36 protein-coding genes and 2 pseudogenes (1 of these 38 running past the window's edge) are annotated in these 57,671 nt (G+C 56.6%); 21 read left to right on the forward strand and 17 right to left on the reverse strand.

Features of this window, described 5'->3' with window-relative positions:
- Positions 1-211: 211 nt before the first annotated feature.
- On the reverse strand, positions 212-1,951 hold the full coding sequence (locus tag AC2FJC_RS16570; protein ID WP_496740315.1) for an adenylate/guanylate cyclase domain-containing protein: 1,740 nt from the start codon (positions 1,949-1,951) through the stop codon (positions 212-214).
- A 91-nt stretch (positions 1,952-2,042) separates the two neighbouring features.
- Here AC2FJC_RS16570 and AC2FJC_RS16575 point away from each other — a divergent pair.
- From AC2FJC_RS16575 to AC2FJC_RS16600, 6 genes and pseudogenes are all read left to right on the forward strand, one after another.
- Positions 2,043-2,312, forward strand: a pseudogene (locus tag AC2FJC_RS16575) (IS110 family transposase); the annotation flags it as partial.
- Positions 2,313-2,320: 8 nt separating this feature from the next.
- On the forward strand, positions 2,321-2,491 hold the full coding sequence (locus AC2FJC_RS16580) for a transposase (RefSeq protein ID WP_496740388.1): 171 nt from the start codon (positions 2,321-2,323) through the stop codon (positions 2,489-2,491).
- Between the two features lie 24 nt (positions 2,492-2,515).
- Entirely contained in the window at positions 2,516-2,737 is a 222-nt protein-coding gene (locus AC2FJC_RS16585; RefSeq protein WP_496740316.1) for a hypothetical protein, read from the forward strand.
- Between the two features lie 338 nt (positions 2,738-3,075).
- The gene (locus tag AC2FJC_RS16590) at positions 3,076-3,306 is read left to right on the forward strand and encodes a type II toxin-antitoxin system CcdA family antitoxin (protein ID WP_496740317.1); all 231 of its coding nucleotides are present in this window, start codon (positions 3,076-3,078) and stop codon (positions 3,304-3,306) included.
- A complete protein-coding gene (locus AC2FJC_RS16595; protein WP_496740318.1) occupies positions 3,306-3,605 on the forward strand; it encodes a CcdB family protein in 300 nt (99 codons plus the stop codon). The genes AC2FJC_RS16590 and AC2FJC_RS16595 overlap by 1 nt, the downstream gene beginning before the upstream one ends.
- 782 nt (positions 3,606-4,387) lie before the next feature.
- Positions 4,388-5,234 (forward strand): annotated as a pseudogene (locus AC2FJC_RS16600) (ISNCY family transposase); the annotation flags it as partial.
- A 56-nt stretch (positions 5,235-5,290) separates the two neighbouring features.
- On the opposite strand, the gene AC2FJC_RS16605 reads toward AC2FJC_RS16600, so the two are convergent.
- Entirely contained in the window at positions 5,291-5,488 is a 198-nt protein-coding gene (locus tag AC2FJC_RS16605) for a barstar family protein (RefSeq protein WP_496740319.1), read from the reverse strand.
- Positions 5,489-5,735: 247 nt separating this feature from the next.
- On the opposite strand from AC2FJC_RS16605, the gene AC2FJC_RS16610 reads away from it, so the two are divergent.
- From AC2FJC_RS16610 to AC2FJC_RS16620, 3 genes are all read left to right on the forward strand, one after another.
- Entirely contained in the window at positions 5,736-6,995 is a 1,260-nt protein-coding gene (locus AC2FJC_RS16610) for an aminotransferase class V-fold PLP-dependent enzyme (RefSeq protein WP_496740320.1), read from the forward strand.
- A gap of 943 nt (positions 6,996-7,938) precedes the next feature.
- Positions 7,939-9,636: a type I secretion system permease/ATPase gene (locus AC2FJC_RS16615; protein WP_496740389.1), complete on the forward strand. Its 1,698-nt coding sequence runs from the start codon at positions 7,939-7,941 to the stop codon at positions 9,634-9,636.
- Positions 9,636-10,949, forward strand: a complete 1,314-nt coding sequence (locus tag AC2FJC_RS16620; protein ID WP_496740321.1) for an HlyD family type I secretion periplasmic adaptor subunit — start codon at positions 9,636-9,638, stop codon at positions 10,947-10,949. The genes AC2FJC_RS16615 and AC2FJC_RS16620 overlap by 1 nt, the downstream gene beginning before the upstream one ends.
- Positions 10,950-10,962: 13 nt before the next feature.
- Here the strand turns inward: AC2FJC_RS16620 and AC2FJC_RS16625 are convergent, their stop codons facing one another.
- Positions 10,963-13,014 carry a dockerin type I domain-containing protein gene (locus AC2FJC_RS16625; protein ID WP_496740322.1) on the reverse strand — a complete coding sequence of 684 codons (2,052 nt, stop codon included), beginning with the start codon at positions 13,012-13,014 and terminating at the stop codon, positions 10,963-10,965.
- Between the two features lie 210 nt (positions 13,015-13,224).
- Here AC2FJC_RS16625 and AC2FJC_RS16630 point away from each other — a divergent pair, with 210 nt between their 5' ends.
- The 5 genes from AC2FJC_RS16630 to AC2FJC_RS16650 are packed head-to-tail and all read left to right on the forward strand — an operon-like array spanning position 13,225 to position 22,709.
- Positions 13,225-17,055, forward strand: a complete 3,831-nt coding sequence (locus AC2FJC_RS16630; RefSeq protein ID WP_496740323.1) for an Ig-like domain-containing protein — start codon at positions 13,225-13,227, stop codon at positions 17,053-17,055.
- A gap of 60 nt (positions 17,056-17,115) precedes the next feature.
- Positions 17,116-17,922 carry a SapC family protein gene (locus AC2FJC_RS16635; protein WP_496740324.1) on the forward strand — a complete coding sequence of 269 codons (807 nt, stop codon included), beginning with the start codon at positions 17,116-17,118 and terminating at the stop codon, positions 17,920-17,922.
- 2 nt (positions 17,923-17,924) lie between these two features.
- Positions 17,925-19,280 carry a TolC family protein gene (locus AC2FJC_RS16640; protein WP_496740325.1) on the forward strand — a complete coding sequence of 452 codons (1,356 nt, stop codon included), beginning with the start codon at positions 17,925-17,927 and terminating at the stop codon, positions 19,278-19,280.
- A complete protein-coding gene (locus AC2FJC_RS16645) occupies positions 19,268-21,415 on the forward strand; it encodes a type I secretion system permease/ATPase (RefSeq protein ID WP_496740326.1) in 2,148 nt (715 codons plus the stop codon). The genes AC2FJC_RS16640 and AC2FJC_RS16645 overlap by 13 nt, the downstream gene beginning before the upstream one ends.
- A complete protein-coding gene (locus AC2FJC_RS16650) occupies positions 21,399-22,709 on the forward strand; it encodes an HlyD family type I secretion periplasmic adaptor subunit (protein ID WP_496740327.1) in 1,311 nt (436 codons plus the stop codon). The genes AC2FJC_RS16645 and AC2FJC_RS16650 overlap by 17 nt, the downstream gene beginning before the upstream one ends.
- 422 nt (positions 22,710-23,131) lie before the next feature.
- On the opposite strand, the gene AC2FJC_RS16655 is transcribed toward AC2FJC_RS16650, so the two are convergent.
- Together AC2FJC_RS16655 and AC2FJC_RS16660 are read right to left on the reverse strand one after the other, a co-directional pair.
- On the reverse strand, positions 23,132-23,611 hold the full coding sequence (locus AC2FJC_RS16655) for an invasion associated locus B family protein (protein ID WP_496740328.1): 480 nt from the start codon (positions 23,609-23,611) through the stop codon (positions 23,132-23,134).
- An 18-nt stretch (positions 23,612-23,629) separates the two neighbouring features.
- Entirely contained in the window at positions 23,630-36,832 is a 13,203-nt protein-coding gene (locus AC2FJC_RS16660; protein WP_496740329.1) for a hypothetical protein, read from the reverse strand.
- A 767-nt stretch (positions 36,833-37,599) separates the two neighbouring features.
- On the opposite strand from AC2FJC_RS16660, the gene AC2FJC_RS16665 reads away from it, so the two are divergent.
- Positions 37,600-37,743, forward strand: a complete 144-nt coding sequence (locus tag AC2FJC_RS16665) for a hypothetical protein (protein ID WP_496740330.1) — start codon at positions 37,600-37,602, stop codon at positions 37,741-37,743.
- Positions 37,744-38,282: 539 nt separating this feature from the next.
- Here AC2FJC_RS16665 and AC2FJC_RS16670 read toward each other — a convergent pair.
- The 3 genes from AC2FJC_RS16670 to AC2FJC_RS16680 all read right to left on the reverse strand — a co-directional run bounded on the left by AC2FJC_RS16670 (position 38,283) and on the right by AC2FJC_RS16680 (position 42,509).
- Complete coding sequence (locus tag AC2FJC_RS16670; protein ID WP_496725040.1) at positions 38,283-38,981, reverse strand: response regulator transcription factor; 699 nt, start codon at positions 38,979-38,981, stop codon at positions 38,283-38,285.
- Positions 38,981-40,846 carry a PAS-domain containing protein gene (locus AC2FJC_RS16675; RefSeq protein ID WP_496740331.1) on the reverse strand — a complete coding sequence of 622 codons (1,866 nt, stop codon included), beginning with the start codon at positions 40,844-40,846 and terminating at the stop codon, positions 38,981-38,983. The genes AC2FJC_RS16670 and AC2FJC_RS16675 overlap by 1 nt, the downstream gene beginning before the upstream one ends.
- 130 nt (positions 40,847-40,976) lie before the next feature.
- On the reverse strand, positions 40,977-42,509 hold the full coding sequence (locus AC2FJC_RS16680; RefSeq protein WP_496740332.1) for a sulfatase-like hydrolase/transferase: 1,533 nt from the start codon (positions 42,507-42,509) through the stop codon (positions 40,977-40,979).
- Between the two features lie 296 nt (positions 42,510-42,805).
- Between AC2FJC_RS16680 and AC2FJC_RS16685 the strand changes: the two genes are divergently transcribed.
- From AC2FJC_RS16685 to AC2FJC_RS16700, 4 genes are read left to right on the forward strand one after another with little or no spacing between them, the layout of a single operon-like run.
- Positions 42,806-43,930: an ABC transporter permease gene (locus AC2FJC_RS16685; protein WP_496725046.1), complete on the forward strand. Its 1,125-nt coding sequence runs from the start codon at positions 42,806-42,808 to the stop codon at positions 43,928-43,930.
- 1 nt (position 43,931) lies between these two features.
- Positions 43,932-44,747, forward strand: coding sequence for an ABC transporter ATP-binding protein (locus AC2FJC_RS16690; protein ID WP_472725066.1), 816 nt, complete (start codon positions 43,932-43,934; stop codon positions 44,745-44,747).
- A gap of 5 nt (positions 44,748-44,752) precedes the next feature.
- Positions 44,753-46,069, forward strand: a complete 1,317-nt coding sequence (locus tag AC2FJC_RS16695; protein WP_496740333.1) for an MlaD family protein — start codon at positions 44,753-44,755, stop codon at positions 46,067-46,069.
- On the forward strand, positions 46,066-46,716 hold the full coding sequence (locus AC2FJC_RS16700; protein WP_496740334.1) for an ABC-type transport auxiliary lipoprotein family protein: 651 nt from the start codon (positions 46,066-46,068) through the stop codon (positions 46,714-46,716). The genes AC2FJC_RS16695 and AC2FJC_RS16700 overlap by 4 nt, the downstream gene beginning before the upstream one ends.
- A 43-nt stretch (positions 46,717-46,759) precedes the next feature.
- Here AC2FJC_RS16700 and AC2FJC_RS16705 read toward each other — a convergent pair whose 3' ends face one another.
- The 3 genes from AC2FJC_RS16705 to AC2FJC_RS16715 all read right to left on the reverse strand — a co-directional run bounded on the left by AC2FJC_RS16705 (position 46,760) and on the right by AC2FJC_RS16715 (position 50,866).
- Positions 46,760-48,688, reverse strand: coding sequence for a vWA domain-containing protein (locus AC2FJC_RS16705; protein WP_496740335.1), 1,929 nt, complete (start codon positions 48,686-48,688; stop codon positions 46,760-46,762).
- On the reverse strand, positions 48,685-49,224 hold the full coding sequence (locus tag AC2FJC_RS16710; RefSeq protein WP_496740336.1) for an RNA polymerase sigma factor: 540 nt from the start codon (positions 49,222-49,224) through the stop codon (positions 48,685-48,687). Before AC2FJC_RS16710 ends, AC2FJC_RS16705 begins: the two co-directional genes overlap by 4 nt.
- Positions 49,225-49,285: 61 nt before the next feature.
- Entirely contained in the window at positions 49,286-50,866 is a 1,581-nt protein-coding gene (locus tag AC2FJC_RS16715) for an FMN-binding glutamate synthase family protein (protein ID WP_496740337.1), read from the reverse strand.
- A gap of 216 nt (positions 50,867-51,082) precedes the next feature.
- On the opposite strand from AC2FJC_RS16715, the gene AC2FJC_RS16720 reads away from it, so the two are divergent.
- Positions 51,083-51,490, forward strand: coding sequence for a FluC/FEX family fluoride channel (locus AC2FJC_RS16720; RefSeq protein WP_496740338.1), 408 nt, complete (start codon positions 51,083-51,085; stop codon positions 51,488-51,490).
- Positions 51,487-51,849: a fluoride efflux transporter FluC gene (locus AC2FJC_RS16725; protein ID WP_496740339.1), complete on the forward strand. Its 363-nt coding sequence runs from the start codon at positions 51,487-51,489 to the stop codon at positions 51,847-51,849. Before AC2FJC_RS16720 ends, AC2FJC_RS16725 begins: the two co-directional genes overlap by 4 nt.
- Here the strand turns inward: AC2FJC_RS16725 and AC2FJC_RS16730 are convergent.
- The 6 genes in view from AC2FJC_RS16730 to AC2FJC_RS16755 are tightly spaced (at most 33 nt apart) and all read right to left on the reverse strand, a layout consistent with a single transcriptional unit that may run on beyond the window.
- Positions 51,846-53,369, reverse strand: a complete 1,524-nt coding sequence (locus tag AC2FJC_RS16730; RefSeq protein WP_496740340.1) for a DHA2 family efflux MFS transporter permease subunit — start codon at positions 53,367-53,369, stop codon at positions 51,846-51,848. The genes AC2FJC_RS16725 and AC2FJC_RS16730 overlap by 4 nt on opposite strands.
- Complete coding sequence (locus AC2FJC_RS16735) at positions 53,366-54,346, reverse strand: HlyD family secretion protein (protein WP_496723163.1); 981 nt, start codon at positions 54,344-54,346, stop codon at positions 53,366-53,368. The genes AC2FJC_RS16730 and AC2FJC_RS16735 overlap by 4 nt, the downstream gene beginning before the upstream one ends.
- 33 nt (positions 54,347-54,379) lie before the next feature.
- On the reverse strand, positions 54,380-54,706 hold the full coding sequence (locus tag AC2FJC_RS16740) for a cytochrome o ubiquinol oxidase subunit IV (RefSeq protein ID WP_113790775.1): 327 nt from the start codon (positions 54,704-54,706) through the stop codon (positions 54,380-54,382).
- Entirely contained in the window at positions 54,699-55,331 is a 633-nt protein-coding gene (locus AC2FJC_RS16745; protein ID WP_496736047.1) for a cytochrome c oxidase subunit 3, read from the reverse strand. The genes AC2FJC_RS16740 and AC2FJC_RS16745 overlap by 8 nt, the downstream gene beginning before the upstream one ends.
- Complete coding sequence (locus AC2FJC_RS16750) at positions 55,328-57,418, reverse strand: cbb3-type cytochrome c oxidase subunit I (protein WP_496740341.1); 2,091 nt, start codon at positions 57,416-57,418, stop codon at positions 55,328-55,330. Before AC2FJC_RS16750 ends, AC2FJC_RS16745 begins: the two co-directional genes overlap by 4 nt.
- Positions 57,415-57,671, reverse strand: the end of a protein-coding gene (locus AC2FJC_RS16755) for a cytochrome ubiquinol oxidase subunit II family protein (protein WP_496740342.1). Its footprint extends 706 nt past the window's final position; the window shows 257 of its 963 coding nt (coding positions 707-963); its start codon lies beyond the right edge, outside the window; its stop codon occupies positions 57,415-57,417. Before AC2FJC_RS16755 ends, AC2FJC_RS16750 begins: the two co-directional genes overlap by 4 nt.

A 57,671-nucleotide genomic window follows, 5' to 3' on the forward strand; every position in this document is an offset into this window, starting at 1 on the left:
CCTCGATGAACTCATGCCGTGGTGTTACGTCGAAGAAACCGCTCAACATTAACTGGTCGCATTCACCGGACGGACACACTCCAGTCAGAGGTTTGTTCCCTCGAAAAACCCGTCACTACCCTCAACATCTTGTACAATCAGCGGCAGGTCGCAGCAAGGAGCGGAAATTGGCAACGGCCAATCACCGAAGACATAGAAAAATGGGCGTCGCCTACCCTGCCAAACCAGCTTGGCGCAGACCAGAGGCAATGTGTTCCCAATCCGACAAATTGCGCCACATCGGTTGAAAGCCACCGGCCAGAGCAATCAACGTGTTTTCCGGAACTGCCATCCCGCGGCTTGAAAACTCCTGATGGCGGTGTCGAACAAAGGCTTGCAACGAGGACTCCGCCTCTTTTTGTCGGCCCGAGTGCGCGTAGGCTGCCACTAGAAACGCAGCAGCCAATGAGTTCAGCCGTGCTTCGCCAATCAGCTTGCTGACAGCGTCATCATATCGACCCAAAAAGAAATATACCTGTCCGATAATCCAATCGAGAGAAGGCGGGTGCAGGGGGTCAAGTCGCATGGCCTCGACAACTATTCCATGGGCCTTTTCATGCTGCCCCAACAACAGAAACCCATATCCGCACCAAGCCATCGATTCCGCTTCATTTTCGATCAATGACAGTGTCTTTTGAAACTGCGTATCGGCCTGATCCCAGAGGCCCGCGCATAGGTACGCATATCCAAGTTGGTCCTGAATATAGACGTCCTTGTTGTCCAAAGCCGCGCCCTGACGCGCGATTTCCAATGCTTGGGAGGGCGCATCGGCGTCGGCAAGACCGAGCCAAAGGTCGACGACATAGGTGTCGGCCAGATACATATAGATCCGCGCGTAATTGGGATCGATGGCCAGCGCTTTTTCAAAATATCCCTTGGCGGTGGCGTTGTCGGCGGCGTTCAACCCATCTCGGAGTGCTTTCCCTCGCAGCAAGAGTTCATATGCCTTCATCTTGTCTGTGGGCTTGTTCAAGACATTGTTGGCCACGTCGCTTTGAACGCGACCGGGAAGAACCGCGACGACGCTTTGGGTCACCTCATCCTGAACCGCAAAGATGTCTTCCAGTTCGCGGTCATAACGCTCAGCCCAGATATGTTTTCCAGAGTCAGCCGCGATCAGCTGAGCCGAAATGCGCACTCTGTTACCGACTTTTCGAACACTGCCTTCGACAAGGTATTGTACCCCCAACTTTGCCGCGATGTCACCGATCTCCAGATCTGAGTCCCGGAACCGAAACGACGAATTGCGCGCGACCACAAACAAGGTCCGAAAGCGGGACAATCCGGTAATGATGTCTTCGGAAATACCGTCGCTAAAAAACTGCTGCTCAGCATTGCCACTTACGTTTGAAAACGGCAAAACCGCGACTGAGGGCTTATCCCGCCCGGTTTGATTTGACTCGTATTTCTCAGAACCTTCATGTGCCAAATGGTATACTTGGACAGGCTTTGTTATGTTTTTGAGGTGCTGGGCACCGCCATCTTCAAAGGTTTCTTCAATCAGGTTTCCCAGGCTTTCATAAACTATAGAAGAGATGCAAACACTGCCGACCTTTGCAGTCGCTTCCAGGCGCGACGCCAGATTAACACCGTGCCCGTAGACATCTCCCTCATCAACAATCACGTCGCCCAAATGCACTCCGATGCGCAGTTTTATCGCTGAGTTTTGAACCGCCAGATCTTTCTGGATCTCGATGGCACACCGAACAGCATCCACGACCGAGGAAAACTCAACCAATGTGCCATCCCCAATCAACTTGATCACCCGGCCTTTGTATTGGCTGACTTTGGGATCAAAAACACATTCGCGATGGGTCTTGAGGTGCATCAAAGTGGCATCTTCGTCTTCGACCATCATCGAAGAGTATGCAACAACGTCAGCGGCGAGTATGGCGGCGAGTCTGCGTTCCAAAAATGACACCTTTGGTTAGGAGGTCATATTCAACTTTGGAAAAGATCATCACAACACCTTTCTGGGAACATCGCGCAAATACAGATTGCCAATGACGGTTAAAACAGTTGGACTGGATCTGGCCAACGACATGTTCCAGGTTCATGGAATATCGGCTGCTGGCCGCAAGATATTCAACAAAAAGATCAAGCGCCCGAAGCGGCTTGCGCTTTTCGAGACCCTTCCGCGCTGTGTTGTCGGCATGGAAGCTTGCGGCTCCGCCCACTATTGGGGTCGTGAACTCCGCAGGCTGGGCCATGACGTTCGCCTGATGCCAGCAGCCTATGTCAAACCCTGTGTAAAGCGCGGCAAAACCGACGCCTGATGCGCATGCCTTGCTTCGGCTCGATTTCGGCCTCCGCCGTTGTGGCGAGCATCGGTGATGCTAAGCAATTCCGGCCCGGCCGCGATCTTGCGGCGTGGCTGCGCCTGAAGCCACTCAACAAGTCCAGCGGTGGAAAGGAAAAGCTCGGCAAGAAAACCAAGAAGGGCGACCGTTAAATCCGAAAGTTCCTGATAACCGGCATGACATCCCGTTCGCTGATCGGCAGGAAGCATACGGAGCGCATAGATATCTGGAGTGTCAGAATCCTCGCCGAAAAACCGTTTCGGTTGGCGACGGTCGCGATGACCAACAAGAGCGCCCGGATCATCTGGGCGATGCTGATAAAACAACAGGAATACCGGCAACCGACCGCCCGACCAGCCCAGAGATGCAAGGCGTTTGATGTGATGATGCGGACCTAAGTCAACCAAAGGCCAGGACACTCCGACCAACGTCGCGACCCAAACCGAGGCATTTAGCGGCACTTTTTCCCTTGTCTTGCCCAATGGCTTGCAGGCGCGGCGAATGTCGGCAAAGTCCGCGTGTCGGGAATTGAAGAGCCTCTTTGTGAGCGGCCGATTGGGTCGCTTCTCGCCGCTGCATGTTGCAATACCACCGTTTCATTGTGTTAGCTGGTTAATGGCATCGCTGATGGAACTTGTCAGTCGGTTCAATTCTGCGAAACATGCTTAACAAGCATACGCATATTTGACGCGCATATTTCATAGCGATACAGTGCGTGCATAGGGAGAGCAATACAATGAACGCTCAAACGCGAAAGCCCACGAATCTGTCGCTCGATAGCGCGTTGCTGTCTGAGGCCAAAGCGCTGAAGGTAAATCTGTCCCGCGCGGCCGAGGAGGGCGTGCGCGCCGCAGTCATCGCAGCAAAGTCTGAGCGCTGGAAAGCCGAAAATGCTGCAGCACTCAGAAGTTCCAATTCATATGTTGAGCGGCATGGTCTTCCGCTGGAACGTTTCAGGCAGTTCTGATGCCAAAATACGACGTCTACCCTAATCCATCCGGCGATGGCTATCTTCTGGATATCCAGACCGATCTCCTAAGCGATCTGAATACGCGTGTTGTTGTCCCGCTGCTCCCGAAGTCAAACGCACCAAAGCCAGCGGCACGTCTCAATCCGGTTTTTGACATCGATGGTGGGCCGGTCGTTATGGTCACACAATTCATGGCCGCAGTACCGGTTGGAATCCTCAAGTCCCAAGTATGCGACTTGAGTGACGAGTTCGATCAGATCACGGTCGCAGTCGATATGCTGATGCAGGGGTTCTAGCACGGTGCGACCTCAATGTTGGTTAGGTTCTCTGACCCCCACCGTTCTAATACGAAGATGGTTGCGGCGAGCTGCACCAGATTCAAATGCCGCATACTCGCGAAAGGACGGTGCCGCATTTGCGGTTTTTAGGAATTTAGCCTCGGTGAGTTAAGATTGTGGCGGTAGGTGTCGGTACTTGGCAACTCGTTTATCAGAGACCGCCAAAGCCGGTCGGAGAAGGAATTATCAAGGATGTTCAGTCAGTTTTGATCTGTAGCCCGGGGAATGCCGGACGTCCTTTCAAAGCCTTGTTTCATAGGAGTCAACGGTGAGTTTCCAAGAAAAAAATGGACTCAATAATCTCCTGATGTCATTTTGAGATTGTGGGCGGCATGTCTATTTTAGCACGTACTGGTTTTCCCAACCGGATTTTAGAGGGGGTATTGAGTGTGATGTGCCGCCCCACGAAACCCCAAAAACAGCGGTCAGCGTGCTCGGGTTTCTGCAGAGATTTATGATCTTCTAACAAATTGAATCAGGAACAGGATACATGGCATGAGGCGAGTTTATTGCCGACTTCTTGGACATAGATGGTTGGTTCGTTTCGCCGGAGGTGCGTCTGTTCATCAGTGTGCGCGGTGTGGTGTCGCCGGTGATGCGTATGGCAATGAAGTTCGCTGAACTTACCGCGCGCTTCGCCTTATCCTACCATATTGTCCATTGCATGAGTTGAAGTTGTAGCCGGGGTGGATTCACAAACGAAGTGCAATTATGCCTTGATGTTGGTCAAAGAGAATTAGTCCGAATTCGGGCCGACATTGGCCGCAGAGAAGTTAGCTGAGCATCACGGCTTCACGTGAGACATTGCGCAATTGGATAGTGGAAGATTGAAGCTGGCTATCTCGCAAGCAGCGCCGAACATTCCATCAGCCGCGCCTGCAGCGGGAATGCCGTGGTTAGTTGATCCAGGTCGACGGCTCCGATCACCCGTTAGTTCGAGGATCGTGGCGACCCCTGCACCCTTCTCGTCTTCATGGATGACGCGACCAGCACCTTGATGGAACTTTGCTTTGTGAAGTCAGAAAGCAGCTTCAGCTATTTCGATATGCTTGAAAGCTATTTGCATAAACATGGCCGTCCGGTGGCGTTTTATAGCGACAAACACGGTGTTCCGTGTGGCCAGCAAAGATGCCAAGGGCGGCGCTGGCATGACCCAGTTCGGCCGTGCGCTAAAGGCGCTGAATATCGAGATCCTGTGCGCGAACAACTCTCAGGCCAAAGGCCGGGTTGAACGCGCCAACCGCACGCTCCAGGATCGACTCGTCAAAGAGCTGAGGCTAGCCGGTTTGAAGTGCGCTGGGAAGGCCGGGCCCTGCCCTATCGGATCTTCGAAATGGAGCAACGTGTTACCCACGCGGCAGTCACTGAGAACAAGCGGTTCGGGGCTGTGCTGGCGCATATCAAGGAGATGCAGAAACAAGCTCCCCAAAACCCAAAGTGAGGACAAATTCCGAAAAGATGAGTTACAGCCCAACGGCAGTAAGCCCGGTCAGCCACCGAGAACACGGGCCAGTAGAAGGACGGCACCAGAACCTGAGTTTGTGCAAAAATAGCAGCTGCGCAGAAGACAGCGCACCCTACAGGTAAGCTTGAAGCCAACGCCAATAACCTGATTGGCTCTGGCTTCTTCAAACTGACTGCATCTAAAATAATAATAGAGCCACCACATCAGTCACTTCGTTTTTCCCTCTCACTTCAATAGAGTAAGGTGGAATTACGTCATTGATGTCACCGGCAATGCTGTCCCACAGCGCATCCAGATTGTGCCCATGCCAGTTTGGAGCAACAAGCGCAGCCAGCAGTATCGTAAATACGTCATCAAAACTTCCTCCGCACCCCAATCCTCCAAAGATCTGGTTTTCCGAGGCAAACTGGATAGCAAGCAGACGCGATAGCTTAAAATAGCTGCAATATTCCCTGATCGTGTCGCGTTGTCGCTTGACAGGATGGCTGCATGCGGCCTGATCAATTCAGTTCGCCGAATCTATGATGAAAACGTCAACGATTTTCCGGACAAAGCCTTATCGCGGTGGCCTAGCTCTGCCGCACGATCGTGAACCGCTCTCTGACTTAGCACTGGACAAACCTATGATCCAAGACAACCCTGCCCTCATCGACGCCATCCGCGGCCGGTTCGCCCATGTCGGCACCTGTCCCTTTCAAGGCGAACGCATCTTTTTTGAGAATGCGGGCGGAGCACTGACATTGAAATCCGTCGCTGAAACCTCGGCTTTTTATGCAGCAATCCCGGACAATCCGGGGCGCATAAATCCTGCAGGTCAGGGAACCCAAGGCGTCATCAACAAGGCCAAAGACGACTTGGCCGTGTTCATGAACGCATCTTCTGGGCAGTTCTTCGCAGGTGAAAGCGGAACCGAGCTGCTGTTTCGCATGATCCGCACCGCGTGTCTGGTCGCCCCCAAAGGTGCAAAAGTGATAGGTTCATCAATCGAGCACCCGGCCACCCGAAGCGCAGCACGTCGCTGGGCTGAAATTGCCGCGCTGGAGTACGTTAATGTGCCCCACGACAACGACACCGGATTGGTTACGGCCGAGGATTATACTGCGCTGATAACGCCAGATGTCGCAGTGGCAACGATCCTGCATGCGTCGCCCGTGACAGGCATGGGCATGGACGTAGCCGCGATTTCCGCGGCGATCCGTGCTGTGGCGCCGGATTGTTTGATAATCGTCGACGGCATTCAGCATGCGGCCCACGGGCAACTGGACCTGGACGCCTACAATGTCGATGGCTACGCGATTTCACCTTACAAAGTGTTTTCCCGCCACGGATACGGCATCGCCTGGATCTCCGACAAACTCAGCGCTTTGCCACATGACATGTTGATCGACGCACCCGCAACCGGGTGGGAGTTCGGGACCCGCGATACGGGATCGTATGCAACCGTATCAGACGTAGTAGCGTATTTTGACTGGCTCGGTGGCGAAGTTTCGGATGAGACCGAGCCGCGCAAACGGATCGAGGCTGCGGGCCGAGCCATTCACGCCTATGAAACCCACTTGACCGATACTGCTATCAACGGCACCGGCAATCTGCCAGGGCTGCGTGATATGGATCACGTGACCATTCTGGCAGGCGCCGATAACCCGGCACGCGAAGGGCTGGTGTCAATCGTGGTCGAGAGTCATGCATCCGAGGACGTGGTCGAGACACTGAATCAACAGGGCATTCGCACCCATACTCGAAAGGCTGACCACTATTCCGGCAACGTTCTTACACCGCTGGGCCTGTCGGATTGTATCCGCATTTCTTTTTGTCACTACAACACGGAACAGGAAATCGCGCGGTTGCTGGGGGCCATCAAAGTTATGGGCGAAAGCAGTTGACCAGATCCGATTTGGTCGTAGCAAACGGTTACATAGCTGGCGGTTCTCAACCCAAACCTGCAACGGGCTTTTGCAGAGTTACGAAAAAAGCGTCGCGTTGTTCCGACACCTCGGCCGAAGTATTTCCGCATGCCGCGGCTTTGACGTTGTCCACCAGTTGCCGGTTCACGCCGTGACCCGTTGTCCCCAGATTAGTTTCCCTTGCCGGAATGGCCGACCTGAGCCTGGCGGGAACCGATGTACCCAAATATTCGCCGAGGCGCTGCCGCCACAACATGAAACCCGGTTTTCATCAATCACCAACAGGTTTTCGACCACTTCAATAACCGAGTAAAACTCCTGAAAGCCATCAATATGTTCCTAGTGACCGGTCGCCCGCCATGCATTCAGTAGCCCGGACCGCGCCGGCATGAATGCCCTCATGTCCAGCTTGTTAATACCACCACGATGTCGGCCACATCAACGCCACCGAAGACAACCCTTCTTTTCCCTGCACCATTGCTTGCGACACAATAGCCGTCTCTCTCGGCCAAGAAGCCTCTTGAAAACTAGGGCTTGCCATCCAATTTGTTGGTCGCGCGAAACAGATCAGCAAACACTATTGTAGCGGCCAGATTAGGCCGGACGAGACCGCAAAAATCACACAGGCAGTAAGGTCTGAGATGTTTGCTACCTGGTTTTCGCCTCAATTGTGCTACGTAGAATTACAGAGAGTATCACTTCAGTCAACGCGCAAGTCAGATGTCGATAAGTCATTGCCAAAACACCGATTGCGATCTTGGTCGGCGGTATATGGACAATCTGCAACGAGATGTATTTCCACTATTGGGACATCAGTCTAGGATGCGCGCAAATACTAGCCCATTCGAAACCTGCGCAACAAAAACGAGAAGCTTCGTTCGTGAATATTAAGAACCACATGGCAGCACAGCCAAGACGTGAAATGCAATCTGCGCGCAACCAGGGGATCACATTCCTGGCGCTTGCGTTTTTGTTCAGCATCTTCGTCAACTTGTTGATGTTGACCGGACCTTTGTTCATGTTGCAGGTCTATGATCGCGTTCTTGGGTCCCGAGCGGTCGAGACTTTGGCTGCGCTGTTTCTGCTGGTGGCACTTTTGTACGGCCTTATGGCCATGCTCGATTTCGCGCGGGGTCGAATCGTGGCGCGTTTCGGCGCACGGTTTCAATCGCAGTTGGACGAACGCGTCTTTGATGCGACCCTGCGCCGATCTCTACACCCCCGCGCGCGGGCTGCACCCGCAACAGCGTTGCGGGATCTGGAGTCCATCCAAAACCTGTGTTCTTCTCCAGTTCTGCTGGCCGTCATGGACATCCCTTGGACGCCTATCTTTATCGCGGCAATTTTTCTGTTCCATCCTCTTCTGGGCTGGCTGGCCGTTGGTGGTGGCTCGCTTTTAGTTGTGATCGCGTTGCTGAACCAAATACTGACTCGTCGCAAGGTCGCCTTGGCTCAATCAGCGTCGGCAAAAGCCAACATCTTTTCCGAACATGCCCGACAGGCAGCCGAGGTCGTACACTCGCAAGGCATGCAAGAGGACATCACGCGTAGATGGCAGCGTCAACGAACAGACGCCTTGCAACAAACAATCGCCGCCAGTGACTGGACCGGCAGCTTTACGTCAGTGACGAAATCGCTGCGGCTGTTTTTGCAATCTGCAATGCTGGCGCTTGGGGCTTTGCTTGTTCTGCGCAATGAATTGACCCCCGGCGCGATGATCGCAGGTTCGATCCTGCTGGGTCGTGCTTTGGCACCCGTCGAGCAGGTTGTTGGGCAATGGGCTGTCGTTGAACGCGCCCGAACCGCGTGGAACTCGTTGAGCCAGTTTCTGGATGCCACGCCGCCCGAAAAACAGCGCACCAAGCTGCCTGTGCCCCAAGCCCGGTTGAAGGCCAAGGGTCTGACGGTCATCCCGCCTGGAGCGAATACTCCAACCCTCCGCAACGTCTCATTGAACCTCGAGCCCGGGCGGGCACTTGGTGTAATCGGAAAAAGCGGGTCAGGAAAGTCCACTTTGGCCAAGGCGCTTCTGGGTATTTGGCGTCCTGCAGCAGGCGAGATCCGTCTGGGAGGCGCAACGCTGGATCAGTACGATCCAACTGATCTGGGCCAACATATCGGATACCTTCCGCAAGAAGTTACGTTGTTCAACGGAACTGTCGCCGAAAACATCGCGCGTATGTCGGAAGACCCAAACCCGGAAGCCGTTGTAGCGGCCGCCAAAAAAGCCAATGCGCATGAGCTGATTCTGACGCTGGAAAAAGGCTACGATACCATTCTGGAAGGCAATGACAGTCAGCTGTCAGGCGGTCAGAAGCAGCGGATCGCGCTCTCGCGCGCATTGTACGGAGACCCCGTTTTGTTGATTCTGGACGAACCGAACTCGGCGTTGGATGCCGATGGAACCGAGGCGCTGAACGCCGCTGTCCGCGATCTTAAGGCCGCAGGAAAGTCTACGATCATTATGACTCACCGTCCCCAAGCGATCTCGGAATGTGATGATCTTGCGGTGGTCGAACGGGGGCAGGTTGTCAAATCCGGCCCAAGGGATGAGGTTTTGGGTGCAGTCGTTCAAAACGCCGGATCGATCAAGCGCAACCTCAGCAAGGCTGGCAACTGATGCAGGACAAAACAAATAAACAGCGCCCCGTATGGCGCATTACCATCCCTGCCCTGGTCGGATTTGCGGCCCTTGGCATCCTTGTTGGCGGTTTGGGTGTTTGGGCAGTCAACACGCGTTTGGCCGGGGCCATTATCTCTCAGGGCATTATCGAGGTCGAAAGCAACCGTCAGGTGATTGAACACCCCGACGGCGGCGTTGTTGGTGAGATCTATGTGCGCGATGGCGATGCCGTCACCAGCGGCGAATTACTATTGCGGTTGGATGATACGTTTCTGTCGTCCGAGAAGACCATTGTCGAAGCCCAGCTGTTCGAACTGCTGGCCCGCCGGGCCCGTTTGGAAGTCGAGCGCGATGGCGCAAATGCCGAAGCTTTGGCCACCCGGTTGGCTGAGATTCAGCAACAGGAAAACATAGACCCTGATCTGATCGCCGGTCAGCAACGCCTGTTTGAGGCGCGATTGAATACATTGGACCAGCAAACTGAGCAACTGGGCAAACAGACCGTTCAAATCGAAAGTGAAATCGACGGTACCGAAGCGCAGCTTGTCTCGCTGCGGCGTCAGGTTGAATTGATCCAAACCGAACTGGACGATCAGCAAAGCTTGCTTCAGCGCGGCCTTACCCAGGCCAGCCGTGTTTCGGCCCTACAGCGTGAAGAGGCCAGCCTCACAGGGGATATCGGTCGGTTGGAAGCTGCCGCCGCGCGCCTAGGAGGCCAGATATCAGCGACCGAAATCTCGATCCTTGAGCTTGAAGCAACACGGCGAGAAGAAGCCATAACGACCCTGCGTGATATTCAGTCCCAGATTGCCGAATTGGCCGAGCGCCGTCTGTCGCTGGACACCCGCCTTTCGCGACTGGATATCCGCGCCCCAGTTTCGGGAACGGTGTACGGCAGTCAGGTCTTTGCGCTGCAGTCCGTGATCCAACCCGCGGAACCTATGATGTATCTGGTACCGCAGGATACGCCCCTGGTCGTCGCCGCGCGCGTCGATGCAATTCACGTGGACCAGTTGCATGTTGGCCAGCCCGTTTTGTTGCGGTTTCCCGCGTTCAATCAGCGTGAAACGCCTGAAATTGACGGACAGGTTATGAATGTCTCGGCTGATACGTTTACCGACGAAAACACCGGCCAAACGTTCTATCGCGCCGAAGTCGTTCCACAAGACGGGCAAGTTGATCGTCTGAAAGGGCAGGAACTGCTGCCCGGTATGCCAGTGGAAACGTTGATCAAGACGGACGAACGTACGCCAATGTCTTATTTGGTCAAACCACTGGCAGATTACTTCAACCGGGCGTTCCGAGAGTGACCGCCCGGTCGCACTAAGGCGCTTCGAGGTTGCCCAGCAGGATCGAGGTCATGTCGGAGGCAATCACGCTATCCACAGCCACCACATTTGCCCCGGTATCATAAGAAACGTCGGTGCGCGTGATCCCTGAAAGGTCCGCGTCACTGTCGATGAAAACCCATTCCGGGCGAACGGCAGTGGGCTGTCCGACCGCCACTTGCAGAATCGACAATGCATCGAGCGCATTCACCGAACCATCCCGGTTGAAATCTGCCGCGATCAAATTTTCCGGCGAGGCTGGCCCCCATGTCGGGTCCAGACCGACCGAGATCCGCAAAACCTGCAGCGCGTCCAATGCGTTGATGTCCTTGCTCGCGGTAGAATAGGTCTTGATGACGTCGAATTCACCCTCGAAAGTGCCAGACGGTAAATTCAAATCGAACCGCCCATTGCTGTCTGCACGAGCACTGACTGTGGCTCCGCCATTTGGGGTGAAGCTGATTTCAGCGTCACTGAGGCTGGGGTTGGCGGTTTCTGAATTGATTGAGACATCCCCTAAAACCCCATCGGAACTGCCCGGCTCAAGCCCCCCGAAATCGCCGAAATCGACGGGAATGTGATCGGGGCCGCCAAAACCCGCGCCAAACACCTGAGCGCTGGTTAGCGGACCACCTGAGGCGGAATTCACGTATATTGTCTCATTGAAGTATTCAATCCGGGCGCCTTGCGCCGTCACGGTAAAAGTCAACTGTCCAGGCGTTCTGAGCAGCGGATAATCGAACATGTCCAACCGGTCGATACCAGCCTGAAAGTCCGTGATCGTGGTGGTTTCCGCTCCGTATTGCATGACAAAGATGTCTGCACCGGATCCACCGGTCACCGTGGTCTCGGCCGAACCGGCAATCAATATGTCATCCCCTGCCCCACCAATAAGGGTCGTTGGAAGGATATTGCCGCTGAGCATATCGTTACCGGCGGTTCCGTTAACGGTTCCCAGGCCACTACGCACGACGCCCAGATCCGCGACATCCACCGTAAGTTGGGTCAGCCCCGCATCCAGTTGCGACGCGACCAAAATCTGCAACTCATCACCGACCTGAGCGACGCTGAACGACTCCACATTCTGCAAACCGCTTTGGAGCGTATCGGCAAAACTGTCCAAATGCACCAATTGTCCGCCGGGCGTCATGGCGAACAAGGTTATTCCATCATCGCCACCGCCCGCGACAACGAACACATGCCCATTGACCTCAACCACTGCAAGGTCCTGAACCGACTCGAACCGTGTGTGCAGCGAATCCAGGACATGATCGGTTGGGATTAGACGGCCATCGGCGGCTAGTTCCATGACACTGAGAGAATTGCTTTCAGCCCCCGCGACCACCACCCAGGACTTGCCATATGCCTGTATCACTTCGACCGCGGTGGGCGTCGCGATTCCCAAAGTCGTCAGGGCCTCGCTGTTGTCTACCGCTGTTATGGCAGCGGTTCCCCCATCAACCCTGTAGGTCGAGACAGTGTTGCTGGCCCCGTCGGCCGCAATAACAAAGTTGTCTGCGCCAATGCTCAATGACTGCATCGAATCAGATCGTGCCACGATCACGCCCAAGGACGTCAACGTGCCGTCCCCATTCACGGTATAAGTGACAATCCGCCCGGTATCTTCATGCGCCATCATCAGCAGATCGCCGGACCCGGTCGACAGTTTCACCAAGGCCGAAATGTCACCGCCGCCGGTCAATATCCCGGTTTCCCGCAAGGATCTAACGGTCCCATCCGGGTTCAAATCATACCCCACCAGCCCATTTGCCGTGTCGATATCCAATACGAGCTGATCACTGCCACCAAACGAAACCGGAGTCCCCGTGCGGCCCACCTGAAACGTGATCGAACCGCTGAAATACTCGGTATCGACCAGTTGCGGAACCGCGCCATCGACAAGCTTCCAAACAGCAACACCGCCGCCGGGGCCGGTCAAACTGTACAGATACGTGGTCCCGTTAAACGTTTTTAAAGCCGTATCACGGATACCTGAATCGAGCGCTGCGCTCCCTGTTGCAACCACGCTTTCGAACTGAAGCATCATACCAAATCACCCCACGCCAAACTTGGCAATGACTGCAGGATGATCCGATGCCCGGCCCGACACCAAAGCGGAATTGTGGTGAAAACGAGGAGTTCGGTTTCAGTTTAACACAATTTTTCCTGGTCCGACCGCATGAGTCACAAACGCGAAAGACTGATGAACAAAACCTGGCCCACCCAGGCGGACACAGACATCACATGTGAGGGTAAGATGACCAAAGAACATGATCCCAAAGCCAAAACTGCAGAACCCGGATCAGACAATGGTCGCAGGGACCACATTCGCCGGTGGATTGATGGCAAAATGCGACGCTGGGTTGGGCGCGGTATTGCCGGGGGGCTTGGTTCGACGCTCATGGCGCTACCCGCCTTGGCGCAGGCAACAATAGAAGAGCTTTACGCCTATCAGTTTGCAGAAACGATTCCCGGCGTACAGTCAGTGAAGCTGCTGAAAAACGGGGATGTTCTGCTGAAGATGATTGATGGCAGTACGATGATTGTCGCCGCGGAAGACGTTCAGGTTCTGGACAGTGGCGCGATCATGATCGCCGAAAATGCCGTGAGCGAAATTGCGCAATTCAGTCTGGCCGCCGAAGCAGGTGGTGCCGCTGCGGCGGGCGGCGGCATTGGTGGCGTCGGCGCTGCATTGGGCGGATTGGGCCTGGCTGGCGCCGCCGCGGCGGGTGCCGGCGGCGGGGGTGGTGGAGACGATGGTGATTTTCACCCCTCGCCGCAGGCACCACCTCAGGTTTTGAACCTCGCGCAAGCACAATCCACTGCGCTCAGCAGCACAGAGGCGAATATCAGGGTCCCGGATGGAACCGAAACAGTAGAACTTTCGATCGGGTCTTTGGTCAAGTCCGTGCCACTCAATCCCGATGGAAGTTGGAGCATTTCGCTGACAGCTGTCGAAGCGGCCAGTCTGCCACAAGGTGTTCAGAACGTCACGGTTCGCCACTTGGACAGCGGCGGGCAAGAACTTTCGGTCGAGACCGTATCTTACAACATCGACACAATCCCCCCTACTCTGACAATTTCCGGTTTGTCGGACGGTACGGTCATAAATGCTGCGGAAAGCGCAACGGATCTGACCGTCTCCGGAACGACAAACGCGGAAAACGGTCAAACCGTGACGGTCACTCTGAATGGAGGCACATACTCAGGCACCGTAGCCGATGGGCAATGGGTCGTCGCCGTGCCTGCCAGCGATCTTGCCGCGTTGCCGGATGGGGAAACCATTGTGTTGACCGCAGATGTTTCAGATATGGCGGGGAACCCGGCAGCACAGATCAGTGACAGCATTGAGACAGACTTTACGGCACCGACCGTAACCTTGGATCCTCTCCCCGTCGACAAAATCGAATTGGTCGACGTTCAGAACGATATGGAGCTGAGCGGATCGACAACAGCAGCTGATGGCCGGACAGTTATGGTCGAATTTGGGGGGCAATCCTATTCGACGACCGCCTCTGACGGTAGTTGGAGCGTCACTATTCCATCCGCTGATCTTGCAAGTCTGCCCTCAGGTACTCCTGTGTCGGTAAGGGTCGTTGTCAGCGATGAAGCAGGAAACAGTTCGGTTCCGGCTACGGCTTCGGTTCCGGTGGATCTGACTGGCCCCGCAGTTTCTATATCGCCCCTGTCGGTTGGGTCCGCCTTAAACACCTTAGACGTTGGTTCGGATTTAACGGTTTCGGGAATTACCGGGAACGTAGAGGACGGCCAACAGGTCACAGTCATGTTGGACAGCCAGAGTTACACCGGCGCAGTATCCGGCGACAGCTGGTCAGTGACCATCCCTGCGGCCGACCTTGGAGCATTGGCAGACGGGGGCGCGTTCACCATCACCGCAGATGTATCCAATGCGGACGGACTCGCAGCCAATCAGGCGAATGCACCCGTATCCAAGGATGTCACCGCCCCGACCCTGACCATCGACGGATTCTCTGATGGTGCTGTCCTGAATGCCGCTGAGCGTGATACGGACCTGACAATCACCGGGTCAACTGATGCAGAGGACGGACAGACCGTAACCGTATCGTTAAACGGCCAGGATCATACTGGCACCGTCTCTGGTGGCGTCTGGAGCGCGACTGTGCCGGCGGCAGATTTGACGGCACTGTCCGATGGCGCAACAATCCCGGTGACTGCAGACGTGACAGATGCCGCCGGAAACCCAGCGCTGCAGGCAACCGGCAGCTTTGACACTGACTTCTCACCTCATGCCATCACCATCACCAATTTGTCCGACGGCCCGATCATGAACTTGGCGGAACGCGGCACGGATCTGACGGTCTCAGGCACATCGGATGCCCCTGACGGCACCACCATAACCGTGGAAATCGTCAGAGCGGATGGCACTATTGACCTGAGCAATACCACTACGGTCAGTAGCGGCACCTGGACGTTGGTTTCGCCGGCGGCCGGTCTAAATGGCCTGCAAGACGATGAAATTTACAGTGTGCATGCGTCGGTCTCAGACACGGCTGGAAACAGCGCCAGCGCGAGTGCTGGGTTTAGAACAGACTTCACAGCACCGACTGTGACGATCAACCCATTGGCTGTCGGATCGGTTCTGGATGTCTCCGAAAGGGGAGGCGATCTGTCCATCTCAGGGGCGACATCGGCGGAAGAAGGGCAAACAGTCACTGTCACGTTGGATGGCCAATCGTATACGGGTGTCGCCACTGGTGGCACTTGGTCGGTCACCGTACCCGCGGCAGATCTTTCCGGATTGGCGGACAGTACAAATTTCCCCATTTCGGCAACGGTCAGTGACCTGGCCGGCAATAGCGCCAGTCCAGCTACCACAACGCTCGCTACGGATTTCCGACCGCTGTTAGACCTGAATTCTATAGGGACTAAAAACTCAGTTTCACTCGGCGACGCGCAGAGTTCTGGCATTGTTGTATCTGGAACATCCGTTGGCCTCGCCGCTGGCCAAGCGGTGAATGTAACACTCAACAGTAACTCGGTCGGTACCGCAACTGTCGCAGCCGATGGCACCTGGTCGCTTGCAGTTCCAGCGTCAGATTTCACAGGTATTTCAGCAGGTGATGACCTGAACTTTCAGGCTCAGGCCACGGTTTCGGGCGGCCCTGATCCTTTACCGGCAACCGGTGAGGCGACTGCGCATGTACCGGGCGCATATGTCATTGCAGAAGCGGATCAGAGTGGTTCGACTATCACGTACCAAATCTTCGCAGACGCTGACCGCGACGTTTCCAGCGGGCTAGCGATGACGATCGAGTTGGGATTTGATCCGTCAGTTGTGACCTTCGACGCCGGATCCGATGTTGGGAACGGGGCTTTCGGTCTGTATCTGTCCAACCCAGTTGGGGGCTCCGTGGTCAACTTTGCAGGTGTCGCGACCAGCTTTACGGATCTGAACCAACCGTTGGTGACATTCACCATGACCGTTCAGGACCCCAGCAAACCGGTTGAACTGTCGCTTACCACCCCGGATGGGGGGCCGACGACCGTCGTATTCGGCACTGATGGAAATGACACTTTGGTCGCCAGCGATGTGGACAGCTTTGTTCGTGGTCAGGACGGCGACGACGCCATCAATGTCTCGGACGCGGGTCGCGACGTCGTTGTGTTCGAAGCCGCCCCTGCGGCAAACGGGGTAGACACGATCACCGGCTTTTCACTCGGAGCGGCAGCGGATGTGGCAGATGCGTTGATGTTCAGTGGCCTCGACTACTCTACCTTGCGCGGCGATGGCACGGGCGTTGAGACATTAAACATAGGCGGCGCGGTTGGTGCCAACACGGGCGTCATCGGCTTGACCACAGTTCTGGCCGACCTGTCGACCAATACAATTGAAACTGCTGTCGAAAGTTTGACGGGACTTCAGGCGGGTGACGAGATCTACGTACTCGCGACAGATGGAGACGACGGCGTTCTTGTCAAAGTGGACTATTCAGCACCGACTGCAGCCACTGTTGAAACCATGGCGCATTTCTCAGGGTTAGACGATCTGAGCGGTCTGAGCGCGGACAATATCCTGATCGCCGACCCGACCGGAGCAACGGCTTGATCAAAACACGGACTGCCGGCTTTTCAACCGGCAGCCACTCCATACACCAAAGGATCAAACATGGCAGAGAACGGCCTGTTTCCAGTCACATATGAGCGGCACGGTGACAAATACTGGAAGCGTTTTTCATCTTACCACTTTGCGGAAACCCAGCAGGCTTGCTCGATTGTCGAGAAAGAAATTCTGCTCGTCGCGGCCGCGTATCCGGTAATGTTTCGCGAAACCAGGGGGGAAATTGAACCTGTAGCGCTAATGTCATTGAATCCGGACGCGCCAACCCCTTTTGTGTCCGACGAAGGGCGTTGGTTGGCCGCCTACATTCCGTCCGCGTTGCGGTGCCCGCCATTTCAAGCGGGTTTGCCGAGTAAAACGGGTTGTGATCCGCAACTTCTGATCGATGAATCTTCTGGTCTGGTCACCGATGCTCCGAAGGACGAACCGTTCTTTACCGATGCTGGTGAGTTGACCGTTGAGCTTTCGAACGTCCTCAGATTTTTTCAAGCACGAGAGGCCTCGGCCAAGGACATTCGGTCCGTGTGTAACGTCATTCAAGGGATGGGTCTTTTTGAACAAATGGCAAGCTACGATGACGTCGCGCTGCCGGCAGGGTATCTGGTCCTGGATGTCCGACGCTTGAAGGCTCTTTCGCAGACAGAGAAACTTGCATTGTTCGATGTCGGTGCAATTCAATTGCTGCACGCCCATCAAGTATCACTTTCACACATTTCTTGGCTGTCGCAGGCGCAAGAGCAGCTGGCGAAGCCAAAACTTCAAAACCAATATACCGAAAATTCAGACATTTCGCGTTTCCTTACCGCCATGGCACACGCGCAAAATGACGAACTTTTAATGGCTGGTGAGGTGTGAAAATGCCTCTGATCTCCTGCAACTCTGGCCTAAAATATCTTGCCTGTCTGTGTATTCCTTTGATGGCGGCTTGCGCACCGCCACCCGACCTTACGGGCGTAGAGGTTTCTCTGTCAGCAGGTTCTGTCGGGGCTGGCGCGCACCCCCCCCTTCCACGTCTGACGCAAAGCGAGTTTGGTCAACGGGTGCGGGCGGCTGTCGAAACCAACCCAAACCTCGCACAAAGCGCGACACGACTGGAAATCGCAGACGCTGACGAAAATGCGGCCAAGAGTGCTTTCCTTCCTCGCGTATCAATGGGAATCAATGCGCGATCACAGCATGTGAATTCCGATATTGCAGACTTCACCCCGTATCTGCGCGTTTCGCAACTCGTCTATGACGGAGGCGCTGCGTCGGGCGAACTGGCTGCGGCTCAGGCTCGCGTCCTCGAAAGCCGGGGCAGTCAACTGCAAACCGCAGCGGCGCTGGCCCTTGCCGCAATCGAAGCGTATGTTGTGGTCCTTGATCGACGCAAGATCCTGGAAATCTCAGCCCAGAATGTTGAGGTACACGCTGAGATCGTGCGCCAGATCACCGAACGCAGCACGCAGGGCGTGGGCTCAAATGCAGACGTTTTGACCGCACGCTCGCGCATGGCAGACGCGCAAACGCAGCTTGCCGATGCAGAGGCTCGGACAGACAGGGCGGAGGCGCAGTACCAAGAAGTCTTCGGACGCCCACCGGGGGCACTTACCGCTCCGGTCGCTGCGCCCAAATTGGCCAGAACGGATTCGCAAATCGTTTTGGACAGCCCACAAGTACGACGTGCGAATGCCGCTTTGATCGCTGCAAAGGCCGAGCAAACTGCAGCCATTGCGCGGCGACAACCAGGTGTAGAAATCGCGACTTTTGCAGATCGCGATTACAGCAATGATGCTAATTTCGGTGTCGACCTGTCCGTAAACTATGAACTGGACAGCACCGGTCGACGTAAGGCTGCCATAGCTGCTGCCCAAGCTCAGGTGAAAGAGGCCGAATTCGCCCGTGAGACGTTAATTCGAGAAATCCGCCGCGAATTAGAGTTCATCCGGTCAGATCAGGACGCAGGCGCGGTTCGCCTGCAAGCGGCTCGTTTAGCTGCCCAGGCCAACGCCGAAAGCGTGGAAGCTGCGCGGGCCCAATTCACTATCGGCCGACGCAGCTTGGTCGAGATACTGGATGCACAGCGAGACTATGTGAACGCGCAGCAAAGGCTGATTTTGGCGGAACAAAGCTTCTTCCTCACAAACTACGCTGCCCTCAGCCTGACTGGGGACATTCTGGATTACCTCGGCATTTCGATTGCAAACACAGGTGAAGATTCATGGCCGCGTTGAACCCTTTGGCACCTAAACAAGAGCTTTCTCCGTTGGAAATTTGCCTGCTGCACGTCGCCTCGCATCTTGGTCGCTCAATCACGGTTGGGGCGGTTCACGCTGCGCAATCCGGCACCGCAAGCCATTTGACCCAGCGCGATGCACTCGAAGTGGCACGCCATGCCGGGTTGCAGGCGGGATTTGGGTCGCGAAAACTTGCGGATTTCGATGACACACTGGTCCCAGCAATTTTTCTGTTGGACGACAATAAAGCAGTTGTATTTCACGGGCGTACCAAGAGCGGCCGTTTTCTGATTTTCGACCCTGAGATGGGGGAAGGCATCGGAGAGGTTGAAGAAACAGTTTTAGGGAAAAGCTACACCAGCTACACACTTTTGTTTCGGCGCAGCCACAATGAGGAAACACCAGGTCGAAACAGGACCGCATCCGGGCATTGGTTTTGGTCGGCCATGTTGGCAAACCGCTGGTCCTATGCGCAAGTGGTGCTTGCCGCGGCGGTAGCGAATTTTTTGGGTCTTTCCACATCCGTTTTCATCATGGTCGTCTATGACAGGGTTCTTCCGAATGAGGCGACGGAATCCCTTATCGCACTGACCGCAGGGGTTGGTCTTGCCCTTTCTTTCGATTTCGCCCTCAAACTCTTGCGCGCTGGCTTTATTGATCGGGCCGGGCAAAAGGCCGACATGTTTATGGGGCGGCGCGTTTTTGACCAGGTTTTGAATATCAAAATGAAATCGCGGACCGGATCGACCGGTGCTATGGCCAGCACGATCCGCGAATTTGAAACTCTGCGCGAGTTTTTTACATCGGCAACTCTGGTCGCCCTCGTGGACCTGCCCTTCATCGCCCTCTTTATACTGGTCATTCACCTCGTTGGTGGACCTCTGGCGCTGATACCTGCCCTTGCCGTTCCGATTGTTTTGATTGCGGGCCTGGCAGTGCAACCAATGTTATCGCGCTTGGCCGAAAAAAGTTTTGCGGACGGTCAGTCAAAACAATCCGTACTGGTCGAGACCGTTTCCGGTCTTGAAACCATCAAAACAACCGCAGCGGCAAAACAAATGCGGGCGCGATGGGAAGATGCTATCGAGCGGCAGTCCTCTCATGGAATCCGCAGCCGGACAGTTACCCAATTCGCATTGAACCTGACAGGATTCACGCAACAGGCGGCGCAGGTCCTGATTGTTTTCTTCGGCGTGTTCCTGATCACTGAAGGGCAGGCAAGTATGGGTGCGTTAATTGCGTCTGTAATGCTGACTGGACGCGCGCTGGCGCCACTGGGGCAGCTTGCCCAGACACTCACACGTGTGAACCAGGCGCGCAGCGCGTATCGCAATCTGAACGCTTTGATGCAGGCGGAAAATGAGCGGCCGGAAGGACGCAACTGGATCAGTCGACCACATGCAAAAGGCCGCATTTCTTTCAAAGATGTGCATTTTGCCTATCCTGAACAAGCCGATGATGCCCTTTCAGGTGTCTCATTCGACATAGAACCGGGTGAAAAAGTTGCCATTCTGGGCGCGATCGGATCCGGGAAAAGCACCATCGCGCGTTTGATGCTCGGTTTATTCGAGCCGAAGACCGGTTCGGTAATGCTGGATGGGGTCGATATCCGTCAGATTGACCCCGGCGACTTACGTCGCAATGTCGGTTCAGTTTTGCAGGACGTTTGGCTTTTTTCCGGCTCAATTCGCGAAAACATTGCCAGCGGTGCGATCCGGCCCATGGATCAAGATTTGATCAGAGCGGGCCACGTGGCCGGGGTTGAAGATTTTATCGCGCATTGCCCCAACGGCTATGACCAACAACTGGCAGAACGTGGCGAAGGAATATCGGGCGGCCAGCGTCAAGCCATCGCGCTGGCCCGCGCGCTGATTGGACGCCCACCAGTGTTGTTGTTGGATGAACCGACCAGTGCAATGGATGTGAAGACCGAAGCCGAGGTTATCAAGCGTCTGAAACAAGAAACCAAAGACACCACAATGGTTATCGTCACACATCGGACCAGCCTGCTTGATCTGGTCGACAGGGTCATTGTGGTCGAACGCGGCCGGGTCGGCGCAGACGGTCCAAAAAGCATGCTGACCCAGCGCGCGCGCGCAACAGGGAGGCATCTGAATGTCGCGGCATCCTGACCTTGCCATGATGGCAAGAGAAATGCGGGGGAAATCTCCGTTGGGGGGATCTCTCCTGTTGCTTGTTATCCTTGCCTGCCTCGTCTCCGCCGGGCTTTGGGCCTACATGACGGAACTCGACGACGTGACCCGCGTGGATGGCCGGATTGTGCCGTCGGCGGACGTGCAGCTGATTGAGGCAACAGAACCCGGAGTATTACAATACTTGCACGTCGCGGATGGGCTGGTTGTCGACAAGGGAACGCTGTTAATGGAGTTCGACACAACGCAGATCGACAGTCAGTTGAGCCAGGAACAACAGCGCGCATTTGGATTGACGGCTCGTGCCCAACGATTGCAGGCAGAGATTGACGGCACGCAGCTTACTTTCTCAAAAATGCTCATTGAAGGCGCGCCAGAAGTGGTCAGATCCGAAACTGCTTTGTATCAGGGCCGTCAGGCGGAACTGGCCGCTGAAATTGCAATTCTGGAGCGACAACGTGAGCAGCGCCAGCGCGAGTATGAGGAAGGGCTGGTAGACCAGGTGACAGCCGAAGAGACGCTTGGGATTCTGGCCGAAGAACGCGCCATCATTACCCCCTTGGTGGAAAAACGGATGGAGCCTGCGACAACGCTTTTGTCGCTGCGCCGCAGTTCCGCTGAATGGGAGGGTCGCAAGGTCCGTGCAGTTGCAGTGACCAACAGGTTGAAAACCGGACTGAAAGAAATCGACGATCGTATTCAAGCCGCACATAGCAGGTTCCGGAGCGCAGCGCTCACCGACCTTGCGGTCTCGACAGCCGAACTCGCGGCACTTCGGCCGTCCTTACCGGCCTTGCAAGACCGCGCGGATCGCGCACAGATCAGATCACCAGTGCGTGGAATCATAAATCGCGTTCACCGGACAACGATTGGCAGTTTGGCACGCAGCGGTGAAGAACTGATCGAGATTGTTCCATTGGACGACAGGCTTCTGGTCGAGGCCTATGTTCGCCCCGAAGATATCGCGTTTCTACACGCAGGCCAGCCCGTTAAGGTGAAAATTACGGCCTATGATTTTGCGCGTTACGGCGCGCTGGACGGTGAGATCACCCGCATAGGCGCCAACACGGTGACAAGGCCCGAACGCAATGATGAAGAGGTCTTTGTCATCGAAATCCAGACACGTCACGCTATTTTGGACGGAAGCGGCGTAGCCGTCGAGATCATCCCGGGGATGATTGCGGAAGTGGATATCTTATCAGGCAAGAAAACGGTTCTAGACTACCTTTTGCAACCCGTAATTAAGATCAAAGATCGCGCCCTGCGTGAATAATCAAGCGCTGTGTGAAACGCAGGATCAGCGATTGTACCGCGAGTTTTTTGAGTGAACAAAGTCGGCTTCTTAGAGGGCACACCTATCCCGCAATCTCGGCCAACACCCGAAATCCGGTTGTTGAATTGCTAGGGTAACTGGCGTTTTAGAACTATGTTGGCAACTTCAATTGTAGCGGTTCCTATGTGATCTGACCGTTGGCTGTTTTTCCGGCAGTGTCTGTCCGGTCAAGTTTGGTACAGGAACTTTTCCTTCCAGATCTCTTGCCCTTGATCATGATTTGGAATGGCGTTTGTGGGGTATGGCTGCTCCCGGTACGATTATGGCGGCCTTCGTTCGATCAATGTTCCATGCCCGGCACGATCAAGGGTCCGATTTCGATGACCAGCACCAGACAGATGTCTGTATGCAAAAAACAGTCGTTACGGCAGAATATCTGATACCTTGCTGAATCCCGTCAGATCGAAACCAAAGGAGATTGGATCTCTTGCTGTGTTTTTACTTTCGATCGTAAATTGCTTACCGACCCGCATCGCAGACATCCACTCTGTTGAGACAGCGGAACGAACAAAGCAGCCTTGAGCCTCGCAGGTCAGAAACTCCAGACGCGCGACTTCGACGTCATCGACCTTTGCGATCACCCCCTCGGAAAACAGAAGACCAAACGGCAAGGTCAGCACGGCTTCGGTTTCATCTTTTCCCGCAGGCTTCACGAACGAAACGGAGGTAAGCCTCTGATTGTTTTCGGTCAAAACAATACTCTGGGTCATTTCACAGACCAGCTCGGTTCCGTTGCCCGGATTTCCACAATTTACCGACCACGGGAGTGTGCCGTTCTCTTGCGCGGCAAGAGGATGTGTCAAACCCAGTGAGATTCCTAGCGCACCAAGCCAAATTTTCATACTGCCGTCCCTCATTGCTCAAAATTGTAGCCCAAGGCCCAGACCAACCTGGAGAGCCTTGGTTGAGTCCCCGAACATATGGTCCAGGCTCAGATTGATAAAGCTGCTGTCATCCAACGCATACAGCCCCAATCGCGCCGAAACCAGCCCATGGGCGTCTCCGATAAAGCTGGTATTCGTAAACCCACCATCAGCTGCGCTTGCACCTGCAAAACCGGCGCTTACTGATACTGTGTCGTTCGACGAGATGATGGCGCCGGCGCGGAAGCTTACGCGTAGCTTTTGAGAGGCGCTGAGAATCTGTTCCGTCCCGATCTCAAGCGATGGGGTCAGGGAGTAGATCATCTCGCTATCATCCTGCAGGACGATCCCCGAAAGAGTTGCATCACCGTTGCTTTCTGTTGCCAGACGGGTGGCGTCAACAGCGATCTCGGGTCGCAGATAGGAAGTGCCACCGGCAAATCTGTGATCATAGGCAAAACTCAACCGCAGGTTCTGCTGGTTCATCTTGTGCTTGATCGAACTGACGCCAACGGTGTTAACCACGTTTCCGTTGGGCAGCACACCACTGATCCCACCGGACCGGTCGGAGTCATAGTCTGACCAACCGGCTGACAGCATGGCCGCGAACTCCCACGGGCCGGTGTATTTGGTCAGCGAAGCACCCAGATTGAACCGGTCACCGGTCGCATTGTACTGCGATCCGTTCCGAAGGCTTATTTGGTCGTGACCCAACGCGAAACCGGCATAGAGCTCATCCCCAACCGGCAAACGGACACCGGCAGACAGGTTGGTATTGTTGATGTCCAACTCATCGTAGATACCAGTCTGCTCGCGGTCGTAGAAAGACCTTCCTCCGGAGAACCAGACACAATTGCGTGGATCGTCTCCGGCTTGGTAATCGGTAAACCGCTCGCAATTATGCAGTGCGTCTGCGAATACCCGGTTGCCGTAGTAGGCATCAACTGCATCCGCAGCGTAGTCGGCCACAGTGAATGCACCGATTGCCGCGATGACGTCAGCTTCGGAGGTCATGTTCCCGATCAGGGCGAACAACTCACCTTGCGCAGCGGAACCCTGCCCGTTCAGCACCTGGTTGATGTAGTCACCAACGGCCGCCTCGTTCGCGTTCATGTTCGCAGTCGAATAGTCCGGAGTTATCACCAGATCAATCGAACTGCCGTCCGATGTCGAGCCGTTCAAGCCAATCGAGTAATCCAACACTACTGTGTCCTGAATCGTCGTACCCGCATCCGCAGCTGTCCCACTTGGGTTGACGATGACTAGAGGTAACGCCCGTTGAAGCGTATTGAGCTGTGGTGTCACTGTGCCGCCCATTGTGGCATTGCCACTGACATTAACCAGATCGCTATTGCCACCCGATGCACCCGTGGTGAGGAAATATACGTCGAAGGTCGAGGATGCCGTCGCACCAAAGGCTAGGCTTCCCGTCAGGTTCGTGGTTTGGCTGACGTTACCGGTAAAGACAAAGTCACCCGACTTAACAGTCGGCGTCATGTCCGTATTCAGACCCCAGTTCGCCCCCAAAACAAAGTCGCCATTCACTTGCATCAACCCAGAAGCGCCCAGATTGATCGTGTCCAGCGCATAAAAGGCGCCCTGTTCCTCGACGGTCAGACCGTTGGTACCCGCGCCAAGGTCCAGATTGCCCAGTGCCTTACCCGCCAACGAAATCTGTTCATTGCCGTTTCCGCCGTTCACCAACTGGTTATTCCCGGCGAGAAGCACTGTGTCCTTGGACAAAGTCAGCGCGTTGTTCGCGCCGCCGTCCACAACGATTGATGCAATTGCGTCTGCTTGCCCGGTCCCGCCCATGACGACGCCATCGAAGCCAAGTGTGATTGCACCCGCTCCGTCGCGCCCCTCGGATTGGGCCAGAACGCCGATGCTGCCTTCGCCCACGGACAGGATATTGCCGTTCAGCGCCATGTCGATGGTGCCACCGGCCCCGGCACCGCCCGCGGATCCACGGAAGACCGAATCCACCATGCCACCGCCACCGCCGAGCGACTGCGCCACAACACCAATCGCGTTTTCGCCGGTGGTAACGATATTACCGTTTTGGGTGAACGTAATGTCACCACCGTCACCGCCATTAGCAGGCGAGAGATTCACGGTGATTTGGCTTGCATCCAAATCTGTAGAGACGAGGCCGCCGCCGCCGCCTATGCTTTGGATTACGAAACCATGAGACCCAGAACCGTTGGTGGTGATGCCCCCGATATTGGTAAGATCAACGGTTCCGCCGTCACCGGTTGAATCGTCTTGCGCACCCAAAGTTACATCCAAACGTCCTAGTCCAGCGGCAACGACCTCGCCGCCACCCGCGCCAATGCTTTGGACACTCTGACCAAATGACCGATCACCCGTAGTGGTAACGTCTCCGTCCAGAGAGAGGTCGATATCACCGCCGTCATTGCGGAAACTTGGGTCGGAGCCCAGGATCACCGAAGCAGCTTTGTTTGTATTCGCGGTGCCAGCGCTGTTCAGCACAAGTTTACCACCCCCGCCTCCGATAGACTGCGCTGCACCGGCAGTGGAAAACGCGCCGTTCGTGCCCACATCTCCGGTCCGGCTGCCGTTCACGTCGCCGCCACTGGCGTCATCCGTGTTAATCGCACCCAAACGTGCTGTGATGTCGATACCGTCCCCGTCCTGAACATTGATATTGTTAGTGGATGTACCACCACCGCCGCCAATGCTCTGCAGCATCAAGCCGGTCGAGCGATCGCTTGTCGTCGCGATATTGCCGGTATGTGATTGCGCAACCTGACTGCCAGCCATGTCTGAAACTTCATCGCCACCCAAAGAGATGTCGCTGATATAGGAAGTGCCGGTTCCTCCAGCACTGGCAGTTTCGGTGGTGAAATCGACTGATGTTTCGGAATTACCACCACCGCCATTTACGGACTGAGCGAAAATAGCCTCGCTACTTGTCCCATTCACAAGAATGTCCCCGGTCGAATTGACGGTAACGGTTCCAACCGACCCAGTGGCACCCTCGCGCGCACCAAGCAGTTGCGACACCGTGTAATCCAACGCAGAGACCAGCGGGGATGACACTGAATATCCGGCGTTTCCGCCGCCGCCACCAACAGATTGCGCAAAGATGCCAAACCCGTTTTCTGCATTCACGACAATCGCGCCTGTATGGTTGACCGTGACGTCTCCACCATCTGCGCCATCCCCGCCCGAACCGCCAATGGCGATCTTCGAGTAGGACTTGCCTGTCATGGTGTTCTTGAGGTCATTTACATCCATCGCAACGGCCAGCCCGCCATTGCCGCCACCGCCGCCAACGGATTGCGCCATGATGCCGTATGCACCCGCGCCATCAACCCGGACGTCACCGCTGTTTGTTACGTCCACGTTGCCGGCGATGTTGCCGCTGCCTCCGGAACCGCCAATATTCAACTGCGCGGTCGGAGAACTGCTGTCGCCCGTCTTCAGTCGCAGCGTCCCAGTGATCGAACTACCACCATTGCCACCACCACCACCGATGGATTGGGCGAAGATACCATGCGCGGCTTCACCAGTTGTCACGATCGTCCCTGCATTGGTCACCAAGACGTTGCCGCCCGTGCCCCCAGTACCACCCGATCCGCCAAGACCGAATTGTAGTGCCCGCCGCGTGCTGGCCTCAGCCCCGCCATAGCGCCCGTCGACCGAGATCGTAGAGCCACCATTGCCGCCGCCGCCACCGACGGACTGCGCAAGGATGCCATGGCTCTCCTTACCGGTGGTGCGGATAGTGGCATCAGCTTCATTGACGACAGTTACGGTGCTGCCAGACCCGCCAGTGCCACCCGTGCCACCAATCAGAATGGCATTTGTCGTTGCTCCGTCCGAGGACCGGCCCAGAATGATGTTGCGCACCTGTTGCGCATCGCCACCCCCGCCGCCGACGGACTGCGCGTAGATGCCAATGGACTTGTCGCCCGTCGTCTGGATTAGGTCCCGATTTGTGACGGAAACCGCTGCAGACACTGCTCCGGTTCCGCCATTGCCACCAATGGACAGCGTCGCTGTGTTCCCGATGTCTTTGCGCAAGCTGATGATGCGGTTTTCAACCAAACCACCCATACCGCCACCGCCGCCAACGGATTGAGCGAAGATGCCATGAGCCATCGTGCCCTCGGTCGTGATGATCCCATCGCTGACTACGGTCACGGTGTCCGAAGTCATGCCGTCGCCGCCTGTGCCGCCGATGTTAACCGAAATTGTCGTGCCGACCGTCGACGGATTGACCACGGCTTTGATGGTGTCGAGGTTCGATTGACCCGCCTGAACCATGCCGCCGGTGCCACCCGCGCCACCGATAGATTGCGCCATCAAACCGACGGAACGATCACCGAAAGTCGCAATTCGCGCGGTGTTGGACACGTCGACTTTGCCGCCTACACCACCTGTGCCTCCTGTGCCGCCAATGGAAAGCGCAACAGACGTACCCTTACCGGCTGAATTGCTGGCCTTGCCACCATTGCCACCGCCACCACCGACGGACTGGGCAAACACGGCGTGAGCATCCGTCCCCTCAGTAACGACTGTTCCGGCGACAACTGTCGTCACATCGCCCGCTTCGCCACCAGTGCCTCCTTCAAGCCCGACTGACAAGCTGGCTTTGTTGCCCTTGCTGTCGCCGGTCTTGGGCGTACCTATGCTGACTGATGTCGAGGACGAATTGCCGCCGCCGTTACCGATGGACTGGGCGAAGAAGCCGTATGAACGGTTACCAGCAGTGCGAACGATGCCATTCGAGCTTGCATAGACATCGCCACCGCTTCCGCCGGTACCACCGGTCCGACCGATTTGAATATTCACGTTGCCGCCATCTACAGATGTCGAGGCAGAGTTGTAGCCCGCATTGCCGCCGCCACCGCCAACGGATTGGGCAAAAAGGCCATGAGAGTCCGTGCCGCTGGTCGTGATGTCCCCGGTATTGCGAACATCGACCGAACCGCCGATACCGCCCTCACCCGTACCGCCACCGACAGCCAGGCCAAAGCCCTTGTTGGTCGCGTCTGAGGCCAGTTCGTACGTCATACCAAGGTTCAAAGCCGCGTTGCCGCCGCCTCCACCAATGGATTGACCAAAGACCCCGTGGCTGCCGTCCTGCAGCGTAACGATGTCACCATAGTGATCGATATCCACGGTGCCGCCGTCCCCGGCCGTTCCAGCATCACCGCCTATGGCGATAACAGCCGACACGCCGGTTTTATTGCCGGAGGAGTCGGCAGGGTTCACCTTCCCTTCCAACTCATCAAGAACGGCGTTGTAGTTGGCAATTACCGAGTCATCGACGCCCGTGTTGGTGGGCGTTTTCCGGTCAGTTGAATCGCCGGTTCCGCCATTGCTCTTGCTTCCGGTGGTTTTACTGATGCCCACAACCGCGTTGATACCGGCATCACCGCCGCCGCCGCCAATGCTTGAGGCTTCGATCCCGTGCGAACCGGCACCGTCAGTCGTGATTGTACCCGCAGCCGCAGCCGCGGATCCACGCGCAACCGTGACATCGCCTGCATCGCCGCCGCCACCACCAAAGCCGCCGATACCCATAGCAATTGGCGAGCTGTCTTTCGTGCCGACGAAGGTCGCATTAATCCCACCGGTGCCGCCGCCGCCGCCTATGCTTTGGGCAAAGACACCGCGCGCATGATAGCCATTTGTCGAAATATTTCCAGATTGCGTAACTGAAACACCACCAGCATCAGCGCCGGTACCACCGTGGCCACCCAGGCCGCCCACAATGCTCAGATCGGTCTTGCCGTCGGAGTTGTTAGAGTCGCCATAATTCAGCTGTCCGGTCACGTTCAACGCGCCGTTGCCACCACCGCCGGCGATGGACTGTGCCAAAACACCGTGCTTCCAGTTACCTGCCACCGAAACGGTGCCGGTATGGCCCACGGTCACATCACCCGAAACATTGCCGTCGCCGCCAAAGCCGCCGACGCCAAAGGTAACCGAAGGGATCTTGCCATCTTTGCTCAGCGCAATACCGCCCGAAACGTTCAGACCGCCGTTACCACCCCCGCCGCCAATGGACTGTGCCATCAAACCAGCTGAGCCATCCGTATCCGGTTTTTCTTCGTTGAAGACACCCATATCGATGAACAAACGTTCGAGCCCGAAGGACGAGGCCAGCTCTTCGGTGTCGTCGACAATCGTGTCGCCGAGGAAATCGCGCAGCTTGTCTTCAAATGTTGTCGTATCGGGGATAGAGATATCGTCCGGGTTGGTTGTGACTGTGATGTCAGCCTGCGACGTGACCGTGACGTCCCCTGCCTTGCCGCCGTCACCGGCGAAACCCCCTACACCAACAATCAACGAGCTGTCGGATACGATACCACCCGACACATTCAGGCCGCCATTGCCGCCACCGCCGCCAAGGGATTGGGCCAACAGACCGGATTGGCCGGTTCCGTGCGCCCTGATCGTGCTGCCTGCGCCGATATTCACATCGACATTCCCGGCATCACCGCCGCCGCCGCCGAACCCACCGACGCCCACGACCACCGCATAGGACTTGCTGCTGTCCGTTTGGCCCGCACCCGGCTTGCCGCTGATCGCGATGCCGCCGGAGACATTGGTACCGCCATTGCCACCGCCACCGCCCAGCGACTGCGCGATGATACCACTGGCGCCTTTGCTTTGGTCGACGGCAAATGTGCCGTCGGGTTGCCTGACCATCGGAACAGCCTGAACATTTCCGGTGTAGTCCAGATCAACATTGCTGGCATCGCCACCCGATCCGCCAAAGCCGCCAACACCAGCCGCGACCGAAAAGATTGTGTCCGACCCCGAGGGCTTTGTCAGCGCCAGAGAGCCAGAGATATTCACGCCGCCTGTGCCGCCACCACCACCGAGGCTCTGCGCAAATACGCCATGTGATCCGTCGCCAGCTGTGACTACATTACTTTCCACATCCAGAGTTACCGCCCCGGCATCGCCGCCGCCGCCGCCAAAGCCGCCAAGGCCCAAAGTCACCGCCGCGCCGGATTTACCAGTCAGGTTAACGGCACCCGAGACGTTGAGGCCGCCATTGCCGCCGCCGCCGCCAACGGATTGCGCCATGACACCGATGCTGTCAGCACCGGTTGTGACAACCGAGGTCGTCGCGGTTCCATCCGTGCGGGACCGCAACGTGCTGATCACTTCGCCAGCGTTACCGGCGCCGCCACCAAAGCCTCCAACGCCAAGGCTGACCGATCCACCATTTTCCTGACTGATGCCCAATGAGGCCGAGATATTCGTGCCACCATTGCCACCACCGCCACCGAGACTCTGTGTCAGAATACCTGTGCTACGATCTCCACTGGTGGAAACCCCACCGGTGATGGTCGATTGCGCCAGTGCGCCAGCGTCCGCGCCACCGCCACCGAATCCACCGACACCGATTCCCACGGCCGCATTAGCCGACCGGGACAGGGACAAAGCGGACGAGATATTGGTACCACCATTACCGCCACCACCGCCCAGGCTTTGCGTCAAAATGCCGACTGAATCATCTCCCGTCGTTGTTACATCGCCCGTGACTTGCTGCGTGACGTTCCCCGCCGCGCCACCGTCGCCACCAAAGCCACCAACGCCGATCCCGAGACCGCCTGAATAGTTGCTGGCCACCGAAATCGCGCCGGAAATATTCGTGGCACCGTTACCGCCGCCGCCGCCGAGGCTTTGGGCAATAATTCCGGCCGAACGTGAGCCCGAAGTGCTGACATTGCCCGAGAACGTATTGTCGACGGCCCCGCTGGTACCGCCACTACCGCCAAAGCCGCCCACTCCGATGCCTGCAGCACCGGACCCTGTGCGCGCAATGCTGAGGGCGCCTGAAATGTTGACGCCGCCATTGCCACCGCCGCCTCCGACGGACTGAACCAGAACCCCAGTCGCGTTATCGCCGCTTGTGGTTACGTCTCCGGTAACCGAACCAGTGGCCGCACTTGCATTACCGCCGTCACCGCCAGACCCACCGATGCCAACGCCAATTGCACCGCCGCCGGTGCCCGAAATATTCACGGCCGCAGAGACATTCAGCCCTCCGTTACCGCCGCCGCCCGCGGCAGACTGAACCAAAACACCGCCCGAGTTATCGCCGGCCGTTGTGACATCACCCACAACCGTGCCGTTGGCCGTATTGGCATCACCGCCGCTGCCACCGCTGCCGCCAAGCCCGACAGATGCGCCCCCGCTGCCGGTTCCGGCAACCGTGACTGTGGCAGAGACGTTCATGCCGCCGTTGCCGCCACCGCCGCCAAGACTTTGAACTATGAACCCGCCGGACTCGTCCCCTTGGGTCGAAACGTTGCCGTTTAGAGTGGCCTCAGCCGTTCCTCCGTCGCCACCCGTTCCAGATGCGCCGCCCAGACCAACGGATGCGCCACCCGATCCCGTACCTGCCGCTGCAACCGCAACTGAGATGTTCATTCCGCCATTACCACCACCGCCGCCGACGGATTGCGCCAGCAGACCGGTCGAGGTTTCGCCCAACGTCACAAGGTTCCCCGTCACGCTTGCTGTTACCGCTGAGGCATCGCCTCCGCCAGTTCCCCGACCACCTAAACCCACTGCAGCTGCGCCAGAACCAGTTCCAGCACCGCCGACGGATGCAGAGACATTAAAGCCGCCATTGCCGCCGCCACCACCGATGGACTGGGCAACAACCGCGCTTGATTGCGAACCTTCGGTTTGCACATTGTTCGCAACCGTCAGACCAACGACACCGCCGGTGCCACCGCCACCGCCAGATCCGCCCAGACCGACGCTGATTGCGCCAGACCCGGTGCCCGCACCAGCCAATGCAGGTGAAATGTTGAAGCCACCATTGCCGCCGCCGCCGCCAACGGACTGTGCCAGAATACCAACTGAAGCATCGCCTTTGGTCACAACGTTGGCCGTTGTGCTCGCGGTCACCAGGCTGCCGTCGCCTCCGTCCCCGCCTGAGCCCCCCAGCCCAACCGAGACTGAACCCGCTCCGACGCCTGCGCCTGACAAGGTCGGCGAGACGTTAAAGCCGCCATTACCACCGCCGCCGCCAAGGGATTGCGCAACAAAACCGCTGGAAGCGAAGCCATCGGTCAGAATAGTGCCATTTGAGGTCAGCGTCACGTAGCCGCCATCACCGCCCGTATCACCAGACCCGCCCAACCCTACGCTGACCGCGCCACTACCGGTACCAGCACCCGACAGAACCGGCGAGACGTTGAACCCGCCATTGCCGCCGCCGCCGCCGATGGATTGCGCCACGACGCCCGAGGACTGATCACCACGGGTTTCGACCGAATTGTTCGAAGTTGCGATGACGGTGTTGCCATCTCCCCCGCCAGCACCATCGCCGCCAAGGCCAACCGAAACTCCGCCCCCGCCAACGCCAGATCCCTGGACCGAAGCACTGACGTTGAACCCGCCATTGCCGCCGCCGCCACCGATGGATTGGGCCAGAAACGCCGTCGCCGAGTCGCCCTGAGTCAGGATTGTCCCGCCGGAGGTCAGAGTGACCGCGCCGCCATCGCCGCCTCCAGCTCCGTCGCCGCCAAGCCCCACGCTAACTGCACCGGACCCGACACCGGCGCCTGCGCCTGTGCCCGAGACGTTGAAGCCGCCATTGCCGCCGCCGCCGCCAATGGACTGAGCGACTACGCCGGACGACCTGTCCCCAGCCGTTACGATTGCATCCGTGGTTGTCAGATTTACCGTGCCACCAGTTGCACCTGTGCCACCGCTGCCGCCCAGCCCAACTGAAACGGCACCGCTGCCCACACCCGCGCCCGCGAGTGAGGCGCTGACATTAAAGCCTCCATTACCGCCGCCGCCGCCGACGGATTGCGCCAGAACCGCTGTTGAATCCGCACCAGTCGTGCTGACAGTTCCGGTAACCCGACCAGTCACTGATCGACCGATCCCACCGCCGGACGCGTCGCCGCCCAAGCCAACCGTAACCGCGCCGCCACCAGCGCCTGCACCGGCTACCCCGGCGGTTACGTTGAAACCGCCATTGCCGCCACCGCCGCCGATAGATTGGAATACGACACCGCTGGAATTGTCGGAAAGCGTGGTCACGTTGCCCACGACCTGTCCTTCAACAATGCCGCCATTGCCGGCTGTTGCACCGCCGCCGCCAAGTCCGACACCAATCGAACCAGCGCCTGCGCCACCAGCGGCCACACCGGCCGTCACGTTGAAACCGCCGTTACCACCGCCACCGCCGATGGACTGGATCACAACACCGGTCGAGCGCAGTCCCTCGGTGCGGACATCACCATTGACAAGAACACCGGTCACGCTGCCGCCGATACCGCCGCTGCCGCCTTCGCCGCCAAGCCCGACACCAACGGTTCCTGCACCGGCTCCGCCTGCGGCCAGACCCGCGGCGACACTGAAGCCGCCATTGCCGCCACCGCCGCCGATGGACTGAACTACAACAGCACCAGAGTCATCGCCCCGCGTTGTGACGTTTGCGTCAACCTGTGCGGTTACTGCGCCGCCGTCACCGCCACCGCCGGCTTTGCCGCCAAGGCCCACACTGACAGACCCAGCAGCCGCCCCGCCAATATCGGCGCTCGCGCCGACGCTGTAGCCGCCATTGCCGCCGCCGCCACCCACGGACTGTGCGACAACACCGCTGGAAAACGCTCCGCTGGTTTCGATGTTTGTCCCGCCTGCAATCAGGGTGACGTCGCCGCCGATCCCGGCACCGCCGCCATCTCCGCCAACACCCACGTTGATCCCAATTGCCGCCACGCCGCTTGCGCTGACACCGGCTGCGATGCTGCCACCGCCATTGCCGCCGCCACCGCCAACGGACTGTGCGATCAAAGCACTCGAACTGGTTCCCGTCGTTGTGATGTCAGCCTTGGTATAGACCTGCACATCGCCGCCGTCGCCGCCACTGCCAGCCTCACCGCCGATACCAACCGAGACATTGCCGGAAAACAGCGCCGAGGCACCACCGGTTGCCGCCACAGCCAATCCGCCATTACCACCACCGCCGCCAACGGATTGAAAAAGCATACCGGTCGAGCGGTTCCCGGTTGTGACAACGGTGCCTTCAAACCCCGCAGCCGTCGGAGAGCCACTGCCGTCAAACTGGCCGACCGTGACCGTGCCGCCTTTGCCACCCGTGCTACCATCGCCGCCGACACCAACCGCCAAAGAGCCCGAAACCGGGCCGCCAGACACCGCAACAGAAACCGCATATCCACCATTGCCGCCTCCGCCGCCAACGGATTGCAGCATGACGCCAATTGCATCGTCGCCGCCTGTCTGCACAGACGCAGACCCGCTGCCGCTGATTGACACATCGCCACCGTCACCGCCACTGCCGGCAGAGCCACCAACCGAGACCGAAGCCGCGCCAAAGGCACCAACCGCCACGGATACAGCACCGCCACCATTGCCGCCACCGCCGCCGACGGATTGTGCGAACACACCAGTGGAGCGATCGCCCGAGGTTTGAATTGCAGATGGCTGACTGCTGTCGGTGTTCGACAATGTGACGTTCACGTCGCCGCCTTTGCCTCCGGACCCGCCATCGCCGCCGATGGCAACGCCCACGAATGCGCCGACCGCTCCGGAAGAACCGCCATTGCCGCCACCGCCGCCGATGGACTGGGCCAGAATGCCCATCGCATCATCTCCGGTCGTGGTAATGATCCCGTCATTGACGATGGTCACAGTTGATCCAGCGCCACCGCCGCTGCCGTTTCCGCCAACGGATACCATTCCGGCGGACGAGCCACCGTCGCCGCCACCTCCGCCAATCGACTGAGCGATGATTCCGCGCGCGCCGTCGCCCCCGGTTTGGATTTGTCCGTAGTTACTGACGCTTACTGCAGCTCCTGTGCCTCCTCTTGACCCGGTGCCACCGATTGCGACCAACCCGTACGAGTTCGCACCCGTTCCACCACTGCCGCCAATAGATTGCGCCATGACACCATCGGCACCTTTGCCTGAGGTCAGAATGCTGCCGCTGCCCTGAACCGTCACGCTAACGGCACTGCCGCTGCCACCGTTCGATCCGACACCACCCAGAGACAACGCAACCAACCCGCCCCCTGCGCCGCCGGAACCGCCGCCACCGCCAATCGACTGCGCCACGATCCCGCGAGAGAAATTGCCCTGCGTCTCAATAGCGCCAGCATGGGAAACCGTGACCGCGCCGCCGTTACCGCCGTTGTCAGCACCGCCGATCAGGGACACCAATAGGTTGCCGCTGGTCCCTGCGGACCCACCCGAACCCCCAATCGACTGTGCATAAATCCCGTTCGCATGGTCGCCGGTTGTCAGAATGCTGCCGGTTGATGTGGTATTGACTGTCACAGCACCGCCGCTGCCGCCATAGCCGCCGTCACCTGAAGATCCTACCAGGCCCCACTGCGAGCCGCCATTTCCACCATTATTCGAAACGCTCAGTGCATAGATACCATCGGCGGAATCTCCGGACGTCGAAATCTCACCTCTCTGCGTGACGGTCACATTGCCGCCATCCGCTGAATGCCCGCCAGTTCCACCGCCTGGGGCGGCGAACCCGCTGCCGCCATTCCCAGCCTCACCACTTCGACTGAATGCGAAAATGCCGTAATTGCCACTGCCCGAGGTTTGGATTGTGCTGCTGCTGGACTGTGTCGCGTTGACGGTGCCGCCCTTGCCGCCATCGCCGCCATCGCGTCCGTCCCAGAAGCTCAGGTAGGAATCACCACCGTTGCCACCATCGCCGCCGACGCTACCGATCTGCCACCCTATGTTGCTGGTGGCGTTGACATCACTGCTAAGGGTCTTTGTTTGCGTCGGACCAGTTGCGCCATTGCCGCCTGAGCTAGGCGGTACAACCAACGCGCCATCACGGCCATTGCTCCCATCCTGACCATAGACAACTTGGTTCACGCCGTTCGGTCCCGACACATCTTCAGGTGGTGTCACCGCACCTGGAGTCCCAGAGCTGTTGAAATTGCTATTGTACTGCGACAGCGTCAATTGAGTGGACAAACCGGCCGTACCGGATGCACCAGAATTGCTAATTTGAGCCGTTGTTCCTGAAATGGATACAATTTCAAATGCTAGCGGAGGATTGTCGGAATTGTAGATTGTGTCCCCGACATCTTTAACTAGGAAAACGTAGCCATCTGCTGTCTCTACAAATGCTGTTGTTCCGGCTGTAGGCGTCGAGGCCGGGTCGACAATCAGTGCGCTGACAGTGGTATCCATACCTGTCACCGGGTTGGCCACCGTGTCGCCTACTTTTGCGTCTGCCGTGGGCGCTGCGAATAAAGGTGTTGAAATTAAAGTATAAAAAGAAACAGCCAGCAGCAAACTTGACTTCTTGGACACCCTTGCACCCCACATACGACTTAGTCACAACACATGGGGGCAAACTGCGTTCGCGCAGAACGGCAACCTACAATTCGAATTTCCCCATCACATATCGGAATAAAATAAACACAAGATTAAGGCGATAATTCGAATTAAATTGCTTTGTTGGAGTTACTCCGCGCTGATTGCCAAAATGCAACATTGAGCCTCAAATCAATACTAAAATTGATCGGAAGTGTTTTGCACGCAAAAACCCCTGTCTGTCACAATTCACGATGGAAGGTCACACTAAGAAATCAGCAGGGCAACTCGGCCGGTGCTGTCACGTTGACTGTCGTTAAGTTGCACATGTTAGCAATCATGCGTTGATGACTTCGATGAATTCATCGTTAGTCTGCTACTTGCGCTATCGATTGCCTCGCTAGGACAACTCCCACACGGTGTGGCTCTATTTTTGCTTCAATTCGAGCCTGCGTGAAGTAAAAGCGATGATACTACGCGAGACCAGCGCGACCTTGCGATGTCTTGAATAATGAAGTTGTTATGAACCCCTCCGAACGCAATTATCGGCTTTGGCGCGTGATCGGTCAGGCTGGAGCGTTGCGCTGGCCTAGTGTAATATCCAGCTTGAAACCCGCACTCCGGCCCTCGCTCTCGGCCGGATGGGTAATGCCGATGCTACGGCACTGGAAAACTACGAGTTTCTGGATGTTGGTCTGGAAGACGGATCATTGACCGAACTTCTGCGGTCCAGGGGATTGATCGTAGCGGGACGTGACGAATGGGCAGGCGTTTTGCCCGCCTAGTCAGACGAGGACGCGTCATGGTTATTGTCCATGGATGGCACGCAAACCCAGATCAACAAGTGGAGGCACGACTATTGTGAAAACAGGTCATATTCTTCGCTCGGAAACTTGACGCTGAACGTAATCGTGGCCCAACTAACCGAAACCCGAAAGGCCGCATGAATACCTGACCGGAAACCGGGAGAGGTCAAAGCCAACCGTGCACCAACTTTCAATTTGAACCGCTCAAGTGGCGCTGCTCCTTGCCAATTGAGCAAGCCGCAGAAACAGAGGGAGTCCGGGTGTGAACTGACTTTTTCGTGCTATGTTGACGCCTCAATAAATTTGCACCCACTTACCGCGAACTCGCAGATAGGTTTCATCCAAACGCGTGGGGAAGTGGCAGCGTTTCAAGGAAATCACTCAGAAACCTGCTCGCGATTGATTAACATCAACAAGCACCAAGGCATGCGTTTTCGTCTACCTCAGTCAAAAAACCGCGACACGACCGGAACAGCGCCCTGTCTTTTTGTGCGGCAGGTCGTCGTTTTGACCAGTGCTTACCATTCAACATCGCCCAAAAATATATATCCGGCACCATAAATTGTCTTGATCAGGCGAGGGTTTTTGGGGTCTTCGCCCAGTTTGGTCCGCAACCTGGAAATTCTGACATCCATCGCACGATCAAAACTGTCGCCGGCAGCACCACCCAGAGCATCTTGCATCTGAGTGCGGCTGATCAATCGCTTGGGACTTTCCAGAAACAGCTTCAGAACTTCGCCCTCTGCATGGCTGAACGGAGTTTCGGCACCGGATCCGTCTTCTAGGATGTAGCGATCAAAGTAGGCCGTCCAGCCGTTGAAACGTGCCACGTCAGATTGTGCGGTCTGCGCCTTGGGGGATCGCAACCGCGCCCGAATGCGTGCCACAACTTCGGCCGGGTCGAACGGCTTGGTAATATAGTCATCCGCCCCCAGTTCCAGACCGGTGACGCGATCCTGTACCTGCGCACGACCAGAAATGATGATGACCGAAGCCCCCTGCTCCAATGCCAGCCGATGGACCAGTGCCAACCCATCCGTATCCGGCAGGGACAAATCAACCAGACATACGTCCGGCGTAACCCGTTTGAGCGACGCTTCGAATTCCCGCGCGCGCGCAAAGCTCTGTGTGCGAAACCCTGCTTCTTCAAGCGCGTCGGTCAGAATGCGCCGTATCTCGGGCTCATCATCGACAATGGTTACCAGCGGTTGGGTCATCAGGCAGCCTCGTCACGGATCAGGGCAGACAGTTGCGCCCGGGTGAAGGGTTTCCGCAGCACCGGCGCGCGTTTCAGCGCCTCGCGATACAACGGATCGGAATAAGGCAAGGATGTCATAAGGATACGGGGCAACGCGGGCTCCAGTTTTGCCAAAAGATCCAAACCCGTCTCCTGCCCTTCAAGGCGAATATCGGACAGCACCAAAGCAATGTCTTTGACATCTTTTGCCAGGGTGATGGCTTCGTCACAAGACGTCGCCTCAATTACTGCAAACCCGATGTCGACCAACATATCGCGGAACTGACTGCGCAGATCGTCGCTGTCTTCGACCAACAGAACCAACCCTTCCTGTACTGGCAGGGCTGCTCGGTACGGCAGTCGCAAAATGACCGATGCACCTGACGGAGTATTGCGCAAACTCAGGTCGCCGCCGGCCAGCTTGACGGTGTCGTAGACCATCGGCAGACCAAGACCCGACCCTTTGTCGCCTTTGGTTGTGAAAAACGGGTTCAACGCCTTTTCCAATGCATCTTTCGAAAACCCGGGGCCAGTGTCTGACACTGCGATTTCGGTCCATATCTCACCAATGGTATGGGCGCTGATTGTGATCTGGCCGGATTCTCCACAAGCATCCCGCGCGTTCAAAACCAGGTTCAGCAAGGCGTCCTGAACCATCCCGGGATCCAGCATCAGAGCTTTGTCCGGCAACGTATTAACCACCGACAAGCCGACCCCGCGCGGCAGGGATGGAGAGGCCAGAATGCGCAAATCCTCAAGCAATCCGCGCATGTCCGTCGCTTTGGGTTGAGGTGTCCGGTTACCCGTCATATCGGCGATGCGATTCAACAGTTGCCCACCCCTGCGCGCTGTCTGCTTGGTCGCGTCAATCAGCTCACGAGCATCTTCCGGCAAATCCATCTTTTCCAGCCTGGACTGCATGCCCAGAATAATGGTCAAAAGGTTCGAGAAATCATGCGCCAACCCGCTGGTCATTTGTGCGGCCATCGCGCGGCGACGGGTTTGTTGCAGCGCGACGCGCGCTTGCGTTTCCTCAGTGATGTCGACGGACATGATGTAAACACCACCTTCGCCATCAGGTGTGAAGGATACGCGAATGCGCCTGGAATCCTGATCCTCGGTAAATTCGAAAACAGAGGTTTCTCCGGCATAGGCCTTTTGCAGATGCGCCTGGACCCGTGTAAAAGCGGCAGAGCCCAAAGCCTTAGAAATGTGCATACCCAAGATCTCGGACGGGCGACCTGGCATGACCGAGTTTAGCCGCCGGTTGGAGTAATCGTAGCAGCCTTTGGCGTCCAGATGTGCAATATGGGCCGGCATCATCTCGGTCGTCATACGGGTGCGCGCTTCGATCTCTGTCAATTGGCGTTTGGCTTCTTCCAAAGCCGAGTTTGTGGCCGCCAGTTTTCTGTTCGTTGCTGACAGTTCTTCAGCTCGGTCGAGCAACTGACCAGACAGCTCCTCGGAACGGGCACGCAACAGGGCCTCAGCCTGTTTGGTATTGGTGATGTCCGTGTAGACCGCCACCCATCCGCCTTTGGGCAGGGGGGCCCCTTCGACCGATATGACCTGGCCATTGGCCCGAACACGTTCGATATAGTGAGTTTCGAAGGTCAGAGCTTGATTGACACGCAGATCGACAGCCGCTTCGACATCATCGACATCGCCGTATTCGCCACTGGATGCGAGGTGTCGGATTGTGTCACTGAACAATGCGCCGGGCTGAACGAGATGGTCCGGCAAATCGAACATTGTCTGAAACGGTCGATTGCTGACCACCAGCCGAAGTTGGCTGTCATAAATTGACAGAGCCTGGCCGATCAGATTCAGACCGGCCGTCGTCATGGATTTTATCTGTTGCTCGGTTATTTCCAAATCCATCCTCCCCGCGACACATGCGTAACACCGGATCTGTTACAGGTGTAGAGGGCAACAGCGCGACAGGTTGGAAAAACGGGTCGCAAATATTTTGCGTTCAATACCTGGATTTGGTCCTGGGACCATCCGCCGTAATGGAATCCAGGGACAGTGTATGATCCATATTTTGCATGCGATGGCGCAACATTTGTCTGGTTAGGCGCATCAAGACCGACATATATTCGGGATCATTTGCATTGTTCCGCAATTCTCCACCATCCTGCTGATCAAACAGCATGGGCGGAAGGTCTGCGGCGAACTCGACAAGCGTGAAACGCTCATCCCTCAGGATGCCAAGGCACGAGTTGCTATTGCCCGTCCCCAAAACCTGCTGCCAGATTGTTGGCTGCTCGGGTTCGGCAAAATCCAATTCGCTGAAGGAATATGTGCGCCAATCGTCGGGGATTTGCCCTTGCAACAGCGGCAGCAACGACCGGCCGTCCATGGAATTCGGGATCGGCTGGCTGACCCAATCCAAAATCGTCGGCGTTATGTCGATGGATTCCGTCGGTACCGAGATCACCGATCCGGCGTGCGATTGATTGTTGGGGTCCCTAATCATCAATGGCGTTTTATAGGCGGCGTCAAAGACCGCCATCTTACCCCAGCTGTGTCGGTCGCCCAGCATCTCTCCGTGGTCCGCAGTGATGACAACCATCGTGTTGTCGTATTGACCACTGTCCTTCAGGAACTGGACGACACGCCCGATGTGATGGTCAACCTCAGTTGCAAGACCCAGATAAACCGCGCGCAGCGTTTGGATGTTTTCAAGCGTCGGCTCAACCCCGTCAAAGCCCAAAACAAAGTCACCGGCGGAGGTATTGTCAATTGTCGGGCCAATAAACGGGTGCATCGCCCGTTCATCCATCGGATCAGAGAACCCTGCGGGTCGGGGCAAGGTCGCTGGGTCACACATATCGTTGTATGGCGCCGGGGCGACCAATGGCGGGTGTGGTCGAATATAGGTCAGATGGGCAAACCAGTTTTTGCCGACATAAGGCGCCATGCTGTTCAAGAACACGTCGGTCAGGAACGCAGTATCACTGTCTTCCGCCCGATACATCGCCGGGTCATTCAACCGGGGATCACCCCCATCCGGCGCGACCGGCTTGTGAACGTCCCAGTAGTTTTCGAACGCATAACCCTTTTGCATCAGATGTCCGCGCCAAGGATAGGATTCCTCCAACCGCATTTCGAGGACCTCATGAAACCCAGCCATCGGGTGTTCATAGGATTTCAGGATCGGATCGTTGTGATCATGCACCCTAGGGTCGGCGGATGTATCCGTGTATCCAAACAGCATGGGCAGATAGCCGGCTTTGCGCATTTCGGTCGCGATGTTCGGGGTATCATGCCGCAACGGGGTTCCATTGCGAACCGACCGGTGGTTCATCGCATATTGCCCGGTCAGGATTGACACACGCGAAGGGCCACAGGGGTTGGTCACCGAAAAATGCCGGTCAAACGTCACCGCCTCGTCCATGAATGCACGCAGGTTTGGCAGATCGACATGGGCCGCTAAAGCGCCGTTCAGACAGTCGGCGCGCAACTGATCTATGATGATGAACAAAACATTCTTAACGTGTCGCATTTCGCTCTCCCTGATTCCACGTCAGTGGCGCCAGAGCGAACTCTGTCTTGGTTCGCAGAACCCCGCAACACCTGAGTCACGACTCGTCAGGTTTTCGCCCCGCGCGCCCATGCAACAGAAGCAACAGATTTATTTGAAATGATCTTGCACCGGTCGGCCCAGTTGAGCGCAAAACCAACCACAACCACGACCTTCGTGTCTGGAGATGTCACTTAGACGCTATTGAGCGCCAATAAATACAACACAGTTCGCAAAAATCCGTTGCAGGTCAATGTCCTTTGCCATCACATACGCTCATGACGCAGCCAGTGATACAGTCGGACCGTGACGCCAACGGCGTTTACCTGCGGGTTTCGGGTGATTTGGTGACTCAATCCCTGGACACGGTCGAAAAGGCGTTTGAAGAGTTTAGCGCTGACAGAGACGAACTAACAGTCGATCTTTCGAAGGTCGGAGCACTGGATACCGGTGGCGCATGGCTGATTGCCGATGTTGCACGGCGCGCAAAGGCAAGTGGCGCGACCGTACATTATGAAGGGTTAAAGCCCGCCCATTCCGCTCTTTTAGACACCGTGGCGGAAAACATTCCCGACGACCCCGGTGTGGCAACTGAAAAGCGCAGTTTTACCGACTGGGTCGCAAGTGTCGGGGAACGCACCGCCCAGGCCGGAAAAGACATGCTATCCCTGCTGGGCTTCCTGGGTCTGACGCTGCATCGCCTTGTCCGTACAATTCTAATGCCGCGCCGTCTACGCAAAGCGGCCTTGGTCTCGCAAATGGAAGAGACCGGACTCAAGGCCATCCCGATCGTTGCCCTTATGGGGTTCCTGATCGGCGTCGTACTGGCCTTTCAGGGCGCAACCCAGCTAAAGCAGTTCGGCGCCGAGATTTTCGTGGTCGAATTGATTTCGATCTCAGTTTTGCGTGAGCTCGGCATTTTGCTGACAGCGATAATCGTTGCGGGGCGTTCAGGATCGGCTTTTACCGCCTCGATTGGCTCGATGAAGGTTCAGGAAGAGATCGACGCAATGCGCACGTTGGGTTTGGACCCAATCGAGGTGTTGGTGATCCCGCGTGTTGTTGCCCTGTTGATCATGCTGCCGATCCTTGGTTTCATCGCCGACCTTGCCGCCCTTATCGGCGGCGGATTGATGAGTTGGATTGACCTGGGTGTTAGCCCGGGCATGTTCGTCACACGCCTGAAAGAGAACACCGGTATTTGGCAATTCGCCATTGGCATGATCAAGGCCCCCTTCTTTGCTTTGGTCATCGGCGTAATTGCTTGTTGGCAGGCCATGCAGGTCAAGGGATCTGCCCAATCCGTCGGGCAACGAACCACGGCTTCGGTTGTGCAATCCATCTTTCTGGTGATCGCTTTGGATGCTTTGTTCTCGATCTTCTTTTCGGTGATGGAGGTCTGAGTTGGACGGTACGACGCTGGAACAAACTTCTAAATCCGACGCTCAACGCGAAGCGGTTATCCGCGTTCGCAATCTTACAAACCAGTTTGGGCCTCAAGTTGTACATCAGAATCTGAATCTGGATGTGTGGCGTGGTGAAGTTCTGGGGATCGTCGGCGGATCGGGAACTGGCAAATCGGTTCTGCTGCGCACGATTGTGGGCTTGAACAGACCCGCGGCGGGCAGCATCGAGGTGCTGGGTGTCGACGTATTGAATGGCCCAGAGCAGGAACGCCGCCGGATTGAGCGTCGCTGGGGCGTTGCCTTTCAGGATGGGGCATTGTTTTCCTCGCTGACGGTCTTGCAGAACGTGATGGCGCCACTGCGCGAACATACAGGGCTGAGCGAAAACCTGATGTGCGCGCTTGGTAACCTGAAGATCAGCCTTGTCGGTTTGCCGCAACTGAGTTGCGGGAAATTGCCTTCCGAATTGTCCGGCGGAATGCGCAAACGCGCCGCCCTTGCCCGCGCCTTGGCGTTGGACCCGGAAATTGTGTTTCTGGACGAGCCGACCGCGGGTCTCGACCCAATCGGCGCGGCTGCGTATGACGAGTTGATCGGCGAATTGCAGCATGCATTAGGCTTGACGGTCTTTATGGTCACGCATGACCTCGATAGTCTTTATGCCATTTGCGATAGGGTCGCAGTGCTCGCAGAAAAACGGGTTCTGGTTGAAGGTCCGATTGAAGAAATGACCAAAGTCGACCATCCTTGGGTTCAAGAGTATTTCACCGGCCCCCGGGCCCGCGCGGCGCAAGAGAAGGGTCAGGACAGGTAAAGGCTATGGAAACCCGGGCAAACTATATCCTGATCGGCGCGTTCACAATCGCGGGCATCCTTGGTGCCTTCGGGTTTTTCCTATGGCTCGCGAAATTCGAGGTGTCGCGCCAATACGCATATTACGACGTTCTGTTCGAAAACGTATCGGGCCTCTCCTCTGCGGGCGGCGTAAGCTTCAACGGCTTGCCCGTTGGTCAGGTGATTTCGTTGAACCTGGACGAGGACGATCCGTCAAAGGTGCGCGTTAAGCTTGAAGTAGATGCCGACATACCCGTCACCGAAGATACCATCGCGCAGCTACAATCTCTGGGCGTAACTGGCGTCAGTTATGTTGAGCTGACGGGTGGCAAAAGCAGCGACAAACCCTTGCCGGAAAACAGCGTAATCAAAAGCAAGCGCAGCGCGATTCAATCCTTGTTCGAAGGTGCCCCGAAAGTTCTGGATGAGGCGGTTACCCTGCTTGAGAGTCTGAATTCGGTCGTTGACGACAAGAACCGCCAATCCGTCAGCAAAATTTTGGACAACCTGGCTTCTGCATCCGGCAGGCTGGACAAAACGCTGACAGATTTCGAAAGCTTGTCCACCGACCTTGGCGGCGCTGCCAAGCAACTGGGCAACTTTACAACGCGGCTTGATAAATTGGCCGACACAGCCGAAACCACCCTGACGACAGGGACAGACACACTCAAAAGCGTAAAAACTGCATCCGAGTCCGCAACGGAAACACTGAACAGCGCCAAGACCACAATTGAATCGGCCGATCGCATAATACAGGACGACGTGAAACCATTTATCGATCGCGCCTCGACATTGGCAGAACGCCTGACCGGCCTGTCCGACGAAGGCAGCGTCGCCTTGGCGACCGCGACCGAGACCTTTGTGAATGCAAACAAAACACTGGGGTCAATCACGGCAGCGATGGATACAGCAAACACCACATTGGCTTCTGCGGAACGCGCTTTTAACTCGGCCAATGAGGTCATCAACAAAGACGTCGGCGCAGTCATGGACGATATCCGCAATGCGGCCAATCAGGTCGCCTCAACAGTGTCAAATGTCACAAGCAAGTTGGACGAAATTTCGGCCGATATCCTTAATGCATCGCGATCGGCGTCCGAGTTGCTGGGCACCATCGACGGCATCGTTCAGGACAACCGACGGCAATTGTCCGACTTCCTCCGCGTCGGCCTGCCGCAATTCACACGTTTCGTAGAAGAGTCGCAACGATTGGTAATCAGCCTGGATCGGCTGGTGGACAAGGTCGAACGTGACCCGGCACGCTTCTTACTGGGAACCCAAGCTTCGGAGTTTCGCCAATGATCAGGCTGTTTCTTTTGGTTCTGGCGTTGGTGTCGCTGGGCGCATGCACCGGGTTGGGTACGCTGAGGCAGGCCTCCAAGCCAAACGACCTGTATCTTTTGACGCCGAAAAGCACCTTTTCGTCTTCGTTGCCGCGTGTGCAAAAACAAATCGTTGTACAGGAACCGACGGCTACGGCCGCGGTCAATACCGATCAGATCGCTGTTCAGCCAACCCCATTGCAGGTGCAATATCTACCGCGCGCCAGATGGGTCGACCGTGCACCGCTTATCGTACAGGCGCTGTTGGTCGAAAGCTATGAAAACAGCGGCAAGGTGGCCGCTGTTGGTCGCTCAACCGTGGGTCTGCGCGCAGATTATGTCATCGTTCCGGACCTGCGCGAATTTCAGGGGTTCGTCGTCAGCGATGTTGAGGGGACAAAAACCATTCGCGTCGAAGTGCGCATGAACATTAAGATCATTGATGAATTCGAAGACAAGATCATCGCGTCCAGTTCATTTCGGGAAGTTGTTGCCTCTGCCAGCGATGCGACGCCTGACCTTGTGAAAGCCTTTGACGATGCTTTGGGCAGGACCATGCGCGACGCTGTAGAGTGGAGCGTGCGCCGGATCAATACACATGCGGCCAACAACCAAAGATCGTATTGACAGGACACGGGCGCTGCCCAACGCAGCGCCCCATTGCCCGCTGTTACCTTGACAACGTTTGCGCAAGCCGCATGAGCGTGGCAGCTTCGGCCCTGTACCCAAAGAGATCTTCGCCACGCGCAGCGTTTGCCAATCCGATCGCATCGTCGTAGGACCAGTTCCCCAGATACTCTGCACCGCGCAATAACTGCCCGAATCCGGCGATGGCATAGGAAAAGCGGACATCGTCTGTAGCCTCGCCCTGCAGCGCCGCAATGGGCTGTTCGATCAACTGACTCTGGTCAGATCCCGACATTTTGTAACGCAGCTTGAAAAACCCGATCTCATCCGAACCATCGCGCACCGCTTGGGCACCATAGCGCAACGGGTCGTTCAGGATGGCGTCTGAACCAACAGGCGTGACCTCGTAAATCGCCGTGACCGAGTGGCCTGCGCCGATATCGCCGGCGTCCACTTTGTCATTGGTGAAATCTTCCCGACGCAACGCGCGCGTCTCGTATCCGATCAGGCGATATTCGGCGATTTGTGACGGGTTGAACTCAACCTGGATTTTGACGTCGTTTGCGATTGGGAACAATGCGCCGGTCAACTGGTCCACCAGGACTTTTTGCGCCTCGCTCAGCGTGTCGATATACGCGGCCTGTCCGTTTCCGTTCTGGGCAAGTGCCTGCATCGTGGCATCATCCAGATTACCCCGGCCAAAACCCAAAACACTCAGAAACGTACCGCTGTCACGTTTATTTGCTATGAAGTCTTTCAGCGCATTAGGATCAGACAAGCCAACATTAAAGTCGCCATCCGTTGCCAGGATGACGCGCGTGACCTCGTCGTCGGCGCTCATGCTTTCGGCTACCTGATATGCCTGTTGCAACCCGGCCTGACCTGCGGTCGAACCGCCTGCCTCCAACTGGTCGAGCGCGCCGAGGATTTTGTCACGTTCCACGACCGCAGTGGGTTCCAGAACCTGCCCCGCGCTTCCGGCATAGGTCACGATCGAGACCTCGTCCTCATCTCGCAACTCTGACAGCATCAAACGGAACGATTGTTTTAACAGTGGTAGTTTGTTGGCATCATGCATCGATCCCGACGTATCGATCAGAAAGACCAGATTCAGCGGTGGTCGGTCCTCAATCTGCGGCAATGCTCCTTGGATACCGACATGCACAAGCTGAGTACCCTCATTCCAAGGCGTCGGTGTTACTGTGATCGTCGGCCGGAACGGCGCGTCCCCTTCTGGCGCGGGGTAGGAGTAAGGAAAATAATTTACCATCTCTTCGACACGGACGGCATCCTTGGGTGGAAGCTGACCGCGCATAAGAGAGGACCGGACGATCGAATACGAGGCCGTATCGACGTCAATAGAAAAGGTGGAAACAGGCTCTTCACTGGTGACTTTCAGAGGATTGGCTTCAGCGTTTGAAAACGCCTCGGTATCCGAGAGGGGCAGAATTCCCACCTCGCGTTCAACCATCATATGAGTAGCATCGCCCGAAGTGACGCCAAGTCGCGCAGTGTTTCCAGCAACCAAGCCCGAAACGCCTTGCTGAGGGGCGGCCGCTTTGGATCGCACGGGCGCGGCATACTCTTCAACAACGACCGGGGCCTCAACGACGGGTTCTTCCAATACGGCAGAATCTGCTTCGGGTGCGGGCGCAGGGCTTTCGCTGCGCGATAGGGGCTGCACAACGATGTCGCGGGATTGCGGCACGAACATAATCAGCGCAACAGCGGCAATTGCGGTTGTCGCGGTTAGGGCGCCGCGATGGGACAAAGCATTCAACATGGATTTCGCTCCTTCTGTCATGCGGGCCATTGGGCCTCGCTTAACAGTCGGACGCATCGCAGCATGCGATCCTTGGCTGTGTGCATAATTTTTCTGAGCCCGTTTTAAGTTTTGCGCCCGCCGTTCGGCATCTGGTGCCGGCGTCGCAGCATCCATCAAGGCTTTGAAGTCATCAAGATCATCGGTCATGGTGCCAATTCCTCTTGTCGCAGGGCGCGCAGACGTTTGCGAATGTCCGACATGCGCCAGGACACGGTGCCTTCGGACACGCCCAGAACTGCTGCAGCTTCGGCGTGTGTCATTTCATCCTCTAATGTTAGGGCCAGTGTGTCTTGCAAATCGAGTGGCAGAGACCGCATGGCGCGCTGCAACCAATCCATTGCTTGGGCCGTTTCGGTCGCCTCTGCCCGGCGCAATTGCTCCACATCACCCCACCCTGCGGCAGCGCGACTGTGACTTGCTTGGCGACGCCGAGCGTCCTCGGCCGCGTTGACGACAACGCGATAAAGCCAAGTCGTGAACTTGGCCTGCGCCCGAAAGCCTGCAATTTTGGTGGGCAGCGCCGCACAGATATCCTGTGTGATATCCTCAGCCTGATCAGCCCGTCCAGTCAGACGAAAAGCCAGACGAAAGACCTGGTCGTAATGGCGCTGCAACAGGGTCGCAAACGCCTCAGCGTCCCCGTCCGCGGCGGCCCTGGCCAAGTCTTCATCCGATGTTTTCATACGCATCACACTGAGTATGACGGATCGAAAACGTCAATCCTTGGCGATATCTCCAAAAAAATTAAAAGCGATCCGCCGAGGCAAGTTTCCAATCGGCCGCGTAGTCGGACGGTATTGTGTCTGTCAGCAAAACGCCCTCGTCGATAAGGGTATAGAGTTCGGCATAAGACCGTTCCCGCTCGTCTGCCGTACGGCGACGGATATCTACCGGGTGAAGCTCGGACACCTTGTCTTTGCCCATAGCGCCCAAAAGTTCGCGGAAGCTTTCCAAGGTCGCATCGTGAAAGCGGTGTACGCGCTGGCGTTTTTGCGGAACATTGACCGCCCTGCCCCGTATCGGGTCCTGAGTGGCAACGCCGGACGGGCAGCGGTTGGTGTTGCAATGCAACGCCTGAATGCATCCTACGGCAAACATCATCGCACGGGCCGCATTGCACATATCTGCCCCCAGCGCGAATTTTTCGACCATATCGTAGCCTGTGGCCACCTTACCCGAACAGATAATCCGGATTTTGTCGCGCAGACCAACGCCACGCAGGCAATTATTGACGAAGATCAGCGCTTCGTTCAACGGCATGCCCAAACGGTTGGTGAATTCGACCGGAGCGGCACCTGTACCGCCTTCGGCGCCATCGATTGTGATGAAGTCCGGCAGAATGCCTGTTTCAAGCATCGCCTTGCAAATCGCCATGAATTCGGACGGTCTGCCAATACACAGCTTGAATCCGATCGGCTTGCCGCCAGACATTTCCCGCAGATGTTGCACAAAATGGATCAACCCTGTCGGACCTTCGAAGGCCGAGTGAATGGGCGGAGATATCACGTCCTGATGTTCGGGTACGCCGCGGATTTCTGCGATCTCCTTATCCACTTTTGCCGCGGGCAACACCCCGCCATGCGACGGCTTGGCCCCCTGCGACAGCTTGATTTCAATCGCTTTGACAACGTCCTTTTTGGCCTTCTCGGCAAACAGGTCCTTGTCAAAACCGCCCTCGGGCGTGCGGCAGCCGAAATAGCCTGTTCCGATCTGCCAAATGATGTCGCCACCCTCGGCCAGATGATGCGGGGACAGGCCGCCTTCCCCGGTGTTATGCGCAAATCCTCCGTCCTTGGCGCCGCCATTCAGAGCGCGGATAGCATTGGCGCTGAGTGCCCCAAAGCTCATGGCGGAAACGTTCAGCCGCGACGCGCTGTATGGCTGCGTGCATTGCGGCCCACCCAGCATGATCCGTTCTTCGCTTTCATCTACATGCCTGGGCGCAAGCGAGTGGTTAGCACGATGGTATCCGACTGACAGGACGTCGTATTGCGTACCAAACGCCTGCGTATCCACCTGTCCTTTGGCACGCGAGTAGACAAGTGATCGTACGATCCTGTTAAAAGGGCGGCCACTTTCGTTGGTTTCAACAAAATACTGCCGGATTTCCGGACTGACGAACTCCAGCATATACCGGAAATGCCCTAGGACCGGATAGTTGTTCAGCACGTTGTGCTTGGTCGTCAGCATATCATAGAGGCCGATCACGGCATATGGAATGAGCACAACTAGCAACCAATGGGCGGGCGGCCAGAAAAAACCCCACAACAAGGTCAGCGGCAGACACACATATGCAATGAAGTAATAGAGTCTGCGTACAATCATTCGTGCTCTCCCAGGGTCGCGTGCTTTCCGGCCTGCGGTAGCAGCCGAGGTGTTCGCCAAACGTGGGGCAAATCGCTGTTAGATTGCAAGCGATTGTGCCCGCCTTCACGTAATCGGGCGAAGATGTGAAATGTTGCGCGGACATTGGTCACGGTTGATCCAGGCAACTTCAGCTATTATGCCCGAAGAAACGAGATAGGGGCAGGACGGCAGGCTGTGACACAGAAACGAACGCATGTTCGGACCACGGCATGGATGTTCGGAGCCGTGTTCATTGGCGGCGCGGTTGGGTCGCTACTGCGCGAGTTGTTCTCGGTGAATATACCGGGTGCCGGTTTTCTGACGCAGACCTTTGGCATCAATATCGTGGCCTGTTTCATACTTGGGTGGCTGTATTCGGTGCGAAACCGCGTCCATGCCCATGTTCTGCATCTTGGTGCTGTCGGCTTTTGTGGTGGCCTGTCGACCTTTTCCTCATTTGTTGCGGAATTGGAGCGGTTAGCCTTGTCCAACATCTGGATCGCAGTCTCAGCCGCCGCGTTGGAAATCGCCGCGGGACTGGCAGCAGCCATTCTGGGTGAGGCTATCGGAAGACGCTTTCTTCCACCGAGGGCGACCGAATGAGCGAATTGTTCCTGCACGCGATGTTCGGATTAGGCGGCGGTTTAGGGGCCGTTTTGCGCCACTTGATCGCACTGCGGATTGTTCATGACCTGCCGTTTTCGACCCTGATCGTAAACGTTCTGGGTAGCCTGCTGTTGGGTTTGTGGATCGGATACCTCGGAGGATCAAATGAGATGGGCGAAGAACAAAGACGCCTGGTCTTTGGCTTTTGTGGCGGCTTCACAACCTTTTCCAGTTTTGCCTATCAGTCGCTGGAACTCAGACGCGAACGGACCGTTGCGCTGGCGGCGGGCAATATATTGCTCAGCCTGGGTCTTTGCTGGGCGGCATTGGCATTTGGCTTGTTCGTAATGCGTTAATGTGCAGGCACCGACGTCTGCGTTCCAGGTTTAGGTGCTTTGCAAAAGAACAGCAGCGGAATGGTCGCCAAAGCCAAAAGCCCCAGATTGTTGAACACGGTTAGATATGAAATCAGTTCAGCCTGCTGCGCGATCTCCTGCCCCAGAATGGCCGCCCCCTGCGCACTGTCTGGCGTCAGGTTCAGTGGCGCAAGATAAGCTTGCGCGGCCGGGTTATAGGGCGTCACATTTTGGCTGAGAATAGCTGTGTTTGTCTGAAGCCCACGAACGACCCAAGTGCCCACCAGAGAAATACCAACCGATGACCCAAGCTGGCGGGTCACATTGAACAGGCCGGATGCTTCGTCCTGACGGGTCTTCGAGATGCTCTCGAAAGCCAAAATCGACATTGGCACAAACACCAGCCCCATCCCCAGACCACTTACTGCTCCTGGCCATGCCAGTTCCCAAAAACCTGCATCCATGTTGAGCCTGCCCATCATGAAATTGCTGACGGCCGTCAGAAGCATGCCCAAACCAGCCAGAACGCGCGGGTCAAAACGCGTGACCAGAACTGCGCCGGTCAGAACCATCGACAGCCCCGCCGCGACGCCTCGCGGTATAAACAGATGTCCGGATGTGATGACCGGATAATCCAGCAGATTCTGAACGAAAGTCGGCAGGATCGCGATACCCCCAAAAAGGGAAATCGCAAATCCAGCGATGACCAGATTGCACAGCGCAAAATTGCGATCCGCAAAAAACCGCAAATCGACTACCGGCTTCTCGGTGGTCAAAACATGAATGATGAAACCAAGCGCACCCAAAATCGACGCGATTACTGCAACCTGAATGATACGCGATGACAGCCAGTCCTTGGTTTCTCCCTGATCCAGAAAAAACTGAAGGCAGCCAATTCCGATGGCCAGAAGGGCAAGACCGGTCCAATCGATGCGAACTTCTTCTGTTTCATCGTCTGGCAACTCTCCGGCCAACAAAAGCAACGCCATCGCGGCTACCGGCAGGTTCACGAAGAACACCATTCGCCACGAGAAGTACTCGGTCAGGATTGCTCCTACCGTGGGGCCCAGCACAGGGGCGACAACGACTCCCAAACCGAAAACCGCCATCGCTTGCCCACGTTTTTCACGGGGGTAGGCGTCGAACAGAATGGATTGAGACAACGGGATCAGAAAGGCGCCGAACATGCCTTGGGCCAGGCGAAAGGCGACGATGGTCTCAAGACTCCAGGACAGGCCACACATGACCGACATCGTCGCAAACCCGGTCACAGCAGTCAGGATCAGGCGTCGACGGCCAACACGGCGGGCGACAAAGCCCGTCAGCGGCATGACCACAACGGCCGATACGATATAGCTTGTCAGTATCCATGTGGCTTGATCGGTTGTCGCGCCGAAAGCGGCCTGAATATGAGGCAGCGCGACATTGACGATAGTGCTGTCGAGCACCTCAAGAATAGCGCTGAGGACAACAGCAACCACAATCACCGGATTGATGTGGCCTGCTGCCGGGGATGTCATTTTTGGGCCTGCGGTGTGGTATCCACGGTCACCTTGCTACTGCCGCCCACGCGCAATGGGGCATCCGTGGGATCAAGTTCAACCCGCACCGGAAAGCGCCTCGTCACCTTGACCCAATTGCCGCTGGCATTTTCGGACGGCAGAAGCGAAAACGTATCCCCCGACCCCCGTCCGATTGACGCAACTTTGCCCGTCAGGGTGACGCCCGGCATCATGTCGATCTTTACCGTGACCTGCTGACCCGGACGAATGCGCGGCAGTGATGTCTCTTTGAAATTGGCATCCACCCACCAATCAGACGACTCGACGATCGAAAACTGCGGCGCGTTAGCTGAAACCGACGATCCGGGCCTGAGAGTCAAGTTGGCGATCCACCCATCTGCCGATGCAAAGATCTTGGTCCAATTTTGATTGGCCTGAGCAATTTCCACTTGGGCTTGCGATGACAGTATATCGTCCTGTTTGGCCGCCAAACCACTTTGTAAGGCCAACAGGGCGGATTGGCTTGTGGTAAGTTGCGCCGCGGCGCGCGCAAATTCCGAACTGGTCTGATCCAGTGACGCCTGCGCCAGATCACCATCTGAAAACAGCGCCTTAGCACGTTCCAGATTGCTCTGAGCCGTATTGTAGGCCGACTGCGTGCTGTCGACCACTGCTTGTGCAGCCGCGATCTGCGTACCGTAAGACTGCGCCTGCTGCACCGCGCTGTCGAGGTTGGCCTTGGCCTGATCGACCGAAGCTTTGAATTGCGTATCGTCGATTGTGAACAGCAAGTCCCCGGTTTTGACCGGCTGGTTCTCAATCACAAGCACTTCGGCAACCTGACCGGTGACTTGTGGTGCCACGTATATGATGTTCGCCCCCACATAGGCGTCATCGGTCGAAGGGTATCGTTCCTGATGGCGCCAGTACAACAGCAGCCCGACGGCAATTGCGCCCAAGATGACCACCGCGCCAACGACCTTAAGAGATTTCATGAACCAGCCCCCTTCATTTGGCTTGGCCGAACGTCACATTGGAAACGTGTGCATCCGAACCGCCAGATTACCCATGATCCAAACAGTTCCAAGAATGATGATCAGCAGCACCATCGTGGAAAACAGGATAAGGTCCAGATCTTCGCGGCTGCTGCGACGTCGGTCGATGTGCAGGAAATAAACCAGCTGTACGATCAGCTGAGCCAACCCAAGCAGACTGATTGCAAGGTAAACGCCCTTTGTCTCAATGCCGTAACGATAAGCGATTCCGAAAACTGCAAAGGTCAACAAAAGCGACCCACCATAGCCGATCACATAACGGCGGCGCTCGCGGCGATGCATTTCGCTACGTTTATCCATAAGTCAGCCCTCCGAAATAAACGATCGTGATGATGCCGATCCAGATGAGGTCCAGAAAGTGCCAGAACAACGCCAGCCGCACCACGCGTGACATCAGGAGATCAGTCAGGCCAAAGACCCTTAGCTGAATGCCCAGCACGATCAGCCAAATGCACCCTGCTGTAACGTGCAGGCCGTGAAGGGGTACCAAGCCATAAAACGCGGACAGAAAACCGCTACGCTGAGGGATACCGCCCTTTTCCGCCATCGCCATGAAATCGCGGATCTCCAGAACCAGAAAACTGAGACCAAGAACCAGAGTCACGAAGAACCAGAATATGATCCGCCACCGCGGAAGATTGTATTTGAGCGCAAGCAACGCCAGACCCACGGTAAGGCTGCTGGTCAAAAGGATCAGTGTCTGCGCAAAGATGCTTTTAAGGTCGAACAGCTCGTGCGGCCCGGGTCCGCCTGCCTGTGCGTCGATCATCGTGATGTAGATCGCGAACATCAGCCCGAAATAGACCAGATCGCTCATCAGAAAGACCCAGAACCCAAAGGTGACGACTTCGCTTGCCTTGTCGGCACTTGCGTGCCGCCGTCCAAGGTTCAGGCCGGGATAGCTGTGGGTGGGCGCGCGTTTCATGTCACGGCCTCCAGATCAGAGCGGGCCAATCCGCGATTTTCCGGGGCAGTTTCGTGATCACGGTCAACGGGCGTAGAATTGTGAACCAGATCCAACCAGGCTTCGTGCTGCTTACGCACGTCGTCTGCCGGGATGACCCGCTCTGTTTCGGCCTTAAACGTCCACGCGATAAAGGATGCAAGCATCAAGATTGTCATCAACGCTGCCAACCACCAAATCCACCAGACCAGCGCAAACATCCAAACCCCACTGAGCACGCAGAGACTGAACCCTATGCCAGTGTTTAACGGAACCGAGATATCCTCATAGGCATCAGGCGACGGATACGCGTTGCCGCGCTCTTTCGCGGCGGCGAAATCGTCTCGATCGGTCACATGGGGGATGATGGCAAAATTGTAGGAAGGCGGCGGGGCCGGGATCGACCATTCCAACGTATGCGCATCCCATGGATCACCGACCGGAACGCGTGCCTTTTCCCGATCACGGATACTAACCCACAGTTGCACGATCACCGACAGCAAAGCCGCCAATATGATCAGCGCGCCGACGACGGCGACGATCATGTACGGGTGGAAGCTCGGGTCCTCCCAACTGAATGACCTGCGTGGCATTCCCATCAGGCCGACGAAATACAGCGGCAGGAATGTCAGCATGAACCCGACGGTCCACAACGCAACCGAGACGCGGCCCCAGAATTCGTTCAGGCGGAACCCGAAAGCTTTGGGGAACCAATAGTTGTATCCGGCAAGCAATCCGAACAGCACACCCGGCAACAGGACATTGTGGAAGTGGGCGACAAGAAATAGCGTGTTGTGGACCTGATAGTCCACTGTTGGGTTTGCGAGGATCACACCGGAAAGCCCGCCGATGACAAACAACATCAAGAAAGACAACCCATAGAGCATTGGCACCGAAAACCGGATTCGCCCGCGGAACAAGGTAGCCATCCAGTCATAGACCTTCACCCCTGTCGGGATAGCAATTAGCATTGTAGCGATGCCAAACACGGCGTTGATCAGCGCGCTTTGACCCATGGTGAAGAAATGGTGCAGCCAGACAGTGAATGACAACACCGCAATCGACATGGTGGCGATTACCAGCGAGTTGTAGCCGTACAGGCGCTTGGCCGAGAAGGTTGCGAAGACCTCTGAGTAGATACCGTAGGCCGGCAGAACCAGCAAATAGACTTCGGGATGACCAAACAGCCAGAACATATTGGCATAGTTCATCATGTTGCCGCCAAGGTCGTTGGTGAAAAAATGAAAGTCCAGATACCGGTCCGCTGCAAGCATCAGTGCGGCAACGCCCAGAGGCGGCATGGCAAAGACGATCAGGATTGAGCTGCAGATGATTGTCCAGCAATACATCGGCAGCCGCATGAATTTCATGCCCGGCGCGCGCAGCTTATAGATCGTGACTGCAAAATTGATGCCCGTAAGTGTGGTTCCGACACCAGAGACGACGATCGCCCAGATCCAGTAGTCAGGGCCAACACCGGGATTGAACGCCGCACCAGTGTACGGCGGGTATGCTGTCCAGCCGCCAGTCGAAAACTCGCCCACCACAAGCGAGACCATCAGCATCATCCCGGCTGAGACGGTCAGCCCAAGGCTGATTTGGTTCATCACGGGGAAAGCCACATCGCGAGCGCCGATCATCAGCGGTATCAGGAAATTCGCAAGACCGAACACAAATGGTACGGCGACGAAGAAGATCATGATGGTCCCGTGAGTACTGAAGAGCTCGGCAAAATGCTCGGCCTCTAGAAACCCGTCGCCCGGCCCTGCCGCCTGCTGCGCACGCATTACCACGCCTTCCAACACACCGCGCGCCAGCATGACGATTGCAAAGACGATGTACATGATGCCGATCTTCTTGTGATCCGAACTGGTCAGCCAATCGCGCCACAATGGTCCCCAAAGGCGAAACCACGTTAATGATCCAACGACGACGATGACACCGACAATCACTATCGCAGCGGCAGTGTTGGCGACAATCTCGTTCGTGTTAGGATTCTGAATAAGCCCTGTAATCGGAAACGCGTCCCAATTCAGGCGGCCGAAGAAGCCAGAACCATTGGTGGTCATTGCTGCGCCTCCTGCCCGAATTCTACCGTCCCCGGCTGCTGGTCGGCGGTCAGAGCATTGTTGCCGTGATACCGATGCACAATTGAATGAAACAGGTTGCTGCCCTCCAGCGTGAAATACAACGCGTTATCTGGCATTTGCGCGGTTCCCAACGCGGCTTGCACCTCGTCCCGGTCCGTCCGCATGGCCAAAATGCGATAGGTCTCGTCATTCAGCGCAATGCCGTTACTGCGCACCTTGTCGACCCATTCGT

The sequence above is a fragment of the Ruegeria sp. CDSB117 genome (assembly GCF_059611005.1).

Bases quoted from the DNA above. Each gene is read 5' to 3' on its own strand.
- AC2FJC_RS16660 (WP_496740329.1), bottom strand. From the start codon at position 36,832: ATGGATACCACTGTCAGCGCACTGATTGTCGACCCGGCCTCGACGCCT.
- AC2FJC_RS16620 (WP_496740321.1), top strand. From the start codon at position 9,636: ATGCAGGACAAAACAAATAAACAGCGCCCCGTATGGCGCATTACCATC.
- AC2FJC_RS16745 (WP_496736047.1), bottom strand. From the start codon at position 55,331: ATGAAACGCGCGCCCACCCACAGCTATCCCGGCCTGAACCTTGGACGG.
- AC2FJC_RS16750 (WP_496740341.1), bottom strand. From the start codon at position 57,418: ATGACCACCAATGGTTCTGGCTTCTTCGGCCGCCTGAATTGGGACGCG.
- AC2FJC_RS16730 (WP_496740340.1), bottom strand. From the start codon at position 53,369: ATGACATCCCCGGCAGCAGGCCACATCAATCCGGTGATTGTGGTTGCT.
- AC2FJC_RS16700 (WP_496740334.1), top strand. From the start codon at position 46,066: ATGATCAGGCTGTTTCTTTTGGTTCTGGCGTTGGTGTCGCTGGGCGCA.
- AC2FJC_RS16655 (WP_496740328.1), bottom strand. From the start codon at position 23,611: ATGAAAATTTGGCTTGGTGCGCTAGGAATCTCACTGGGTTTGACACAT.
- AC2FJC_RS16735 (WP_496723163.1), bottom strand. From the start codon at position 54,346: ATGAAATCTCTTAAGGTCGTTGGCGCGGTGGTCATCTTGGGCGCAATT.
- AC2FJC_RS16610 (WP_496740320.1), top strand. From the start codon at position 5,736: ATGATCCAAGACAACCCTGCCCTCATCGACGCCATCCGCGGCCGGTTC.
- AC2FJC_RS16695 (WP_496740333.1), top strand. From the start codon at position 44,753: ATGGAAACCCGGGCAAACTATATCCTGATCGGCGCGTTCACAATCGCG.
- AC2FJC_RS16670 (WP_496725040.1), bottom strand. From the start codon at position 38,981: ATGACCCAACCGCTGGTAACCATTGTCGATGATGAGCCCGAGATACGG.
- AC2FJC_RS16680 (WP_496740332.1), bottom strand. From the start codon at position 42,509: ATGCGACACGTTAAGAATGTTTTGTTCATCATCATAGATCAGTTGCGC.
- AC2FJC_RS16710 (WP_496740336.1), bottom strand. From the start codon at position 49,224: ATGAAAACATCGGATGAAGACTTGGCCAGGGCCGCCGCGGACGGGGAC.
- AC2FJC_RS16725 (WP_496740339.1), top strand. From the start codon at position 51,487: ATGAGCGAATTGTTCCTGCACGCGATGTTCGGATTAGGCGGCGGTTTA.
- AC2FJC_RS16615 (WP_496740389.1), top strand. From the start codon at position 7,939: ATGCAATCTGCGCGCAACCAGGGGATCACATTCCTGGCGCTTGCGTTT.
- AC2FJC_RS16645 (WP_496740326.1), top strand. From the start codon at position 19,268: ATGGCCGCGTTGAACCCTTTGGCACCTAAACAAGAGCTTTCTCCGTTG.
- AC2FJC_RS16590 (WP_496740317.1), top strand. From the start codon at position 3,076: ATGAACGCTCAAACGCGAAAGCCCACGAATCTGTCGCTCGATAGCGCG.
- AC2FJC_RS16740 (WP_113790775.1), bottom strand. From the start codon at position 54,706: ATGGATAAACGTAGCGAAATGCATCGCCGCGAGCGCCGCCGTTATGTG.
- AC2FJC_RS16635 (WP_496740324.1), top strand. From the start codon at position 17,116: ATGGCAGAGAACGGCCTGTTTCCAGTCACATATGAGCGGCACGGTGAC.
- AC2FJC_RS16675 (WP_496740331.1), bottom strand. From the start codon at position 40,846: ATGACGACGGCCGGTCTGAATCTGATCGGCCAGGCTCTGTCAATTTAT.
- AC2FJC_RS16685 (WP_496725046.1), top strand. From the start codon at position 42,806: ATGACGCAGCCAGTGATACAGTCGGACCGTGACGCCAACGGCGTTTAC.
- AC2FJC_RS16585 (WP_496740316.1), top strand. From the start codon at position 2,516: ATGACATCCCGTTCGCTGATCGGCAGGAAGCATACGGAGCGCATAGAT.
- AC2FJC_RS16650 (WP_496740327.1), top strand. From the start codon at position 21,399: ATGTCGCGGCATCCTGACCTTGCCATGATGGCAAGAGAAATGCGGGGG.
- AC2FJC_RS16665 (WP_496740330.1), top strand. From the start codon at position 37,600: ATGGGTAATGCCGATGCTACGGCACTGGAAAACTACGAGTTTCTGGAT.
- AC2FJC_RS16630 (WP_496740323.1), top strand. From the start codon at position 13,225: ATGACCAAAGAACATGATCCCAAAGCCAAAACTGCAGAACCCGGATCA.
- AC2FJC_RS16625 (WP_496740322.1), bottom strand. From the start codon at position 13,014: ATGATGCTTCAGTTCGAAAGCGTGGTTGCAACAGGGAGCGCAGCGCTC.
- AC2FJC_RS16580 (WP_496740388.1), top strand. From the start codon at position 2,321: ATGCCTTGCTTCGGCTCGATTTCGGCCTCCGCCGTTGTGGCGAGCATC.
- AC2FJC_RS16715 (WP_496740337.1), bottom strand. From the start codon at position 50,866: ATGATTGTACGCAGACTCTATTACTTCATTGCATATGTGTGTCTGCCG.
- AC2FJC_RS16595 (WP_496740318.1), top strand. From the start codon at position 3,306: ATGCCAAAATACGACGTCTACCCTAATCCATCCGGCGATGGCTATCTT.
- AC2FJC_RS16640 (WP_496740325.1), top strand. From the start codon at position 17,925: ATGCCTCTGATCTCCTGCAACTCTGGCCTAAAATATCTTGCCTGTCTG.
- AC2FJC_RS16705 (WP_496740335.1), bottom strand. From the start codon at position 48,688: ATGACCGATGATCTTGATGACTTCAAAGCCTTGATGGATGCTGCGACG.